Origin of the sequence: Paraburkholderia diazotrophica (genome assembly GCF_038900755.1) — a bacterium.
GTDB lineage: Bacteria > Pseudomonadota > Gammaproteobacteria > Burkholderiales > Burkholderiaceae > Paraburkholderia > Paraburkholderia diazotrophica_A.
This window is the reverse complement of the sequence record NZ_JBBPEN010000001.1, coordinates 1,082,829-1,139,904: the sequence shown is the minus strand read 5'-3', so window position 1 is coordinate 1,139,904 and position 57,076 is coordinate 1,082,829. Positions and strand designations below refer to the sequence as shown.

The 57,076-nt window shown below is 63.8% G+C and carries 52 protein-coding genes (2 of these 52 only partly in view); 28 read left to right on the top strand and 24 right to left on the bottom strand.

The window, feature by feature from the left end; genetic code table 11:
• Positions 1-259: the beginning of a 2-aminoethylphosphonate ABC transport system ATP-binding subunit PhnT gene (gene phnT, locus AABE10_RS05300; RefSeq protein ID WP_342932204.1), read on the bottom strand. 845 nt of this gene lie to the left of the window's left edge; the window shows 259 of its 1,104 coding nt (coding positions 1-259); the start codon lies at positions 257-259; the stop codon falls past the left edge of the window.
• 130 nt (positions 260-389) lie between these two features.
• On the bottom strand, positions 390-1,478 hold the full coding sequence (gene phnS / locus AABE10_RS05295; protein ID WP_342932203.1) for a 2-aminoethylphosphonate ABC transporter substrate-binding protein: 1,089 nt from the start codon (positions 1,476-1,478) through the stop codon (positions 390-392).
• A 343-nt stretch (positions 1,479-1,821) separates the two neighbouring features.
• Between phnS and AABE10_RS05290 the strand changes: the two genes are divergently transcribed.
• Complete coding sequence (locus AABE10_RS05290; protein WP_342932269.1) at positions 1,822-2,931, top strand: 2-aminoethylphosphonate--pyruvate transaminase; 1,110 nt, start codon at positions 1,822-1,824, stop codon at positions 2,929-2,931.
• Between the two features lie 15 nt (positions 2,932-2,946).
• On the opposite strand, the gene AABE10_RS05285 is transcribed toward AABE10_RS05290, so the two are convergent.
• Positions 2,947-3,702 (bottom strand): DeoR/GlpR family DNA-binding transcription regulator, encoded by a 756-nt coding sequence (locus tag AABE10_RS05285; protein ID WP_342932202.1) that lies wholly within the window; start codon positions 3,700-3,702, stop codon positions 2,947-2,949.
• A gap of 333 nt (positions 3,703-4,035) precedes the next feature.
• Here AABE10_RS05285 and AABE10_RS05280 point away from each other — a divergent pair, with 333 nt between their 5' ends.
• Both AABE10_RS05280 and AABE10_RS05275 read left to right on the top strand, forming a co-directional pair.
• Positions 4,036-5,592, top strand: a complete 1,557-nt coding sequence (locus AABE10_RS05280) for an ABC1 kinase family protein (protein ID WP_342932201.1) — start codon at positions 4,036-4,038, stop codon at positions 5,590-5,592.
• Between the two features lie 262 nt (positions 5,593-5,854).
• Entirely contained in the window at positions 5,855-6,727 is an 873-nt protein-coding gene (locus AABE10_RS05275; protein WP_342932200.1) for a DMT family transporter, read from the top strand.
• A gap of 143 nt (positions 6,728-6,870) precedes the next feature.
• On the opposite strand, the gene AABE10_RS05270 is transcribed toward AABE10_RS05275, so the two are convergent.
• A complete protein-coding gene (locus AABE10_RS05270) occupies positions 6,871-7,788 on the bottom strand; it encodes a L,D-transpeptidase (protein WP_428983260.1) in 918 nt (305 codons plus the stop codon).
• Between the two features lie 450 nt (positions 7,789-8,238).
• On the opposite strand from AABE10_RS05270, the gene nadE reads away from it, so the two are divergent.
• A complete protein-coding gene (gene nadE / locus AABE10_RS05265; protein WP_342932198.1) occupies positions 8,239-9,075 on the top strand; it encodes an ammonia-dependent NAD(+) synthetase in 837 nt (278 codons plus the stop codon).
• Between the two features lie 35 nt (positions 9,076-9,110).
• Here the strand turns inward: nadE and AABE10_RS05260 are convergent, their stop codons facing one another.
• The 5 genes from AABE10_RS05260 to AABE10_RS05240 all read right to left on the bottom strand — a co-directional run bounded on the left by AABE10_RS05260 (position 9,111) and on the right by AABE10_RS05240 (position 14,305).
• Positions 9,111-9,392 (bottom strand): RNA-binding protein, encoded by a 282-nt coding sequence (locus AABE10_RS05260; protein ID WP_090868280.1) that lies wholly within the window; start codon positions 9,390-9,392, stop codon positions 9,111-9,113.
• Between the two features lie 280 nt (positions 9,393-9,672).
• A complete protein-coding gene (locus AABE10_RS05255) occupies positions 9,673-10,038 on the bottom strand; it encodes a hypothetical protein (RefSeq protein WP_342932197.1) in 366 nt (121 codons plus the stop codon).
• Between the two features lie 94 nt (positions 10,039-10,132).
• Complete coding sequence (locus tag AABE10_RS05250) at positions 10,133-10,738, bottom strand: hypothetical protein (protein WP_342932196.1); 606 nt, start codon at positions 10,736-10,738, stop codon at positions 10,133-10,135.
• Positions 10,739-10,963: 225 nt separating this feature from the next.
• Positions 10,964-12,637: a S10 family peptidase gene (locus tag AABE10_RS05245; RefSeq protein ID WP_342932195.1), complete on the bottom strand. Its 1,674-nt coding sequence runs from the start codon at positions 12,635-12,637 to the stop codon at positions 10,964-10,966.
• A 105-nt stretch (positions 12,638-12,742) separates the two neighbouring features.
• Positions 12,743-14,305 (bottom strand): S53 family peptidase, encoded by a 1,563-nt coding sequence (locus AABE10_RS05240; RefSeq protein ID WP_342932194.1) that lies wholly within the window; start codon positions 14,303-14,305, stop codon positions 12,743-12,745.
• Between the two features lie 311 nt (positions 14,306-14,616).
• Here AABE10_RS05240 and AABE10_RS05235 point away from each other — a divergent pair, with 311 nt between their 5' ends.
• Complete coding sequence (locus AABE10_RS05235; protein WP_342932193.1) at positions 14,617-15,129, top strand: DUF1993 domain-containing protein; 513 nt, start codon at positions 14,617-14,619, stop codon at positions 15,127-15,129.
• A gap of 237 nt (positions 15,130-15,366) precedes the next feature.
• On the opposite strand, the gene AABE10_RS05230 is transcribed toward AABE10_RS05235, so the two are convergent.
• On the bottom strand, positions 15,367-15,687 hold the full coding sequence (locus tag AABE10_RS05230) for a YnfA family protein (RefSeq protein WP_342932192.1): 321 nt from the start codon (positions 15,685-15,687) through the stop codon (positions 15,367-15,369).
• 171 nt (positions 15,688-15,858) lie between these two features.
• On the opposite strand from AABE10_RS05230, the gene AABE10_RS05225 reads away from it, so the two are divergent.
• On the top strand, positions 15,859-16,032 hold the full coding sequence (locus tag AABE10_RS05225) for a DUF1289 domain-containing protein (protein ID WP_342932191.1): 174 nt from the start codon (positions 15,859-15,861) through the stop codon (positions 16,030-16,032).
• A 27-nt stretch (positions 16,033-16,059) separates the two neighbouring features.
• On the opposite strand, the gene AABE10_RS05220 is transcribed toward AABE10_RS05225, so the two are convergent.
• Complete coding sequence (locus tag AABE10_RS05220) at positions 16,060-16,689, bottom strand: LysE family translocator (protein WP_342932190.1); 630 nt, start codon at positions 16,687-16,689, stop codon at positions 16,060-16,062.
• Between the two features lie 132 nt (positions 16,690-16,821).
• Between AABE10_RS05220 and AABE10_RS05215 the strand changes: the two genes are divergently transcribed.
• The 8 genes from AABE10_RS05215 to AABE10_RS05180 all read left to right on the top strand — a co-directional run bounded on the left by AABE10_RS05215 (position 16,822) and on the right by AABE10_RS05180 (position 24,269).
• A complete protein-coding gene (locus AABE10_RS05215; protein WP_342932189.1) occupies positions 16,822-17,286 on the top strand; it encodes an Lrp/AsnC family transcriptional regulator in 465 nt (154 codons plus the stop codon).
• A 110-nt stretch (positions 17,287-17,396) separates the two neighbouring features.
• On the top strand, positions 17,397-17,630 hold the full coding sequence (locus tag AABE10_RS05210) for a hypothetical protein (RefSeq protein ID WP_342932188.1): 234 nt from the start codon (positions 17,397-17,399) through the stop codon (positions 17,628-17,630).
• Positions 17,631-17,856: 226 nt separating this feature from the next.
• Positions 17,857-18,531, top strand: coding sequence for a histidine phosphatase family protein (locus AABE10_RS05205; protein ID WP_342932187.1), 675 nt, complete (start codon positions 17,857-17,859; stop codon positions 18,529-18,531).
• Positions 18,532-18,555: 24 nt separating this feature from the next.
• Complete coding sequence (locus AABE10_RS05200) at positions 18,556-19,590, top strand: phosphotransferase family protein (RefSeq protein WP_342932186.1); 1,035 nt, start codon at positions 18,556-18,558, stop codon at positions 19,588-19,590.
• Between the two features lie 51 nt (positions 19,591-19,641).
• Positions 19,642-20,406, top strand: a complete 765-nt coding sequence (locus AABE10_RS05195) for an SDR family oxidoreductase (protein ID WP_342932185.1) — start codon at positions 19,642-19,644, stop codon at positions 20,404-20,406.
• A 40-nt stretch (positions 20,407-20,446) separates the two neighbouring features.
• Complete coding sequence (locus AABE10_RS05190) at positions 20,447-21,697, top strand: acyl-CoA dehydrogenase family protein (protein WP_342932184.1); 1,251 nt, start codon at positions 20,447-20,449, stop codon at positions 21,695-21,697.
• 75 nt (positions 21,698-21,772) lie between these two features.
• On the top strand, positions 21,773-22,684 hold the full coding sequence (locus AABE10_RS05185) for a LysR family transcriptional regulator (RefSeq protein ID WP_342932183.1): 912 nt from the start codon (positions 21,773-21,775) through the stop codon (positions 22,682-22,684).
• Between the two features lie 334 nt (positions 22,685-23,018).
• Positions 23,019-24,269 carry a mechanosensitive ion channel family protein gene (locus AABE10_RS05180; protein ID WP_342932268.1) on the top strand — a complete coding sequence of 417 codons (1,251 nt, stop codon included), beginning with the start codon at positions 23,019-23,021 and terminating at the stop codon, positions 24,267-24,269.
• A 111-nt stretch (positions 24,270-24,380) separates the two neighbouring features.
• Here AABE10_RS05180 and AABE10_RS05175 read toward each other — a convergent pair whose 3' ends face one another.
• From AABE10_RS05175 to AABE10_RS05165, 3 genes are all read right to left on the bottom strand, one after another.
• Positions 24,381-25,328, bottom strand: coding sequence for an ABC transporter substrate-binding protein (locus tag AABE10_RS05175; RefSeq protein WP_342932182.1), 948 nt, complete (start codon positions 25,326-25,328; stop codon positions 24,381-24,383).
• A gap of 190 nt (positions 25,329-25,518) precedes the next feature.
• Entirely contained in the window at positions 25,519-26,568 is a 1,050-nt protein-coding gene (locus AABE10_RS05170; RefSeq protein WP_342932181.1) for an ABC transporter permease, read from the bottom strand.
• Between the two features lie 16 nt (positions 26,569-26,584).
• Positions 26,585-28,126 (bottom strand): sugar ABC transporter ATP-binding protein, encoded by a 1,542-nt coding sequence (locus AABE10_RS05165; RefSeq protein WP_342932180.1) that lies wholly within the window; start codon positions 28,124-28,126, stop codon positions 26,585-26,587.
• A gap of 371 nt (positions 28,127-28,497) precedes the next feature.
• Here AABE10_RS05165 and AABE10_RS05160 point away from each other — a divergent pair, with 371 nt between their 5' ends.
• Positions 28,498-29,607, top strand: coding sequence for a LacI family DNA-binding transcriptional regulator (locus AABE10_RS05160; protein ID WP_342932179.1), 1,110 nt, complete (start codon positions 28,498-28,500; stop codon positions 29,605-29,607).
• Positions 29,608-29,698: 91 nt separating this feature from the next.
• Positions 29,699-30,727, top strand: a complete 1,029-nt coding sequence (locus tag AABE10_RS05155) for an aldo/keto reductase (RefSeq protein WP_342932178.1) — start codon at positions 29,699-29,701, stop codon at positions 30,725-30,727.
• 84 nt (positions 30,728-30,811) lie between these two features.
• On the opposite strand, the gene AABE10_RS05150 is transcribed toward AABE10_RS05155, so the two are convergent.
• The gene (locus tag AABE10_RS05150; RefSeq protein WP_342932177.1) at positions 30,812-31,768 is read right to left on the bottom strand and encodes a LysR substrate-binding domain-containing protein; all 957 of its coding nucleotides are present in this window, start codon (positions 31,766-31,768) and stop codon (positions 30,812-30,814) included.
• Positions 31,769-31,944: 176 nt separating this feature from the next.
• Here AABE10_RS05150 and AABE10_RS05145 point away from each other — a divergent pair, with 176 nt between their 5' ends.
• From AABE10_RS05145 to AABE10_RS05125, 5 genes are all read left to right on the top strand, one after another.
• Positions 31,945-33,159: a fumarylacetoacetate hydrolase family protein gene (locus AABE10_RS05145; RefSeq protein ID WP_342932176.1), complete on the top strand. Its 1,215-nt coding sequence runs from the start codon at positions 31,945-31,947 to the stop codon at positions 33,157-33,159.
• A gap of 158 nt (positions 33,160-33,317) precedes the next feature.
• Complete coding sequence (locus AABE10_RS05140; RefSeq protein WP_342932175.1) at positions 33,318-34,655, top strand: MFS transporter; 1,338 nt, start codon at positions 33,318-33,320, stop codon at positions 34,653-34,655.
• 44 nt (positions 34,656-34,699) lie between these two features.
• Positions 34,700-36,307: an aldehyde dehydrogenase (NADP(+)) gene (locus tag AABE10_RS05135; RefSeq protein ID WP_342932174.1), complete on the top strand. Its 1,608-nt coding sequence runs from the start codon at positions 34,700-34,702 to the stop codon at positions 36,305-36,307.
• Complete coding sequence (locus tag AABE10_RS05130; RefSeq protein ID WP_342932173.1) at positions 36,307-37,884, top strand: altronate dehydratase family protein; 1,578 nt, start codon at positions 36,307-36,309, stop codon at positions 37,882-37,884. The genes AABE10_RS05135 and AABE10_RS05130 overlap by 1 nt, the downstream gene beginning before the upstream one ends.
• A 90-nt stretch (positions 37,885-37,974) precedes the next feature.
• Complete coding sequence (locus tag AABE10_RS05125) at positions 37,975-38,409, top strand: RbsD/FucU family protein (protein WP_342932172.1); 435 nt, start codon at positions 37,975-37,977, stop codon at positions 38,407-38,409.
• A 73-nt stretch (positions 38,410-38,482) separates the two neighbouring features.
• Here AABE10_RS05125 and AABE10_RS05120 read toward each other — a convergent pair whose 3' ends face one another.
• Positions 38,483-38,713, bottom strand: a complete 231-nt coding sequence (locus AABE10_RS05120; RefSeq protein WP_090868227.1) for a hypothetical protein — start codon at positions 38,711-38,713, stop codon at positions 38,483-38,485.
• Positions 38,714-39,085: 372 nt separating this feature from the next.
• On the bottom strand, positions 39,086-39,283 hold the full coding sequence (locus tag AABE10_RS05115; protein WP_342932171.1) for a hypothetical protein: 198 nt from the start codon (positions 39,281-39,283) through the stop codon (positions 39,086-39,088).
• 784 nt (positions 39,284-40,067) lie between these two features.
• On the opposite strand from AABE10_RS05115, the gene AABE10_RS05110 reads away from it, so the two are divergent.
• The 7 genes from AABE10_RS05110 (at position 40,068) to AABE10_RS05080 (ending at position 48,495) form a co-directional block, all read left to right on the top strand.
• Positions 40,068-40,349 (top strand): hypothetical protein, encoded by a 282-nt coding sequence (locus tag AABE10_RS05110; protein WP_342932170.1) that lies wholly within the window; start codon positions 40,068-40,070, stop codon positions 40,347-40,349.
• A gap of 268 nt (positions 40,350-40,617) precedes the next feature.
• On the top strand, positions 40,618-44,073 hold the full coding sequence (locus AABE10_RS05105) for an adenylate/guanylate cyclase domain-containing protein (protein ID WP_342932169.1): 3,456 nt from the start codon (positions 40,618-40,620) through the stop codon (positions 44,071-44,073).
• A gap of 122 nt (positions 44,074-44,195) precedes the next feature.
• Entirely contained in the window at positions 44,196-45,245 is a 1,050-nt protein-coding gene (locus tag AABE10_RS05100; protein ID WP_342932168.1) for a patatin-like phospholipase family protein, read from the top strand.
• A gap of 91 nt (positions 45,246-45,336) precedes the next feature.
• Complete coding sequence (locus AABE10_RS05095; protein ID WP_342932167.1) at positions 45,337-45,951, top strand: hypothetical protein; 615 nt, start codon at positions 45,337-45,339, stop codon at positions 45,949-45,951.
• Between the two features lie 191 nt (positions 45,952-46,142).
• Positions 46,143-46,718: an isochorismatase family cysteine hydrolase gene (locus tag AABE10_RS05090; RefSeq protein WP_342932166.1), complete on the top strand. Its 576-nt coding sequence runs from the start codon at positions 46,143-46,145 to the stop codon at positions 46,716-46,718.
• A gap of 184 nt (positions 46,719-46,902) precedes the next feature.
• The gene (locus AABE10_RS05085; protein ID WP_342932267.1) at positions 46,903-47,808 is read left to right on the top strand and encodes a S1C family serine protease; all 906 of its coding nucleotides are present in this window, start codon (positions 46,903-46,905) and stop codon (positions 47,806-47,808) included.
• A gap of 18 nt (positions 47,809-47,826) precedes the next feature.
• On the top strand, positions 47,827-48,495 hold the full coding sequence (locus tag AABE10_RS05080; RefSeq protein ID WP_342932165.1) for a response regulator transcription factor: 669 nt from the start codon (positions 47,827-47,829) through the stop codon (positions 48,493-48,495).
• A gap of 209 nt (positions 48,496-48,704) precedes the next feature.
• On the opposite strand, the gene AABE10_RS05075 is transcribed toward AABE10_RS05080, so the two are convergent.
• From AABE10_RS05075 to araG, 7 genes are all read right to left on the bottom strand, one after another.
• Positions 48,705-49,709, bottom strand: a complete 1,005-nt coding sequence (locus AABE10_RS05075) for an aldose epimerase (protein WP_342932164.1) — start codon at positions 49,707-49,709, stop codon at positions 48,705-48,707.
• Positions 49,710-49,730: 21 nt separating this feature from the next.
• Positions 49,731-50,810, bottom strand: a complete 1,080-nt coding sequence (yjfF, locus tag AABE10_RS05070; RefSeq protein ID WP_342932163.1) for a galactofuranose ABC transporter, permease protein YjfF — start codon at positions 50,808-50,810, stop codon at positions 49,731-49,733.
• Positions 50,807-51,847 carry an ABC transporter permease gene (locus tag AABE10_RS05065; protein WP_342932162.1) on the bottom strand — a complete coding sequence of 347 codons (1,041 nt, stop codon included), beginning with the start codon at positions 51,845-51,847 and terminating at the stop codon, positions 50,807-50,809. The genes yjfF and AABE10_RS05065 overlap by 4 nt, the downstream gene beginning before the upstream one ends.
• The gene (locus tag AABE10_RS05060) at positions 51,844-53,358 is read right to left on the bottom strand and encodes a sugar ABC transporter ATP-binding protein (RefSeq protein ID WP_342932161.1); all 1,515 of its coding nucleotides are present in this window, start codon (positions 53,356-53,358) and stop codon (positions 51,844-51,846) included. Before AABE10_RS05060 ends, AABE10_RS05065 begins: the two co-directional genes overlap by 4 nt.
• Before the next feature lie 115 nt (positions 53,359-53,473).
• Positions 53,474-54,442 (bottom strand): ABC transporter substrate-binding protein, encoded by a 969-nt coding sequence (locus tag AABE10_RS05055; RefSeq protein ID WP_342932160.1) that lies wholly within the window; start codon positions 54,440-54,442, stop codon positions 53,474-53,476.
• Positions 54,443-54,644: 202 nt separating this feature from the next.
• On the bottom strand, positions 54,645-55,655 hold the full coding sequence (gene araH, locus AABE10_RS05050) for an L-arabinose ABC transporter permease AraH (RefSeq protein ID WP_342932159.1): 1,011 nt from the start codon (positions 55,653-55,655) through the stop codon (positions 54,645-54,647).
• Between the two features lie 66 nt (positions 55,656-55,721).
• Positions 55,722-57,076 carry the 3' portion of an L-arabinose ABC transporter ATP-binding protein AraG gene (gene araG / locus AABE10_RS05045; RefSeq protein ID WP_428983259.1) on the bottom strand. Its footprint extends 196 nt past the window's final position, so only the last 1,355 of its 1,551 coding nucleotides appear in the window; its start codon lies off the right edge, out of view; the stop codon is at positions 55,722-55,724.

The window sequence follows — 57,076 nt, the reverse complement described above, 5'->3', positions numbered from 1 at the left end:
CGGCGAGGCCGTCGGCCTCGATGAAACCCGCGATGAAGCGCAGCAACGTCGTCTTGCCGCAGCCGCTGCGGCCGAGCACGGTCAAGAGTTCGCCGCGCTCGATCGTCAGCGACAGATCGTCGAGCACCGTGCGCGAACCGAAGCGCACCGTCAGATGCTCGATCTGCACGCCGCCGGGCTCGCCTGTGCGAGCGATGCCTTCCGCTCGCGGAGTGGCGTCCAGCGCGCCTGAACCAGCAAGGGTTGTTGCAGTGTTCACCGGTTCCATCCTCCTACATTGGTGAGCTTGAATTGCAGCACCGGATGCGTCACGCGCATCGGGTGCATCAAATGCCTTGCGCGCGGCGCGACCCTCGTCACGCCGCGCGTGCTTCCATCAGACGCCGCGATTATTTCGGCTTGACGACTTCGAGCTGCTTGCCCGAACTGCCGATCACATCGTTCTTCCAGCGAGCCGTCCAGGCGGCCTTCTTCGACATCACCTGGTTCCAGTCGACGGGGATCAGCTTCACGCCCGCGATCGCCTGTTTGACGGCCGTGCCGTTCTTGCCGGCGAGCGGCACGTCGGTGCGGCCCGGAATGCCGAAGATATCGGGCACCTTCGCCTGCACTTCCGTCGACATCAGATAGTCGATCAGCTTCTTGCCTTGCGCCTGGTTCGGACCGTTCTTAATCAGGCCGATCGCGTACGGCAACTGGAACGTGGTCGGCTGGCCGCCCGCCTCGGCTGCGAGGAAGATCGGCTTGAGCGACAGGCCGCCGTTCGCCGCGTCGTCGAGATCCATCTGCAGATCGCCGTTGGCGACGGCGATTTCGTTACGCGACAGCAGCACGTCCAGATAGCCCGTGCCCTTCGTGTGGAACTTGGCGCTCTGCTCCAGCTTCTTCAGATAGTCGAACGCCTTGTCTTCGCCCATCAGCGACGTCGTCAGGATGATCACGGCCATGCCGTCTCCCGCCGTCGCCGGGTTCGAGTACGCGACCTTGCCGCTGTAGTCGGGATGCAGCAGATCGGCGAACGTCTTCGGCTGGTTCTTCACCACTTCCGGATTGATCGCGAACGAGAAGTAGTTGTTGACGAACGTGGCCCACGCGCCGTCCGACGCCTTTGCGATCGCGGGCACGTTCTTGTAGTTCACGCTCTCGTAGTTCTGCAGCAGGCCCGCTTGCGACGCCTGCTGGATGAACGGCGGCAGCGTGACGAGCACGTCCGCCTTCGGCGCGTCCTTTTCGACGGTCGCGCGGTTCACGACTTCACCGCTGCCTGCCGTCACGATGTTGACCTTCACGCCTTCCTGCTTCTCGAACGCGGGCAGCACGTCCTTGTAGAGGTTTTCGAGGCCGTCAGCCGTGTACAGCACGACCGCGCCCGCCGCGTGCGCGGACATCGCGCCGCCGAACGCCGCTGCCGCGACGAGTGCGGGCAGCAGCTTGCGCGCAATACGGCCCGTCGAGCGAAGGTGATCCGTCTTTTTCATGTCGTTCTCTCCGAAAGGCAAAAAAACCTGTGATAACCCGATAGTGGTGGTGTCCGTGCGGCGCTCCGAAAGGGGCATCCGCATGACCTCGCGGCCGAAGCCGCGCAAATTGCAGATTGCTGACAACTTTTTTGCGGCGTTTGCGCCAGGACATTCCTGCGACGATTACTCGCTTCGGACTGCCTTGCCTGAACGGGCACGGCAAGGATCGTCTCTTTTTGTGACAGCGACGTGAAGAGTTTGCGGATTTCCACAAAATGACACAATCGGCCAATAATATGCAAAGCAACACGCGCCGAACAACGCGCGATTCCCGCATTTGACTGATTTTGGAGGCTGTGTGATTCCTGGAAACGACCCTGTTCTGCTCACGCCAGGACCGCTGACGACCTCGCCTGCCACGCGCGAAGCAATGCTGCGCGACTGGGGTTCGTGGGACGCCGCGTTCAACGGCATCACGCAGAGTGTCTGCAACGATCTCGTCGAGATCGTACACGGAGCAAATGACTACGTCTGCGTGCCGCTCCAGGGCAGCGGCACGTTCTCTGTCGAGGCCGCGCTGGGCACGCTGGTGCCGCGCGACGGCCGCGTGCTGGTGCCGAACAACGGCGCGTATTGCGCGCGCATCATCAAGGTGCTGCAACGCCTGGGCATCGCGTGGGTGGAGCTGCCGCTGCGCGACGACGAGCCGGCCAGCGCCCGCGCGATCGAAGACGCGTTCAATCGCGATCCGCGCATCACGCACGTCGCGCAGGTGCATCTGGAGACGAGCGCGGGCCTGCTCAATCCGCTCGACGAGATTGCGGCCGTGTGCAAGCACCACGGCAAGAGCCTGATCGTCGATGCGATGAGCTCGTTCGGCGCGCTGCCCATCGATCTGCGCAAAGGCGGCATCGACGCGCTGGTGTCGGCGAGCGGCAAGTGTCTGGAAGGCGTGCCGGGGATGGGTTTCGTGATCGTTCGGCGCAGCGTGCTGGAAGCATGCGAGGGCCGCTCGCCGTCGCTCGCGCTCGACCTGTACGATCAGTACGCGTACATGCAAAAGACCACGCAATGGCGCTTTACGCCACCGACGCACGTCGTCGCCGCGCTGCGCACCGCGCTCGACCAGTTCATCGCGGAAGGCGGCCAGCCGGCGCGCGGCGCGCGCTATGCGCGCAACTGCGCGGCGCTCGTCGACGGCATGAAGGCGCTCGGCTTCGACACGTTTCTCTCGGCCGATGTGCAGGCGCCCGTGATCGTCACGTTCCATGCGCCGCGCGATCCGAAGTGGCAATTTGCGGAGTTTTATGCAGCCGTGAGGGAAGCGGGCTACATCCTGTATCCGGGCAAGCTCACGGAAGTGGAGACGTTCCGCGTCGGCTGCATCGGCTCGATCGACACGAACGAGATGCACAACGCCGTCGCCGCCATCGGCCGGACGCTGGCGCAGCTCGATCTCAGCGTGAAATGAAGCGACGCGCGTCACTCACGCGATCAGGAGTTCCGGACCGCGTGCAGTGATCGCCTTCGCAAGCGCGCGATCCGGCGCGAGTTCCGTCACGACGTAGCGCGCCTTCTCCAGCCCTTCGATGCGCACGGGCGTCACGCGGCCGAACTTCGAATTGTCGGCGACCACGATTACGGTGTTGCCGGCGGCGATCATCCGGCTGCGCACCTCCGCTGCCATGCGCGAGTAGTCGGATAGCTGCGCGTCCGGCGTGATGCCGCCCGCGCCGATCAGCGCGAAATCCGCGTGATAGTGCGACAGCTGGTGAATCGTATCGAGGCCGAACGCGGCGTCTTCATTGTCCGACAGCTCGCCGCCGAGCAGCGTCACGCGATTGTCGTTGCGGCGTCCGAGCAGGAGCGCGATGCGCCAGTCGTTCGTGTAGACGGCCAGCCGGTGGCGGTCCGTCAGCGCGCGCGCGACGGCATGCGTCGTGCTGCCCGAATCGATGATGACCGACGCGCCGTCGGGCACCAGTTGCGCCGCGCGCTCGCCGATCGCGCGCTTCGCGCTCGCGTTCGCGGCCTCGCGCGTGTCGAGATCGGGCTCGCGCCTATCGCTCGACAGCGCGCCGCCATGCGTCGTCACGATCAGGCCGCGCTCGGCGAGCGCGTTCAGATCGCGGCGGATCGTTTCGCGCGATACGTTCAGCTCGCGAACCAGCTCGGCGACCGACAATGCGCCCGTCTTGGTGACCTGAGCCAGAATGTATTGGTGACGTTGTTCTGCCAGCATCGGTTGGTGGCCGCCGCGAGGCGGTGAGCAGGGGTTCAGGGATGGGATCGGCCCGCCGGATTGTCGCGGGTATTGTATTACGCACGGGAATCCGGCGCGGACGGAATGTAACAAAAGGCTTGCAGGCGGCGCAGTGCCTGTCGGCTGATCGTATGCCGCCGATGTTGAGCGTATGCCGATGCTGGTCGTATCGCCGTGCGGCTGCGCGCTCGCCGCATTCACGCGCTTGCTGCGCGTGGGCAATCGCCGTGCGGGTGTTCCCGGCGGCGCATCCCTGCTAATCTGAGCGGTCTTTTCACGCATCGCCGATGCGTCCTGCCGAACGATCCGCCGATGCCTCCCCTGTTTCGCCGACTACGACTGCTGTTCCACACGCTGCGTTACGGCGCGCGTCTCGTCTGGCTCGCCGCGCCCGAGCATCACAAGCTGCACTGGTTCGTCACGCTCGCATCGCGTGTGCACGAGTCGCCAGACGCGCGCGCCGGCGTCCATCGCGCGCTGCCCAATCTCGGCCCGCTCGCGAGCGCTTTCGCCGAGGCGCTCGCGCGCCGCCCCGAACTCGCGACGGGCACGCTGCACGATGCGATCGACGCCGTCGGCCACCTCGAAACGCCGTTGCCGCCGGAAGAAGTCGAACAGGCGATTGCCGCGGCGCTCGGCCGTCCCGTATCGACGCTCTTCGCGTCGATCGACCTGACACCCGCGCGCAACGGCTTTGCCGAGCAGACGCATGTCGGGCGCCTCGCCGAGCCGATCAACGGACATCGAGACATTGCAATCAAGCTCGTGCGCGCCGCGCAAGTCCAGGAAATCGCGGACGAAGCCGCGTTGCTGCGCTGGGTCGCTCGCTGGATGGAGAAGCTGTCGAAGAACGCGCGGCGTCTGCGGCTGCGCGACATGGCGGACGCCTTCACGCATGACATCCTGCGACGCTTCGACCTGCGCGCCGAGGCCGCGAACCTGAGCCAGACCGCGCATCACTTCGCCGACGACAAGCGCCTCGCGATTCCCGCCGTGATCTGGGAGCTTTGCACCGACCGCACGTTCGCGATGCAGCATGTCGAGTCGCTGCCCGCGCTGGATCTCGCGGGCCTGTCGGCGCGCGGCGTGAAGCTGGTGCCGCTTGCGGAGCACATCATCGAAGTCGTCACCGAGCAGGCGTTCGAGCACGGCTTCTTCCACGCGACACTCGACGCGCGCCGCGTGCGCGTGAGCATCGAGCCGGATACGCTGGGCCGCATCGTGCTCGCGGATTTCGCGGTGATGTCGAGTCTTTCGACCCGCGAGCGCGAGTTCTTCGTGCAGGGCGCGACGGCGCTCTTCGACCAGGACTACGGACGGCTCGCGCATCTGCATCATGAAGCCGGGCATGTGTCGAGCGAGACGCGCCCCGAAAAGCTCGAGGCCGAACTGCGCACGCGCGCCGAAGCGCACTTCGCGCCGCAATCGCACGAGCGCTCGGCGGGCGCGCTGTTCCATCATCTGCTGTTCGCCGTGCGCCCGTTCGGCGGCGACGTACCGCCGCGCCTCGCCGCCGCGCAACGCACGTTCGAGCAGGCCGAGATGCTCGCGAACGCGCTGCATCCGGGCGTCGATTCGTGGAAGATCGCGCGCTCAGTGCTGGCGACGCTCGCGCGCCGCGAGTTCGATCATCGCGGCTGGGCCAGGCACATCGCGCAGGAGTTGCCGCATCTCGCGCATCTGGTGCCGCGCATTCCGCAGCTTGCGGTGCGCTATTTGCAGCATCAGCACGAAGCGGCGAGCGTGAGGCAACAGGTGCAGCTTGTCAGCGACGTGCTGACCGAATATCGCAGAACGCGTGTGCTGCTGTGGGCGTGCACGATTTGCGGCGGGGTGCTCGGCGCGGTGGCCGTGCTGCTGACGTATTGAGCGGTGGGTATCGATAGGCGCTGATCGGGGCGTAGGTCGCAGGCGGGCGAATGTTCACCTGGTTCGTTTGGTTCGTTCGGTCTCGTTCGGTTCACTCGGTTCGCTGGGTTCACTCGGTTCACTCGGTTCACTCGGTTCGCTGGGTTGCTCGGTTCGCGTAGGTCGCACGGCTCACGCCGACTGCGCCGATGCAGCCTCGAACAAGACGGCCTGCCCCTCTTGCACCGATACTGCGAGCTTCGTCCGCTTCCCATGCTTTCCGATGCTGGCTTTTCTCAATGCCGTCGTATTCGTCGTCCTTTGGTCGACGGGTTTCGTCGTCGCCCGCGCGATCAAGCCTTACGCCGATCCGAATCTCTTTCTGCTCGCGCGCTTCGGCAGCACGGCGCTGCTGTTCATGGTGGCCGCGCTGCTGGCGCGCGTCGAATGGCCGACGGGCCGCGCGCTCGGCAAGCATCTGATCGCGGGCGCGCTGCTGCAAGGCGTCTATCTTGGCGCGGGCTACTGGGCCGTCGCGCAAGGCATGAGCGCGGGCATCATGGCGCTGCTCGGCGCGTTGCAGCCGCTTCTGACGGCCGCCGTCGCCGCGCCGCTGTTCGGCGAACGTCTGTCCGCGCGCGGCTGGACGGGGATGCTGCTCGGCCTCGCAGGCGTCGCGCTCGTGCTGGAGCCAAAGCTCGCGACCACGGATCTGAGCGTCGCGCAAAGCGGCGTGCCTCAATGGCTGGTCGTCGCCGTGTCGATACTCGCCGTCTGCGCGATCACGGCAGGCACGCTGATCCAGAAGACTTCCCTATCGAAGGCCGATATTCGCAGCGCGAGCGCCGTGCAGAACTTCGGCGCGGCCATCGTCGTGCTCGCGTTCGCGCTGGCGCTCGGCGAGCACAAATGGATTGCGTCGCCGGCGCTGTGGGTGTCGCTCGCGTGGGGCATCGTGATGCTGTCGGGCGTGAGCGTCACGCTGCTCGTCTGGATGGTCCGGCGCGGCGACGCATCGCGCGCGACGGCGCTGCTCTTTCTCGCGCCGCCGCTCGCGGCCGTCGAAGGCTACATCGGATTCGGCGAAACGCTGACTGTTGCGCAGGTGGCGGGCTTTGTCGTCGCGCTGATCGGCGTGTTGCTCGCGCGGTCTTGAATGGGCTGCTGCGATTGCGCGGTTGTGGGTGTGTGGTCGTGAGTATGAGGTCGCGAATGCGTGATCGTGGATGCGCGCTGTTGACGGCGCGATCGTGAATGCCCAAAGCCAACCGCAACGCACCGCCGAAGGGTCATCCGGCATCAATCCGCCGTATCGGCACCCGGCGGCACCTGTGCGCGGACTCTCCTGCTCGGTGGCGGCGACCAGGCGGGCCGCGCCTTGCGCTGCGAATCGACGACGACAATGTAGCGGCCCGCCCACGGTGTCGCGATGCGATCAGAATGCAGCACCCACAGCGACCTGCCGTCGTCGACGAGCGCCTCGTATTCGCGATCGAGAATGCCGTAGTGGTCGAGAAACACGTTCAGCGAAGCCGGCATCCGCACGCAGCCTTTCGAGTGCCGGATGCCGAGAATCGGCTCGAGCTTGTCGGGATCGGTCGCGTGCATCTGAAACCGCATCTGCGAGATGCCGCCCTTGCCCCAGCCGCGCTGGGCCTGCGCCCAGCCGAGGTCGAAGATGCGCATGTCGTGTGCGCCGTAGCCGCGGATGCCGTTGTCGTTCATCGTGCCTTCCGCGCGGAAATCCATGTTGTCCGGCGTGTGCTCGAACACGCCGAGCGGCGTGATGAAGTGATCGTACTGGCCCGGCCGTCCCGTCGCGACGGGCGACGCGCCGATCATCTGCCACGCGTCGGCGGGTATCGCGCGAAAGTAGATGAAGAGCGCCTGCACGTTTTCATTGCGATCGACGAGCACCGCATACTCGCCCGACAGGTTCCCAAGCTCGTCCTGCTCGAGCGCCTGCTGCAAGCGATCGCCATACGCGCGCTGCTCGGCGACGGGCACCTTCAGGCGGCGTGTCACGTTGCGCGCGAACACGTCGCGCATCAACAGCGCGCGACGCGGGTCCGCGCCACCCGCGGCATCGCGGGCTGCGACGGCCGACGCATCGACGGCGGGATTCGCCGCGTCTGGCAGCGCATCGGCAGCATGCGCGGCATGGAGACTTGCGACGAACGCCGGCACGGCCAGCGCCGACGCAGAGAAAAAGCTCAACGCGAGCCGAGCCGCGACGAAGCGCGCGCGCCGCCGCGATCCCGCGATTTTCGCCCTTCGGCTCGCCCCGTCGACACTGTGCCCTGCATCGTCTTGTGATTCCGCCCTCTCTCGTGCAGGCGGACGAACTGCCATGTTCTCTTTTTTGCGGTTCATTGTGGTCGAACATCACTGCCTGTTGCCAAACCCGCACAGCCGCTTGTGGCGTGCCGCCGGACGTTTATGAATCCGGCGCCGACGCGCCCGGACCCCGCTCGCTGAAAAATGACAAACGCGTAACGCAGTGCTTTCCGATGATTGACGGCCGTGCATCATCGATCTAAAGCCTTAATGTCGAGATTCGATTATGGTTATTCGACATTAAACCAGACAACGCATGCCGGCGCACCCAATCCGGCGCATTCATGCAATCATCGGCGCTCATGTCAGCGCGCTTTCCAGGGGGCTTCGATGGACCAGCACGAACGCGCCGCGCGTCAGCGGCAGATCGCAGCGGAACTGCACGTCGCCGGCACTTTCGACGCCGCGCACGAGATCGAGCAGCGCGTCGCATTTCTCGCCGACTACCTTCGCGCAAGCGGGCTTTCGACCTATGTGCTCGGCATCAGCGGCGGCGTCGATTCATTGACGGCGGGGCGCCTCGCGCAACTCGCGGTGGAGCGACTGCGCAGCACGCAGTACGAAGCGCGCTTCGTCGCGATGCGTTTGCCGCATGGCGTGCAGCACGACGAAACGGACGCGCAGCAATCGCTCGCGTTCATCCGCGCCGACGAAACGCTGACCGTCGACATCCGCCCCGCCGCCGACGCGATGCTCGACGCTTTGTCAGCGAGCGGCCTGCGATTTGACGACGATTCGCAACGCGACTTCGTGCACGGCAACATCAAGGCACGCGAGCGGATGATCGCGCAGTACGCGGCAGCGAGCGCGCGGCACGGGATCGTGATCGGCACGGATCACGCCGCAGAATCGGTGATGGGTTTTTTCACGAAGTTCGGCGACGGCGGCGCCGACGTTCTGCCGCTCGCGGGCCTGAACAAGCGGCGCGTGCGCGCGCTCGCGGCTGCACTCGGCGCCAGCGACGCACTCTCGCACAAGGTGCCGACCGCCGACCTCGAGATGTTGCGCCCCCAACGTCCGGACGAGGACGCATACGGCATCCGCTACGACGATATCGACGATTTCCTTGAAGGCAAGCCCGTCAGCGACGCGGTATTCGAAACCGTCATGCGCTTCTACGAAAGCACCCGGCACAAGCGCGCGCTGCCTTATACGCCGTTCGGCTGAGCGCGCGTTTCGTTTCACGGACCCGCGTGCAGGCGCTATTCGCGACGGGGCGGCGTCGGCGGCGTCTCGTTGCTGCCGAACGGCACGGCGCTGACCTGCAGCGGAACGCCGCCCAGGAGCTTGCCATTGAACTGCTGCGCGATGATATCGGCGACATACGGTTCGTCGGCGTCGACGTCCACGTTCGCATAGGCGTTCGGCGTGCCCTGCTCGAACACTTCGATCTCTTTCGCATAGTGGCCGAGTTCGCGGCCGAGAAAATCGCGCACTTCCTGCTCGGAGCACGACTCGGGAATGTTCCACACGATGATCTTCATACGCGCGACGCCCTCCGTTGATGATGGTCACGCAGACGCAGCGATTCTTGGTTTTGCTGTCGGCTGGAGTTGGTGCCTTAGTGCCTTACTCTGGTCCCACGCAGAGCGGTCGACCGGAGTTGGAGCGTTAGCTGTCGGCGGGAGTTGGTGCTTTAGCACTTACTCTTGTCCCACGCCTTGCTCTGGTCCCACGCAAAGCTGTGGACCTCGACTCGCAGTCTCCCAGCGTAGCCACAATCGCGCTGCGCAGCAAACCGCACTCGGGCTCGCGCGTGCGAAATCAGTCCGCGTCTTCGACGTTCGCCGCGCTCACCCACCACGCCATCTTGCCTCGCGGCACATGCACGAGCACGGCTGTCGGATCGGCGACGCCGTCATCGGCGATCTCGCATACGTCGAGCCCGTCAGGCAGTCGCTTCACGGTGCCGGCTTCCTGGAAGAGCGCGAGACGCCGCGCCGTCAGGGGCCGCAACTGGCTGTATACGTCGTAGCTGATCGCGCCGGGCGTATCGCCGCGAATCTGCAATGCGTCGTTCTTGCCGCACGGCTGCGGCGACGGCGTCGCGGCGAATGCGGCGTGGCTGGTGGCAACACAGCCGAGCGTGGCCACGACGGCCGCGATGGTTGCGCGAAAGAGTTGCTTCATGTCGATTCTCCAGAAGGTGACAGTTCGCCGGTGTTCCGGCCGCCGTGAAAGCGGACTCGGACCCAGTAGCCGACGGCAGCCGATGCAGCGAGCCTCAGGAGCCATCGTTGCCGCTCAGCGCGACGCCTCGATCGTCGGCGCAAGGCGCGCTGCCGAAGCCCGCATAGTGGGCTGACCAGTTGCCCGCGATGGCGGCCTGCGCGTCGCTCAGCGACATGCGCCCTTCGCAAACACAGCGCTTGAGCTTCGCCGTCAGCAGTTCCTTGCGACGCTCCCCACGATGCCCGCCCCATGGCAGAAGATCGAGGTTGTCCGGCGCATCCGGCGAACCGCCCAGCACGACGGGCACGCGACGATCCAGCGCATAGCGCGTGCCGTGATCGGGATCGATGCCATGCTCGGACAGCAGCCGGTCCTTGTGCGCCATCAGGTTGTCGAACGGCGGCGACACCGTATCCGCGTAACCCGGCTTGCAAATCGTTTCGGCGATGGTTTCCTGCGTGACGCGCTCGTCGAGCATCGTCGCGTCCTGTGCGAACGCGACGGGCATATGCAGATGCAATCCCGCCACTATCGCGGCGAGCATCGTGCAACGCTTGCGCATCGTTCGCGCGACGCCCGCACGCGTGTCGCAACGCGCGGATGATTCGATTCGACTCGTGTGCGCCTCGTCGAGCGCGTTCGCCTTCGCTGCATTCATTAATCAGCGCGCGTCGTCACGACGCGGAAGAGTTAATTCGGCAGACAATTAAAACACATCCGGGCCACATGACGTAAATACGACCGCCCCGAATCGCTTCGGCTTTTCGATGCTGAGAGCATCAGAGACATCCAGGGCATCGCGAAACCTGCCGCGATGCCCTTGCCTTTGCGCTCCGAACGCGGCGCCCGCGCCAGCGCGGACACGCGCCGGTGTCGCGAGGCACTAGTGCGTGCCTGACGTCCTCGCCGCGGTTCGCGCCTGCAATGCGCGCACGCGCCCGAGCGCCTCCGTGTTGCTCACCGTCGACTCGTACATCGCCGCGAGATCGGCCTTGAGCGCGGTGCGCGAGCCGCCGTCGAGATACACCATATGCCCCGACGGATAGAAGCGCGCCGACAGATTGTCCCGCACCTGCTGGCTGAGCAGCGGCATCTGCTGCAAATCGATCACCGTCTGATAGAACGGCGTGACGAAATCGTAGAAGCCGTTCGCCGATAGCACCTTCAGATCCACGTTGAGCGCCATGACGGCCGCGAGGTCGCCCGCCGTGTACAGGATGATGTTGCCCTTGCTGTCGACGCCCTTCTGCTCGCCCGTCGGGTCGATATGGCTGAAGTCCCAGTACTTGAACGCCTGGTCGTTCAGGTCGGTGAACGCCGAGTTCGACGTGAACTTCAACTGCTCGTTCAGATAGACGTTCCACATCGTCGTGTAGACGCCCGTGACGGCCGTCATGGTCGGATCGTTGCCGCCCGAGTTCGGATCGATCTTGCCCGCGATGCCCGTGTCGATCGCCGTCACGCGACCGTCATACGCGCCGAGCGCAAGCCCCTGCGACTTGAGCAGCGTGGTCAGGAACAGCGAATTGCCACGGCTGTCGTAGCCGGCAATATCGAGGCTCCACGCGAGCAGCGTGGTCTTGTCGATGCCCGTGTATTCGCTCAGCTTTTCGACCACTGCATTGTCGGTGGTCGGAAACTTGCGCAGCGCATTCAGATAGTCGGTGCGCGCGAACTGCGCCACTTCTTCGACGAACTGGCCGAGGTCCGTCGGCCGTGGCGCGACGCCGAGCTTCTTGTGATACCACGCGTCCGCGGCGGCCGTGGGCAGCGCGCCGACCGGGTTGCCCGCCTGCGTGTAATCGAGAATCGACGATTGCAGCGTGACGCCGTTCAGATCGACGCCGTCCTCATGCAGCTTGTATGCGAGCACACAGCTGCGCGCCGTGCCGTATGACTCGCCAAACAGGAATTTCGGCGAATTCCAGCGGTTGTTTTTCGTCAGAAAGCGCTTGATGAACTGCTTGATCGAGTCCGCGTCCTGGTCGACGCCCCAGAAGTCGCGGTTCTTGCGCGGCGCGACGGCCGCCGAGTAGCCCGTGCCCACGGGGTTGATAAACACCAGGTCGCTCTTGTCGAGCAGGCTGTCCGGGTTGTCTTCCATCTGATACGGCGCGGGTGGCGTGAAGCCCGGCATCGACGTCTTGATGCGGCGCGGCGCGAACGATCCGAGCAGCACGAACACCGACGACGACCCGGGCCCGCCGTTGTAGAAGAACGTGAGGGGCCGTGTCTCCTCCTTCTGATCGTCCTGCGTGAACGCGACGTAGAACATCTTCGCGCTCGGCTGGGAACTCGACGGATCGACCGTTACCAGATGGCCCGCCGTTGCCGTGTAGTTGAACTTCTTGCCGCCGATCGCGACCGTGTGCTTCGTGATCGCGGCGCCCTCGCTGGTGTCGGTGACCGAGTCATCGGGCCCGTTACCATAGGCGACGGGATCGAAGAACGGCTTGTCGCCGGTGGCGTGCGGCACGCTCGCAGCCGTCGACCCATGCGCGGCCTGAGAATTGTGAGGCGACTGCAAACTGCCGGAAGCTGATTCGGTATTCGTCATGATCGCTCCATCGAATGCGTACACATGTTGCCTGGTCTTGTGTTGCGATGCCTTCATCGCCGCCTGAAGCATGACGCTCCGACATACGAGCGCCCGCTGTTCAGACTATAAAGCCGCCGCCACCTTCACACCATTGGGACTACCCAATCCCGTGCAGGCATCCCACCCCGTGGTCGCCGCATAACTGCCGTTGTTGCCCTGCGTGATGTCGTTGCAGGCGCCCGCCGCCTTGTACAGCTTAGGATTGACGAAGCCGACGGGCGTGCCCTTCGCGCCGTTGATGCGCGCGATCAGCGCCGCCCACAGCGGCGCGACGGCGCTCGTGCCGCCCACCACCGTGTTGTTGCCGTCGACGAGCACGTCGTAGCCGGTGAGCGGCGACGCATCGCCTGCAACATCCGGCACGCCGCGCCCCGCCAGCGCCGTCTTTCCGCCCTGCGTGCCTGACGTGGACAGTCCTTCCTGCCAGGCGGGGACAGGGAACGCGCCGCTCACGCCGCCGCCCGTCGAGCCGCCGTCCGCGCCATCGTTCCAGACGACTTCATGCGTGACCTTTTGCCCCGCGCCTTGCACGCTCGTGCCGCCGCACGCGAGCACATAGGGGCTCGACGCAGGGAAATCGACGTGATCGCTGCCGTCGCCCACGCCATCGGTCGAGCCGCTGTCGCCCGACGCCGCGCACACCGTCACGCCGATCGCCGCCGCCGACTGAAGCACGTCGTTGAAGGCCGTCATCGATTGCGCCGTCCACACGCTTTCCGGCGCGCCCCAACTGATCGAAATCACGGAAGGCCTGTTCTTCGTGTCGTGCACGGCGCGGCTGACGGCGTCGATAAAGCCGGCGTCGCTGTTGGTCGTGAAGTACACGGCGATCGTGGCGGCAGGCGCGATTGCGCCGGCGATCTCGACGTCGAGCGTGACTTCGCCGTCCGGTCCGTTCGGATCGCCCGTCGGATGATTGCCGCCCTGGTCGACGCCGACGGCGACGACCTTCGGCGAGCCCACGCCGAGGCTCGAAAAATAACTGTTCAGATCGGTAGTGCGATAGCCGCCCCCCAGTTCGATGATGCCGATGCACTGGCCGCTGCCGTCGCCCTGCGGGAACTGATACATCGACGCGAGCTGCAGCGGCGTGAACGAAGCCGCCTCGCGCGCCTTCGCCGGCGCGAACGGCGGACGGATGCGGAAATGCGGCCTTGCCTGCGGACGGTTGTCGAGACCGAGCACGGCCGTCACGACGCCGTGCAGGTCGTCGGGCACGCTGATCGCGCCCGTGCGGCCGCGAAACTGGCCCATCGAATGATGCTCGTAGTGCTGCAGCTTGACGTCGAACGCGGCCTGGAACTGCGCAATCGTGCCGCTCAATACGACCGTGCGCGCCGAAGCGTCCTCGCGCACGACGGCCAGCCCATGTTGCGACGCGAAGGCCTTGAGTTTCGCGACGTCTTCAGCGGCCGCGCCGAACCGCTGCTCGAGCTCGTCGCGCGACAACGGCTTTGCGTCCGGCGCGCCCGCCTCGATTTTCTTCATCAACTGCGCGAATTGCTGCTCGTCCTTGCGGCGCAGCACGACTACGACCTGAATCGTTTCCGACGGGTCGCACTGCGCGACGACCTTCGAACCGGCTGCGACCTGGCGTTCGCTGCCTGGCAATGGATGTTTCGTCATGGTTTCGATTCTCCCAGTGCATGGCGGGGCCACGGGTTAGACACACGACGGGCGCATGGCGGGCACATGCGGACGGGAGCGCTGCAAGGCCCGTCGCGCCGCGAATACGCATTCGTCGTGAGACAGAAAACCAACCGTCCGACCAATCGATTCGAACACAGTTCCTGCACGCCCGACACCTGGCCGAACGGCTAGCTTTTGTCGTGCATCGAAATCGCGGTACGCTGCTCCAGCAGCAAATGCGCTGTTGCGTTACGCTATGCGACCGCGTGCCGGAGGGCGCGCGAGAACCCCGAATTCGAGGACCACCCATGACCATCTCGATGTATCAGGCATCCATTCCCGTGCTGATTCGCGGCCTCACGAACCTGCAGGCGATTCTAGGCAAGGGCCAGGCGCACGCGGCGGAAAAACAGATCGATCCGTCCGTGCTCACGGGCGCGCGCCTCTTCCCGGACATGCTCCCGCTCGCCCGTCAGGTGCACATCGCGACGGACACCGCGAAGGGTTGCGCGGCACGTCTCGCAGGCGTCGAGGCGCCGAAGTACGAAGACGTGGAGTTCGCGTTCGATGAACTGCACGCCCGCATTCAGAAAACGATCGATTATCTGAAGGAGTTCAACGCCGCGCAGATCGACGGTTCGGAAACGCGCGAAGTGACGCTGAAAATGCGCAGTGGCCCGGTCGAATTCACCGGTATGTCTTATCTGCTTGGCTTCGCATTGCCGAACTTCTACTTCCACATCACGACGGCATACGACATCCTGCGTCACAACGGTGTGGAAGTCGGCAAGCTCGATTACCTCGGCAAGCCGAACAGCTAGCGCGGGATCAGCACTACTGTCGGAAACGCGAACTGGCGCGAACTGGCTCGCCCGTTCGCGCTCATCCCGGTCAACAGGCGGCGAACGGCTGCATCGAATGGGCGATCAGGAAGACCATCGAATAAGCCATCGAATAAGCCGCCGAATGAGCCATCGAATGAGCCGCCGAATGAGCCATCGAACGAGCCGTCAAATGAGCCGTCAGACGCGCCGCCAGCCGGCCCCTCAGACGGAACATCAAACACGCGGCTGGAACGCGATGATCCCCATGCCCGCCAGCGTGAGCGCCACACCCGCGAGATCCCACGCGCTCGGGCGCACGTGATCGACGCCCCAGAGCCAGAGGATCGCGACGGCCACGTACACGCCGCCATATGCGGCGTAGACGCGGCCGGCCGCCGTGCCATGAAACGTCAGCAGCCACGCGAACAGCGCGAGGCTCAACGCGCCCGGCACCAGCAGCCACGCAGAGCCACCGTCTTTGAGCCAGCGCCAGGGCAGATAGCAGCCAACGATCTCGGCGATCGCGGTCACGACATAGAGCAACAGAGTTTTCATCAGCAGATGTGGGAGTGATCGGTCGATCCGCGCGCGGCGTGCGCAAGAGCGTCGGCGAGAACATCGGCCCCGCCGTCTATCGCTCTTATTAACACAATCACTTTGCGCGTGCCCGGAGCGGCGTGCGACAGTCGTCGCTCGCCGCCGTTCAACGATCACGAGCAAACCAGCATGAGTGTCAAATCGCCCTGTATCGACATCTGTAAGTTCGACAGCAAGACCGGCTATTGCCTCGGCTGTCTGCGCACCCGCGAAGAGTGCAAAGGGTGGAAGAAGATGAAGGACAAGCATCGCCGCAAGGTCATCGGCCAAAATTCGGAGCGCGCGGCGATGATTCGCAAGTAGTCGGAAACGGCGCGGGGCGGTGGCCGCTCAGTCGAGCGACAGACGCACCGCGAAGCCGATCAGCGCCGCAGAAAATGTCCAGCGCTGCAACGTCTGCGCAAGCGGATGCGAGCGCACCCAGCCGGAGATACGCGCGGCGCCGACAGCATAAGCGGCATCGAAGCATGCGCCGATCACCACCAGCACGACACCCAGTTCGATCACCTGCCACGCGACCTGCCCCGCCTCGGGACGCACGAATTGCGGCAGCAGCACCGAGCAGAACAGAAGCGCCTTCGGATTCAGCAGGTTCGTCAGCAGCCCCTTGACGAATGCCGATCGCAGCGGACGGCTTCCACCGGGCTGCGCGCCAGCCGTCGGCATCGCGAACACGGGCGAGCGGAAAATCTGCACGGCCACCCATGCCAGGTAAATCGCGCCGCCATAGCGCACGACTTCGTACAGCCACGGCGCGTTGCGCAGCAGCGCGGCGACGCCGCACGCGGACAGCGTCACGTGCGTCGCGCGTGAAATGCCGAGTCCGGCGGCGGCCGCGAAACCGGTGCGCGCGCCGCGGCCGATGCTCGTCTGAAGCACGAGCGCCATGTCCGGGCCGGGCAGCGCAAAGACCACGACGAGCGCGGCCACATACATGATCAGAAGATGAGCGGAAACCATGACGACCTCACGTTTAGAGGCCTTCATATGCCTTCGCCCTGCTAGCGAATGCTGGCGTTTTTCGGTCTTGCAGCGCCAAAGATTAGCGGAATGCCCTAAAATTTTCAAATCATCAATGACATTCCGCCCAACATGAACGACCTCGACAAAACAGACCTCGCGATCCTCGCGGCCTTGCAAACGGATGGGCGGATGTCGAATGCGAAGCTCGCCGAAAGGGTTGGCCTCAGCGAAACGCCGTGCGCGCGGCGGCTGAAGCGGCTCGAAAGCGACGGCACGATCGAGCGCTATCGCGCGGTGCTGTCGCGTGCGGCGCTGGGACTCGGCGTCGTATCGTTCGTGTACGTGCGCTTCGCCGTGCACGATCGCGCGACGGCGACGCGCTTCGAGCGCGAGATTCTCGCGATCCCGCGCATCCTTTCGTGTCACAACGTATCGGGCAGCGCGGACTATATCCTCCAGGTGGTCGCGCGCGACCTCGACGATTACGGCACGTTCATGCGCGACGAGCTGCGCAGTCTGCCGGGCGTGACCTCGGTGGAATCGTCGCTATCGTTGCGCGAAGTGAAGGCCAATGGCGGCTTGCCGCTCCTCTGACGACGCATCGCCAGACGCGGTCAAGGCGAACTGCCCGGCGACGCGCCGCGAACTCGTGGCATAGTGGGCGCCTCGCCATTGCGGCACATCACGAATCACGGAGCATGAGCATGGATCACGAAGCGGCGCGAGCCGAAGAAACCCGCGCGATGGAGCGCGTCCTGAACGCGACGAAGCAGGTGCAGACCGCGTTCGCCGCGCTGCAATCGCAGTTCCCGCCGGCGGGCAGCGGCCGGCCGTCGCAGATGGCGCTTCAGACGTTCGACGCCGCGCTACAGGAACTCGAAGACGCGCAAGCCGAGTTCGATACGCTGCTGAACGACCTGCTTGACGGCAACCGTTGAACGGTCTATGCGCCGGATGTTGATGGCGTTCGGCGCGTCTCGCGGAAGGCGCGCGAGACGCGTCATCGAACGCCTCGCCGCGGCGAAGGCGGCAGCGCAGAGCGACTGACAGTTAGTTGCGCACACTCATCATCATGATGAATCGCGTCAGATTCACCAAATAAACTTCAGGAATGCGCAACCCGCCGCTATGCTGGCCTCACCTTTCTGCAAGGCGAAGCAAGCGATGGCGGAACTCTATCTGGTACGGCATGGCCAGGCGTCGCTGGGCGCGAACGACTACGACCGGCTCTCGGCGACTGGCGAACAGCAAGGCATCTGGCTCGGCGAATACTTCGCGCAGCGCGACATCGCGTTCGACCGCGTGATGTCGGGCACGCTGCGACGCCACGCGCAAACCGTCGACGCGATCTGGCGCGGCCTGGGCGCGCCGCCCGTCGAGTGCGAGGTCCACCCGGGTCTCGACGAATACGATTTCCACGCGCTTTTTCGCGCGCTCGGCGACGAGCACGCCGATGTCGCCCGACGCGCGACCCCAAGCTCGCGTGATTTCTTCAAGGCGCTGCGGCAAGTGCTGCATCTGTGGGCGGAAGGCGCGCTCGATGACTGCGCGCCCGAAACGTGGAGCGCCTTCCAGCAACGCGTCGCCGATGCGCGCGCCGCGATCCAGCACGGCGGCGGACAGCGCGTGCTGGTGGTCAGCTCGGGCGGCGTGATCGCCGCGCTGACGCAGCAGATCCTGCACTCGCCCGCCGCGACGGCCATCGCGCTCAACATGCAGATCCGCAATAGCAGCGTCAGCCACTACTTCTTCAATGGCCACACGCTGCAGCTATCGAGCTTCAACGGCATCAGCCATCTCGACGATCCGCAGCGGCGCGCTTTTCAAACCTACGGCTAGCCCACGAGCGACACATCGAACGACATGACTCGCGATCGACACGACACCACGCTCGATATCGAGCGGCTTGCGCACTATCTGGAACAGCACATCGCGTGCTTTCGCGGCCCCATGAGCGCGACGAAATTTGCGGGCGGCCAGTCCAATCCGACCTGGCTGATCGAAGCGCAAGGCGAGCGCTATGTGCTGCGCCGGCAGCCGCCCGGACAACTGCTCAAGTCGGCGCATGCCGTCGACCGCGAATATCGCGTGCTGCGCGCGCTCGCCGGCACGCCCGTGCCCGTCGCGCGCGCGTTGCATCTGTGCGAGGACCGCGACGTGATCGGCAGCATGTTCTACCTGATGAGCTACGAGGAAGGGCGCATCTTCTGGAACCCCGCGTTGCCCGACGTCGACCGCGACGCGCGGCGCGGCTACTACGCAGCTGTCGTGCAGACGCTCGCGGCGCTGCACGACGTCGATCCGCAAGCGGTGGGACTCGGCGACTACGGGCGCGCCGGCAACTACTTCGAGCGTCAGATCGGCGTATGGACGAAGCAATACCGCGCCGCCGAAACGAAACGCATCGCGGCGATGGAAGCGCTGATCGACTGGCTGCCCGCGCACTGTCCCGCCGATACACCGGACATGCGCCCGTCCCTCGTTCACGGCGACTTCCGCATCGACAACCTGATTTTCGCGAACGACACCCCACGCGTGCGCGCGATTCTCGACTGGGAACTGTCGACGCTCGGGCATCCCCTCGCCGATCTCGCGTACTTCTGCATGTGCCTGCGCCTGCCGTCGGACGGCCATATTCCGGGGCTGCGCGGCCAGGACCGCGCGGCGCTCGGCGTGCCCGAAGAGGACGAGATCGTCGCGCAATACTGCGCGCTGCGCGGCCTGCCCGCGCTCGACAACTGGTTTTTCTTTCTCGCGTTCAGCTTCTTCCGGCTCGCTTCGATTGCGCAGGGCGTGAAGGCGCGCGCGCTGCAAGGCAATGCGTCGAGCGCGCAGGCGCATGACGTCGGCGCGATGGTCGAACCGCTCGCGCAACTCGGCGCCGAGCTGATCGTCTAGCCGTTCATCGCATTCATCCCGTTCATCGATAAAGACATGAAGGAGACACCCATGAGCACAAACCCTTTCGACCTCACGGGCCGCATCGCGCTCGTCACGGGCGCAAGCCGCGGCATCGGCGAAGCGATTGCGAAGCTGCTCGCCGAACAGGGCGCGCATGTGATCGTATCGAGCCGCAAGGTCGACGACTGCGAGCAGGTGGCGGCGAGCATACGCGATGCGGGCGGCCGCGCCGAAGCGCTCGCGTGCCACGTCGGCCGCATGGAGGACATTGCCGCGACGTTCGCGCATATCCGCGAAAAACATGGGCGGCTCGACATTCTCGTGAACAACGCGGCGGCCAATCCGTACTTCGGGCACATCCTCGACACGGATCTCGCCGCGTACAACAAGACCGTCGAAGTGAACGTGCGCGGGTACTTCTTCATGTCGGTGGAAGCGGGCAAGCTGATGAGAGAACAAGGACGCGGCGCGATCGTCAACACGGCGTCCGTCAATGCATTGCAGCCCGGCGACATGCAAGGCATCTACTCGATCACGAAGGCGGCCGTCGTCAACATGACGAGAGCGTTCGCGAAGGAATGCGGACCGCTCGGCATCCGCGTGAACGCGCTGCTGCCCGGTCTCACGAAAACGAAGTTCGCGGGCGCGCTGTTCGAGAACAAGGATATCTACGATCACTGGATCAACAACATCCCGTTGCGCCGCCACGGCGAGCCGCACGAAATGGCGGGCACGGTGCTGTATCTCGTGTCCGATGCGGCGAGCTACACGAACGGCGAATGCATCGTCGTCGACGGCGGCCTGACGATCTAGCCCACGCAAAGAGCACGCAGGAACACAAAGGACACACATCATGAATTTCGGCTACAGCCCCAAGGTTGAAGACTTGCGCCGCCGCGTGCGCGCGTTCATGGACGAGCACATCGTGCCGCGTCAGCGTCAATGGCTCGATGAAGTGCACGCGGGCCGCTATCCCGTCTCTTTCATCGAAGAGCTGAAGGCGAGCGCAAAAGCCGAAGGCCTGTGGAATCTGTTCCTGCCGCATCTGAAGGACGACGAGCCCGGCACGCGCCTGACGAACCTCGAATACGCGCCGCTCGCGGAGATCATGGGGCGCATTTCGTGGGCGTCCGAGGCCTTCAACTGCAATGCGCCTGACACCGGCAACATGGAGTTGCTGCACATGTTCGCGACGCCCGCGCAGCGCGACCAGTGGCTCGTGCCGCTGCTCGAAGGCAGGATCCGCTCTGCGTTCGCGATGACGGAGCCGGACGTGCCTTCATCGGACGCGACGAACATCACGACGTCGATCCGCCGCGACGGCGACGATTACGTGATCAACGGACGCAAGTGGTTCATCACGAACGCCGCGCACCCGAACTGCAAGATTTTCATCGTGATGGGCAAAACCGATCCCGATGCGGAGAGCCATCGTCAGCAAAGCATGATTCTCGTGCCCGCCGACACAACGGGCGTCAAGATCGTGCGCAACATTCCCGTGCTGAACCATGTCTCGCCGGAAGGACATTGCGAGGTTACGTTCACGAACGTGCGCGTGCCCGCATCGAATCTGCTCGGCGAAGAAGGCGGCGGCTTCGCGCTCGCGCAGGCTCGGCTCGGGCCAGGGCGCATTCATCACTGCATGCGCTCGATCGGCGCGGCGGAACTCGCGCTCGAACTGATGATCGAGCGCGCGCAGGAACGCAAGACGTTCGGCAAGTATTTGCATCAGCACGGCACGGTCGGCGAGTGGATCGCGAAGTCGCGCATCGAAATCGATCAGGCGCGGCTGCTCGTGCTGAAAACCGCGTGGCTCATCGACGAAGTGGGCGCGAAGGCGGCGCGCAAGGAAATCTCGATGATCAAGGCGCTGATTCCGCAACTGCATACGACCGTCTGCGATCGCGCAATGCAGGTGTTCGGCGCGATGGGCGTGAGCCCCGACACGCCGCTCGCCGACCACTGGACCTGGGGCCGCGCGCTGCGTTACGCGGACGGTCCCGACGAGGTGCATCTGCAAGCGATTGCGCGCATGGAGATCAAGGCAAGCAAGGAGACGTTGGGCGCGTCCGCTGCGTATCTGAACGTGCCGCCTCGCGATTGAAGCTTGCAGCGTTGCGCAGGACGCATGGCCACGGCCACCCGTCGCTTATGATGTCGGGCGAAAGGAGACTGTGCGATGCGTCCACCGAAGCTCGATCTGAACCTGTTCGTCGTATTTGAAGCGATCTACGACAAGCGCAACCTGACGCGCGCGGCAGAGATGCTGTTCATCACGCAACCCGCCGTCAGCAATGCGCTCGCGCGCATGCGCAAGGCGTTCGACGATCCCCTGTTCGTCAGCACGCCGTCGGGCATGGTGCCTACGCCGCTTTCGGAAAACATCATCGGCCGCGTGCGCGAAGCGCTGCAATTGCTGGAGACGAGCGCGACGGAAGGCGACGTGTTCGTGCCCGCCGCGTCGGAGCGCACGTTTCGCCTCAGCATGCCCGATCTGATGGAAGCGATCTTGCTGCCCGCGCTCGGCGAAGTGTTGCAGCAACAGGCGCCGGGCATGCGCATCGAAAGCTATTTCACGCCGCGCAGCGAAGTGGCCGCCGCGCTCGCGGCAGGCAAGATCGATTTCGCAATCGACGTGCCGCTCATCGACGATCCCCAACTGCATCAGTCGCCGCTTGGCAGCGACCGCTATGCATGCATGCTGCGCCACGATCATCCGTTTGCCGGCGACATGCTGACGATGGACGACTATCTCGCGCTCGGCCACATTCAGGTGTCGAGCCGCCGCCAGGGCAGCGGGCTCGTCGATGCCGAGCTTCACAAGCTCGGCAAGCGGCGGCAATTGCAGATGCGCGTGCAGCACTACATGGTCGCGCCGCTGATCGCGATGCGCACCGATCTCGCGCTCACCGCACCCGTGCAGTTGCTGCAGCGCTATGACGCGCGCATTCTCGAACTGCCGTTTCCGCTGGCGAAGCTCGAATGGCACCTGTATTGGCATCGCAGCGGCGAGCAGGATCAGGCGAACCGCTGGGTGCGCGGCGAAGTGATCCGGCTGATGGACGAAATGCGCGAGCCGCCGCGCGAATAGCGCGTGCCCGCGCGTTGAGCTTCGGATCGCGCCACGCCTCCGGCTCCGCAAATGGCCTGATCGTTGCCCCCACATGCAGTGCGGGAACGCCCGCGTCGCACGATGCGGCACAGTTTGTGCGAACCGACATGACGCTGAAGAGCGACGAGTATTCGTGGTTTGCTGGCAGCGTTGCACATCCGTTTCATGCAGCCCGCATCGCACGCAGTCGCATTGCGCGGCGAACGACATCGCGGCCGGAACTGTCTCCCGCTCTTCCGCTACGAACAGAGGACGCGAGGATACTGCATTGACGATTTCCCTTGACGACATCGAGCGCATCGTGGATGCGCCGATGCACGCCTGGCCCGGCGGCGCCGTCGTGTCGATCATTGCGATGGCGATTGCGCTCGCGGTTCAGCGTATCGGCGCGCGCATCGTGACGCGCATTGCGCGCCCCTATCCGCTCGCGATCATCGTGCTGGCTCATATCGACGTGCCGACGCGCGTGCTGCTGATGGTGCTGGGGCTCGAATTCGTGTTCTGGGAAGCGCCCGACACGCTGCGCTACATTGTCCCGTTGCGCGACGTCGCGGCCTTCGTGCTGATCGCAACCGTGACATGGCTGGCCATGCGTCTCGCCGCGTCGATCGGCGAGGCGATCATTCAGGCGCATCCCCTCGACACCGCCGACAACCTCCAGGCACGCAGGATCCACACGCAGGCGCGGGTGCTCGCGCGCTCGGTGATGGTGGTGATCGTGATCGTCGGCGTCGGCGGCGCGCTGATGATGTTCCCCGCCGTGCGACAGATCGGCGCGAGCCTGCTTGCGTCGGCGGGCGTCGCGGGACTGGTCGCCGGTATCGCGGCACGGCCCGTGCTCGGCAATCTGATCGCGGGGTTGCAAATCGCGCTCTCACAGCCGATCCGGCTCGACGACGTCGTCGTGATCGAGAACGAGTGGGGTCGCATCGAGGAAATCACGGGCACCTATGTGTCGGTGCGTCTGTGGGACATGCGGCGGCTGGTCGTGCCGCTCCAGTGGTTCATCGAGCATCCGTTCACCAACTGGACGCGCAGCAGTTCGCAGATCATCGGCACGGTGTTTCTCTACGTCGACTACCGCATGCCGCTCGCGCCGCTGCGCGAAGAACTGGGACGGCTGCTGAAGGAAGCACGCGAATGGGACGGCAGTGTTCAGGTGCTACAGACAACGGATGCGACTGAGCGCGCATTGCAGTTGCGCGTGCTGGTCAGCTCGATGGATTCGGGACTCAACTGGGACTTGCGCTGCCGCGTGCGAGAAGGACTGCTCTGCTTCATCCAGAATCACTATCCGCAATATCTGCCGCATGCGCGCGCCGAGGTGACGGCCGAACTGGAGCGACGCAGCGAGTTGCCGCCCGTGCCGCAACCGCCCGCCCACGACGAGCCGGTCGCATCGAGTACGGCGGCGGACACGCCGGCCGATCCCGTTGCGGCCATCGGCGGTGCGCGTGCGCGGCGCAACAGTAGCGGGAACGGTCAGCGCCACATAGAGCGGCGCGTGCCGCCGAGCACCGACGGCGTGCATCGCGGACGTGCGCGCGTATCACATACACACTAGGCACACGCGGGAATTTGCATTCACGCACAGCGCGTCTCGCAAGCGTGGCGAATTGCTGGATTCACGACGGCCGGCATGCATTGCCACCGGCCGCCGCGAGCTAACCGCACATCACTTGTAGAGAACAGCCGCGATCTTCGGATCGTCGATGTTGCCCTTGTCGTACCAGTAGAAGCCCGTGTCGATGCGCTTGGGCAGCTTCTTGCCCTGAAGCGCCTCGACGGCCGCCTGCACGGTGTCGTAACCGATGCCGATCGGATTCTGCGTGACGGCCCCCGCCTCGTCGCCGCTGCGGATCGCGTCGAGTTGCTTCTCGCCCGAATCGAAGCCGACCAGCACGATCTTGCCGTTCATCTTCATTTCACGGGCACCGTTGACGACGCCGATCGCCGATCCTTCGTTCGTGCCGAAAATGCCCTTCAGATGCGGATGCGCGGTGATGATCGACTTCGTAATGTCCGTCGACTTCAACTGATCTCCGCCGCCGTACTGAACCGTGACGACCTTGATCTTCGGGTACTTCGCCTTGATGCGCTCAACGAAGCCATCGCGACGGTCGATGCCCGTGCGGCTCGTCTGGTCGTGCGCCACGACGGCGACTTCGCCCTCGTTGCCGATCAGCGCGGCCATCTTGTCCGCTGCGACGGCTGCTGCCGCCTTGTTGTCGGTTGCGGCAGTCGAAAGCGGAATGTCGCTGTCGACACCCGAATCGAATCCGATCACAGGGATCTTCGCCGCCTGCGCCTTTTTCAACAGCGGCGTCGCGGCCTGGCTGTCGAGCGCCGCGAGACCGATCGCGGACGGCTTGCGCGCGAGCGTCGCCGACAGAATGTCGATCTGCTTGTCGACCATCGCCTCCGTTTCAGGGCCCTCGAACGACACCTTCACGTGCAGGTCCTGCCCCGCCTTCTCCGCGCCTTTCTTCACGGCTTGCCAGTACTGGTGCTGAAATCCCTTCGACACCAGCGCGACATACGGAACATCGGCCCATGCGCCCGTGGAAAATCCCAACGCCAGGCTCAGTCCGAGCGCCGCGCCGATCAGTTTCGGTTTGATCATCTACAAGTCTCCTCTATGGTTGAAAGTACGACACGCGACGATGCGCGCGCCGTCACCCGGTGCGAACGCGACGTAGGCCGACGTAGGCGATGCGTCGCGTCCGGCTTGACTCGCGGCTCGCCCGCCAGCGCATCGCGCAGCGGGACGGCTTCACTTGCCACTGCTGTTACCGCTGCTGTTACCGCGGCTCTTATCGCTGCTTCTTCCGGCGCAACATGTCGAGATACACGGCGGAGATGATGATCACGCCCGTCACGACGATCTGCCACTCCTGATCGACAGACATCACGCGCAAGCCGTTGACGAGCACGCTCATGATGAATGCGCCGATCATCGTGCCCGTGATCGTCCCCACGCCGCCCGACAGCGAGGTGCCGCCGATCACGACAGCCGCGATCGCATCGAGCTCGTAGCCCTGGCCGAGAGCGGGCTGAGCCGAATTGAGACGCGACGACATCACGAGCGCGGCAATGCCGCAGATTGCGCCGCCCATCGTGTAGACGGCGATCTTCCATCCGTCGACGTTGACGCCCGACAGCCGCACGGCTTCTTCGTTGCTGCCCAGCGCGAACGTATAGCGCCCGAAGAGCGTCTTGTTCAGCGCGACAGCGGCGAAGATGGCGAGACCGAACAGAATGAGCACCGAGTTCGGAATCGGCAGCGCGGGAATGAAGTTGCCGATCAGCGAATCCTGCGAAATGCTCGTGAATCCCGGCGTGTCGTTGAAGTAGATGGGCCGCGTTCCCGAGATGACGAGCGCAAGCCCTTTCATCAGCATCATCATGCCGAGCGTGGCGATGAACGGCGGGATGCGCAGCTTCGCAACCAGAACGCCCGACACAGCGCCGCTCAGCGCGCCGAAGCAGATCGCAGCCAGAATCCCGACATAAAGCGGCATGCCCCAGTTCGTCAGCACGACGCCTGTCATGACCGAGCAGAACGCCATCAGCGTGCCCACCGACAGGTCGATGCCGCCCGTGATGATCACGAACGTCGACGCAATCGCGAGCACGCCGTTCACGGCAGTGGCCTGCAGGATGCTGACGAGGTTGTCGACTTGCAGGAACTGCGGCGACGCAATGCCGAAGAAGATGATGAGCACGACGAGGCTCGCGAACGCGAGGAGCTTCTGGCGCGCGCCCGAATGAAACAGCCTGGCCGCGAGGCTCGCGGCATTGCGCTCGCGCGCGAGGGGCAGAGTCTGTTCGGCCGACGGGACGGGGTTAGGTGTGTTGGTCATAGTCATCCTGGTGAATTCATTCGGTAACGACAGGTTCGCGCTGCGTCGCGAGCTGCATGATTTTTTCCTGCGTGGCCTCGCCGGCCGGGAGTTCGCCCGTGATGCGGCCTTCGCACATGATCAGCACGCGATGACTCATGCGGAGAATCTCGGGCAACTCGGACGAGATCATCACGATGGCCTTCCCCTCCGCCGCGAGCGCATCGATCAGCTTGTAGATCTCGGTCTTCGCGCCGATATCGATGCCGCGCGTCGGTTCGTCGAAAAAGAGAATGTCGCAGTCGCGCAGCAGCCATTTGGCGATCACGATCTTCTGCTGGTTGCCGCCCGACAGCAGGCGCACCTGCTGATGCACGGACGGCGTCTTGATGCGCAACTGGCTGACGTATTGGTCGGCGGTGCGCTGAATCGCGGAATCGTCGAGAAACATGCGAAACGACGCGAACCGGCCCATGCTCGCAAGAGCGACGTTGCTCTTCACGTCCATGCCCGTCGCGAGCCCGAACTGCTTGCGATCCTCCGACAGATAGCCGATGCCGTGGCGCACGGCATCCTGCGTGGACCGGATCGCTACCTTCTTGCCATGCACGCGAATCTCGCCGCGCTCGACGGGATCGGCGCCGAAGACGGCGCGCGCGACTTCCGTGCGGCCCGCGCCCATCAGGCCCGCGAGGCCGAGCACTTCGCCCTTGCGCAGCGTAAAGCTGACGTCGCGGATCACCGAGCCGCGCGTGAGCCCGTTCACTTCGAGCGCGACCTCGCCGTTCGCGCGCTGCACGGGATGGCGCGGCGACGTGTCGAGCTGGCGGCCGACCATCATGCTGATGATCGTCTCCATCGGCGTCGTGTCCGCAGGGACGGTGCCGACATACTGACCATCGCGCATGACCGTGATACGGCCGGCAATATGCTTGAGCTCGTCCATCTTGTGCGAGATGTAGACGATGCCGACGCCGTTCGACTGAAGCTGTCGAATGATTCTGAACAGGTCGTCGATCTCGACGTTGTTCAGCGCGGCCGTCGGCTCGTCCATGATCAGCACGCGCGAATCGAACGACAGCGCCTTGGCGATCTCCACCATCTGCTGCTTCGCGACGGTGAGCTGGGAAACGGGCGTGCGCGGATCGAGCTTCAGATGCATGCGCTCGAAAATCCCAGCGGCCTTGCGATTGAGCGCGCGTTCGTCGATGAAGATGCCGCGGCGCGGCTCGCGCCCGATGTAGATGTTCTGCGCGGCGCTCAGGTGGTTCATCAGGTTCAGCTCCTGATGAACGATGCCGATGCCGAGTGCCTGCGCCGTGCGCGGATCGGGAATGTCGACGGGCCGGCCGTCGATCAGGATCTCCCCTTCGTCCTTCTGATAAACGCCCGACAGGACCTTCATCAACGTCGATTTGCCCGCGCCGTTCTCGCCCATCAACGCGTGCACTTCGCCAGGCAGCAACTCGAACTGGCAATTGTCGAGCGCGCGCACGCCAGGAAACGACTTGCTCAGATTGCGAATCGACACCAGCGCGCGACGAGGACGGTTGTCCTGTCGTGTTTCTGTCTCACTCATCTCTTCTCGTCCAGTTTTTGGGGCGCGCAGTCTCGACGCCGAACGTTCCAGCGAAACGTTTAGTGAAACGTTTCGGCGAGAATGTAGATGGCTCAGTTGTCCGTGTCAACACGGTCTTTGGCAATATCGGGTTAACCATGTCGCGCATGAAACGAAACGTTTCGCTAAACGCTTTACCAAGCGAATCGAAAGCGGATATGATTCGTTGACGCCCCATAAAAGGGCTGCGGTTCATGCTGCAAACGCGCGAAATCGACGCGCGCATGACGACCGCTGTTGCAATAGCGTGGCGACGTTTCCCCGTTCGACGACGGGCGGCGTCAGGTGCGGCAGCCCGCGATGGCGGGCATTCACTGATATCGGAAAACGACGTGGCATCAACGATGAAGGATGTAGCGCGCCTCGCGCAGGTCAGTCTCGCGACAGTCTCCGCGGTGCTGTCGGGCTCGGCCTATGTCAGCCCCGAGCTGACCGGCCGCGTGAAGAAGGCTGTCGCCGCGCTCGGCTATGCGCCCAATACCGTGGCGAGCAGCCTGAAGAAAGGCGCGACCCGGATCATTGGGCTCGTCGTCCCCGATGTCACGAACCCGTTTTTCACGGAGCTCGTCCATTCGGTGCAAAAGCGCGCGCGCGAGCAGGGCTACGCGGTCCTGCTATGCGACAGCGAACGCGATATCGAGCAGGAGCGCTCGTATCTGAAGATGCTTCGCGCGCATCTCGCGACGGGCACCATCATTTGCGCGGCAGGGCCCGACGCGTCATACAAGGACTTGCCCAATGACGTCGGCATCATGCCGATCGTCACGGTCGATCACATCATTCGCGCCGACGACTACGACTCGGTCGTCCTCGACAACGTCGCGGCATCGCGGATGATCATGCAGCACATCATCGGTCTCGGTCACACGCGCGTTGCGATCATCGCGGGGCAGCAGCATCTCGTGCCCGGCCGCGATCGTCTGGCCGGATTCGTCGAGGCATTGCGCGGCGCCGGTCTCGACGTGGTGCCCGAGTTCGTGCGGCACGGCGCGTTCAACGGCAACGATGCGTTCGACTGCGCGCACGCCCTCCTCGCGTTGCCCGAGCGTCCATCCGCGATCTTCGCGACCAACAACCAGATGCTGATCGGCGTGATGCGCGCGATCTCCGAGTCGGGCCTGTCGTGTCCACGCGATGTGTCGGTTGCCGCAATCGATGATTTCCCGTGGGCCGCCGCCTTCTCTCCCGCGCTGACAACCGTTCGTCAACCCGTCGATGCCATGGCCGAAGCCGCGTTCAACCTGCTGCTGGAGCGCATCGACGGGACGAACGCGGCGCCCAAGCATCTCGTGTTCGCACCCGAGCTGGTGATCCGGCAGTCGTGCGTCGCGCCGCCTGCGCCGAGCGGGCTTGCGCTTGCCGCACAAAAAGCGCTCGCGAAGCCCGCGGCGCGGCGAGCGAAAGCGAAAAGCACAGGCAAGGCACAGCTCTCCGACGCATGAAGCGGCATGAAGCGGCATGAATCCGCGCGCATAGGCGCACAGGCGCATACGCGCGGCGAGCGGGACCTATAACAACGTTGCGAGGCAATCCGTGAACAACAGGCACGCCCTGATTCCGTCGGGACCGTTGGGTTTCGGCGCGGCCCCATTGGGCAATCTCTTTGCACGCGTCAGCGAAGAAGCGGCTGAAGAGACATTGAGCGCGGCATGGGAAGCCGGCATGCGCTATTTCGATACCGCGCCGTTCTACGGCATGGGTCTGTCCGAACAGCGCCTCGGACGGGCGCTCGCGCATCGTGCGCGCGACGAATTCGTCGTCTCGACGAAAGTCGGGCGTCTGCTGATTCCCGATGCATCCGTTCCCGATGTCCAGCACGGCTATGTCGGCGCGCTGCCGTTTCGCGTCGAATTCGATTATTCGGCGCAAGGCGTGCTCCGTTCGATCGAAGAGAGTCTCAAGCGTCTTTCACTCGATCGCATCGATATCGTCTATATCCACGACGTCGCCGAAGATGCGCATGGTGACGACTGGCTGCGGCAATATCGTATCGCCGTCGAAGGCGCGATGCGGGCGCTGAGCGATCTGCGCGATCAGGGAGTGATCGGCGCATGGGGGCTCGGCGTCAATAGAGTCGAGCCATGCCTGATGACATTGAACGATGCAGACCCCGATGTGTTCCTGATCGCGGGACGGTACACGCTGCTCGACACATCGGCGCTCGATGCGTTGATCCCCGCTTGCGACGGGCGCGGCGTGCAACTGGTCGCGGGCGGTCCGTTCAACTCGGGGCTGCTTGTCGGCGGCACGACGTTCGAATATGCGGAGGCGCCGGCGGAGATGCTCGATAAGCGGCGCCGACTTCTCGCGCACTGCGAGCGCTTCGGCGTGGACCTGAAGGCGGCCGCGCTGCAGTTCACGCATGCGCCGCGAGCGGTCGCGTGCGTGATCGCGGGCGCGCGGAACGCGAGCGAGATCAGACAGAACTGCGCGGCAATGACCGAGCCGATTCCGTCGGCACTCTGGGCGGCGTTGAAGGCCGATGGGTTGATTCCCGCCGATGCGCCGGAGCCTCTTGCTTCGGGCGACGCGATCCACGCAACGACACGCGAGCCCGTCTGATCGCGAGGGCTGCGACGCGCTCTTCGCATGCGCGAAGATGAACAGACGCGGCGCCCTCACCAGGAACGCGCCGCTTCGTTGCCATCACGCGTGAGATTTCTCCGCGACCGAGCGCAAGATCGAAATGAACGCCTGCATCGGTTCCGACAGCGGCTCGTTCTTGCGGGTGACGATGCCGTAGTGCGGCATCGTCCGGCGGATCGGCACGTCCAGTCGCCCGAGCAACCCTTCGTCGACATACTTTTCGACGGCGGCACGCGGCTGAAGCGACAGCATGTCGGTCGTTTGCAACAGCGCCAGCGCCGAGAAGATCGACGGCGTCTCGACCATGCCCACCAGCGAACGGATTCCCGCAGCGGCGATGGTCTCCTCGAACAGATGCCGGATAGCCGTCGCGGGCGGATACAGAATCCACGGCCACCCGGCGAGATCGGCCACTTCGGGCCGCGCGTGTTCCAGCAGCGGATGGCGCTTGCCGCACACGACCCACACCGGCTCCAGCGACAGCTTCTCGAAATCGAACAGCGCCTGATGATGCGGCTCGGTCAGGCGCCCGACCATGATGTCGATCTTCCTCTCCTCGAGCCAGACGACCAGCTGATCGCTGCTCTGCTCGACGAGCCGGATTCGCAACAGCGGTCGCTTGCGCAGGATATCCCGCATCGCCTCGGCCACCACGCCGGCCGCCGACGCCGAGATCGCGCCGACCGTCAGATGACCGTGGCCACCCAACCGCAGCGCATCCAGTTCGTTCACGAACTTGCCGAGATCGGCGACGGCAGCGCCCGCGTAGCGCAACGCGAACGTCCCGAGTTCGGTGGGACGCATCTCGCGAGGCAGGCGCTCGAACAGCCGCGCGCCCAATATGGCCTCCGTGTCGCCGAGTATCTTGGTCGCGGCGGGCTGCGTGATGTGCATCTGCTCGGCGGCAATGCGCAGGTTGCGCGTGCGCCCGAGAATGTCGAGCAGTTGCAGGTGTCGGAAGCGCAATCGGGTCAACACGGACACCGACGGAACGGCTGAAGCGGGATGTTTGGCCATACAGGTAAACCACGCCTTACTCATAACGAAACGGAATCGATATTACCGAATAATCGATTGGATGTTTATGGGAGCCGCGCGTACCGTTGCACCTTGGCTTTGGACCCTACTGGTACGGTACGCCGCCACGATGCTGGCGGGCGACCGGGCGGCAACAAGAATCCATGGAGATAACGATGACTACCCCGCTAGTGCTGAACGCCCGAGACACGCTTCCCGACGACGGCTTCAAGGGCACGCTGGTCGGACGCGCATGGCTGCCGCCGACCGACACGACGCCGGGTGGCCCGGCCGTGGTCGTGCTGCGTGCCGATGGCGTTTTCGACATTTCCGACGTCGCGCCGACCATGAGCAGCCTGCTCGAACACGACGACCCGGTGGCCACGGTGCGCAATGCCGCTGGCCGCTGGATCGGCAGTCTCGAGTCGATCCTCGCGGGCGCGCCCGCCAGCACGGGCGATGCCGGCAGCGACTCGCGCGCGCATCTGCTCGCGCCTTGCGATCTCCAGGTCATCAAGGCGGCGGGCGTCACGTTTGCGGGCAGCCTGATCGAGCGCGTGATCGAAGAACAGACCAAGGGCGATCCGGCAGGCGCCGCGCAGATTCGCGCGAACATCCAGGCGCTCGTCGGCGACAGTCTCGCCAGCCTTCGCCCGGACTCGACGGAAGCGCGCGAACTCAAGGCGCTGCTGATCGCGCAAGGCATGTGGTCGCAATACCTCGAAGTGGGCATCGGCCCCGATGCGGAGGTCTTCACGAAGGCGCCCGTGCTGTCCGCGCTGGGCACGGGTACGGAGATCGGCTTGCATCCGAAGTCCGAGTGGAACAATCCCGAGCCGGAAGTGGTGCTCGCGATCAACAGCCGTGGCCAGGTGCTGGGCGCGACGCTCGGCAACGACGTCAACCTGCGCGACTTCGAAGGCCGCAGCGCGCTGCTGCTCGGCAAGGCGAAGGACAACAACGGGTCGACCGCCATCGGTCCGTTTCTGCGTCTTTTCGACGAGAGCTTTTCGATCGATCACGTGCGGCAAGCGGAAATCGGCTTGCGTGTCGAAGGCGAAGACGGCTTCGTGCTGGTCGGCACGAGCTCGATGAACCAGATCACGCGCGATCCGCTCGATCTCGTCGCGCAGACGATCGGCGCGATCCATCAGTATCCCGATGGCGCGATGCTGTTTCTCGGCACGCTGTTTGCGCCCGTCGAAGACCGCGATGCGCCCGGCGGCGGCTTCACCCACAAGGAAGGCGACATCGTGCGGATCGCCACGCCGTCGCTCGGCACCCTTGTGAACCGCGTCGGCCGCAGCGACCGTATCGCGCCGTGGCAGTTCGGCGCGCGCGCGCTGATCAATAACCTCGCGCAGCGAGGGCTGCTCGGCAAGCCGCTCTGAACCAGGCCCTGCTACTCGCGATACGCGATACGCAATACGCGATAAGCGCCGCTCGCGTTTCAATGTGCGTCCCACCGACCGCGCGCGTCGGTGGACGGATCGATACGCATGACGTAGCCATGCACGGCAACCATCGTGCATGACACGGGAGACAAACAATGCAGACCCAGGCTTCAAACCACGACGCGCTCGCCAGCGCCATCAAGAAAGCGCGCAACCGGCTGGCGCCGTTCCTCGCGCTGATGTTCGCGCTGTCGATGCTCGACCGTTCGAACGTCGGCTTCGTCAAGCAGGCGCTGATGGTCGACGCGAACATCGGCGATGCCGCGTATGCGCTCGGCGCCGGCATCTTCTTCATCGGCTACGCGGTGTTCGAGATTCCCAGCAACCTCATCATGCATCGCGTGGGCGCAAAGGTCTGGATGAGCCGGATCATGGTGACGTGGGGCCTCGCGTCGGCGGCGATGATGTTCGTCCACAACGAAACGTCGTTCTACGTGCTGCGCTTCATTCTCGGCGTGGCCGAGGCCGGCTTTTCTCCGGGCGTCATCCTGTACTCGACCTATTGGTTTCCGGCAAGCCAGCGCGGCAAGGCGCTCGGCGTGTATTACTTCGGCCTGCCGCTCGCGCTCGTGCTGGGCAGCCCGCTCTCCGGTCTGTTGCTCGACGTGATGGGCGGTCAGCTCGGGCTGCACAACTGGCAATGGATGTTCATCATCGAAGGGATCGCGGCGACGGTGGTCGGCGTCATCGCGTTTTTCTATCTCGTCAGCAAGCCGCGCCACGCAAGCTGGCTGAGCGCCGACGAAAAGGCCGCGCTCGAAGCAGCTATCGCAGCCGAAGACCGTCACAAGGTCGCCCACGGTCCCGCGAGCGCGCTCGCGGCGCTGCGCAACTGGCACGTGATGCGCTTCGTCGCGATCTACTTTGCGATTCAGGTCAGCGTCTACGGCGTCATCTTCTATCTGCCGACCCGCCTTTCCGAATTGACGGGCACAGCCGTCGGCCTGAAGGTCGGTCTGCTGACCGCGATTCCCTGGCTGTGCGCGCTGATCGCGCTGCGCGTCGTGACGGGAATCGCCGACGCGAGCGGCAAGCACCGGCAATTCGCGATCGCGATGCTCTTGATGGCCGCGACGGGCATCGCGCTGTCGACGCTCGGACACGAACTCGTTCCCGTGCTGCTGGCCTTCTGCGTTGCTGCGATTGGCTTCGTGGTCGTGCAACCGCTGTTCTGGACGCTGCCGACGGCTTATTTGAGCGGAACAGCAGCCGCGAGCGGCATCGCGCTGATCGGCGCGCTCGGCAATCTCGGCGGCTTTCTCGCGCCGACGCTGAAGACGGCAGTCGAATCCAGCTTCCATAGCCAGCGAGCCGGCATGCTTGCGCTGGCAATTGCGGGCGGCTGCGGCGTGCTCTTGTTGTTGAGCATCGGCGCAGCGGCGCAACGTTCGTTCGCGATCAAGCAGCGTTCGTCCGGCTCCGAGACGGCATGACGGCCGCGCTCTACCTACAGACTCTACTTTTACGTTTTGATTCGATGATTCTTGGACATCACTACATCGCCGGAGAGCGCCACGCGGCCGGCACGCCGTTGCACAGCATCGATGCGATCACGGGCGAGCGTTATCCCGTCATCTTCTACGAGGCAACGCAAGCCGAAGTGAGCGCGGCAGCGCAGGCGGCGCAGCAGGCGTTCGCCACCTTTCGCGCGACGAGCCCGATTGTGCGCGCCGCGCTGCTCGAAGCGATCGCCGATGAAATCGACGCGCTGGACGCGTCGTTCATCGCCGAGGCGAATCGCGAGACGGCATTGCCCGTCGCGCGTCTGGAAGGAGAGCGCAAGCGCACGAGCAATCAGTTGCGGATGTTTGCCGCCACGGTTCGTCGCGGAGATTTTCTCGATGTTCGTATCGATCGCGCCCAGCCGGATCGCACGCCGCTGCCGCGTCCCGATCTGCGGCAATATCGCGTTGCCGTGGGCCCGGTGGCCGTTTTCGGCGCCAGCAATTTTCCGATCGCCTTTTCCGTCGCGGGCGGCGATACGGCATCGGCGCTCGCGGCCGGTTGTCCCGTCGTCGTCAAGGCGCATCCCGGCCATATGGTGACGTCCGAACTCGTCGCCGATGCGATCGTGCGCGCAGTCGCGAAGTCGGGACTTCCGACCGGCATCTTCAATATGGTCTACGGTACAGCCGCGACGGGCGCGGCGCTGGTGAAGGCGCCGCAGATCAAGGCTGTCGGCTTCACCGGCTCGCTCGCTGCGGGCCGCGCGCTCTTCGATCTCGCACAGGCGCGGCGCGAGCCGATCCCCGTCTTCGCGGAGATGTCCAGCGTGAACCCCGTCTTCCTGCTGCCTTCGGCGCTCGCCGAGCGTGGCGCGCAGATCGCGCGGGAACTGGCGGCATCCGTCACGTTCGGCTGCGGGCAGCTCTGCACGAATCCCGGTCTGGTGCTGGGCGTGCGCTCGCCGGCCTTCGATACGTTCAAGGCGGCGTTGCGCAACGCGCTCGAACAGACCGCGCCGCAACCGATGCTCGGCGCAGGCATTCGCGAGAACTTCAGGCGCGGCGTGGCAGGGCTGCGTGCGCTGCCGGGTGTCGAAGAACTGCTGGCAGGCGGGCGGGAAGCCGGGCAGGATGAGCGCGTCGGCGGACATCTTTTCATTGCCGGGCGCGACGCATTGCTCGACGGCGACGCGCTCGAAGAAGAAGTATTCGGTCCTTCGACGATACTGGTCGAACTCGACGACGAGCGCGATTTCCTCGCGTTCGCCGACAAGATGCAAGGCCAGTTGACCGCGACGGTGCTCGCGAACGGGGCCGATCTCGCGCAGCAAGCGGGATTGCTCGCGGCGCTGGAGACCAAGGTCGGACGACTGCTGTTCAACGGCTATCCGACGGGCGTGGAAGTGAGCGATGCAATTGTCCACGGCGGGCCTTATCCTGCTACGACGGATGCGCGCGGCACGTCGGTGGGCAGCGCAGCCATCGAGCGCTTCCTGCGCCCGGTGTGCTACCAGAACTATCCCGACGCCAGCCTGCCTCCCGCTTTGCGCGATGCGAATCCGTGGAACCTGCCACGCCTCGTCGACGGCATCGCGACACGCGCCGCCGCGCCCGTCGACACCTGCACGGAGACTATCTGATGCCTACGACCACGGAATTCGAAGCGGGAACGCCTGCCGCTCCTGCCTCCTCATCGACAGATGCGATCATCCGGCTGCATCCCGCTGACGATGTGGTGATCGCGCGGCATCAACTCGTTGCGGGCATGCGTCTGAGCGATGGCGTCACGGTGCGCGGCCTGATTCCCGCCGGGCACAAGGTAGCGGCGCGCGCTCTCGAAACCGGCGCGCCTCTTCGACGCTACGGGCAGATTATCGGATTCGCGACGCGCGCCATCGCGCCGGGCGAGCACGTGCACACGCATAACCTCGCGATCGGTGCGTTCGAACGGGACTATGCATTCGGCGCCGACATCCGGCCGACCGCGCGCGTGAGGCCGTCCGCACAATTTCAGGGCATCGTCCGCAGCGATGGCCGCGTGGCCACGCGCAACTACATCGGCATACTGACGTCGGTGAACTGCTCGGCCACGGCTGCGCGCGCGATCGCCGATCATTTCCGGCGCGACATCAACCCGCGGGCGCTCGCCGACTATCCGAACGTCGATGGCGTCGTGGCCCTCACGCACGGCCAGGGCTGCGCAGTCGACGCGAACGGCGAAGCGCTCGACGTGCTTCGGCGCACGATCGGCGGCTATGCGCGCCATCCGAACTTTGCGGCCGTGCTGATCGTGGGCCTGGGCTGCGAGACGAACCAGATCGACGGACTGATGCAGGGGCAAGGCCTGGAGGGAGGCGCGTCGCTGAAGACGCTGACGATCCAGAGCAGCGGCGGCACCGCGCGCACCGTCGCCGCAGGCATCGAGCAGATCGAGGCCATGCTCGCCGACGCGAATCGGGTACGGCGTCAACCCGTCGACGCGAGGCATCTGGTCGTGGGTCTGCAATGCGGCGGCTCCGATGGCTACTCGGGCATCAGCGCGAATCCCGCGTTGGGCGCAGCCGTGGACCGGCTCGTCGCGCATGGCGGCACGGCCATTCTTTCGGAGACGCCCGAGATCTACGGCGCCGAGCATCTGCTCACGCGCCGCGCCGTCTCGCCAGCGGTGGGCGAGAAGCTGATCGCCCGCATCCGCTGGTGGGAAGCGTACTGCGCGCGAATGGACGCGAGTCTCGACAACAATCCGTCGGCGGGCAACAAGGCGGGCGGCCTCACGACGATCCTCGAAAAATCGCTCGGCGCAGTGGCCAAGGGCGGCACGACGAATCTCGTCGACGTGTACAACTATGCCGAGCCAGTCGATGCGCACGGACTCGTGTTCATGGACACACCCGGCTACGACCCCGTCTCCGCGACGGGACAGGTCGCGGGCGGCGCGAACCTGATCTGCTTTACGACGGGACGCGGATCGGCTTACGGATGCGCGCCGTCGCCATCATTGAAGCTCGGGACCAACACGGCACTCTGGCAGCGGCAGCAGGAAGATATCGATCTGAACTGCGGCGCGGTCATCGACGGCACGCGCAGCGTCGACGAGTTGGGCGAAGAGATTTTCAAGTTGATGCTGGCAACCGCTTCCGGCGAAAAGTCGAAAAGCGAACTGCACGGCTACGGACAGAACGAGTTCGTGCCGTGGCAATTGGGGGCGATCACCTGAGTTTGGCTGATTTGTTTTTATCGGCATTCGGAATGCTGTCCGAATGCCGATCGAATCCCGGTTTATCGAATAGCACGAGGTGAATTGAAAATGCTAAAGGGAATCTCTCCGCTATTGTCGCCGGATCTGCTCTTCACGCTTGCATCGATGGGTCACGGCGATGAGATCGCGCTCGTCGATGCCAACTTCCCCGCTGCTTCTCATGCGCGTCAGTTGATCCGGTTGCCGTCTTGCACATCGGCGGAACTCGCGAACGAGGTGCTGCGCCTTTTTCCGTTAGACGAGGCAGTACCTCGCGCCGCCTGGATCATGACGCCGATCGACCCGTTGCCCGCGCCTCCGCCCGCAACGCTCGACCTTCAGCGCGTGTTGAAATCCCACGGATATCCCGAAGCCGACGGGCTAGCGCGCAATGAGTTCTACGCGCGCGCGAGAGCCGGCTTTGCAATCGTGCAGACGGGAGAAACGCGACCCTACGGCAATCTGCTGCTCAAGAAAGGGGTCGTGCCGCCCGTGGCCGTTTGAATCTTCGCCGGTTCGCGGGCCAGCCGTAGAACCCACGTCGCCAGAAATTTGAACGGCAGCCTGCTGCTAGGCCTCAAGCATGGCGGATATCACACGGAGGCCGCGGCATCGGCTCTTCGTCGACGAATGCAGTACCGCACTTCACGGCAAAAGCGAACGCTGATTGCCGGTTCGCAAAATGCCCCAGATCGCCGAGCGACGTGAGCTCGCCATCCTCCTCAAGAATGGATACGCGCGCAACAAAAGTATTGCCGCTTCTTGCAACCGCCGGTTGTATCGCTACACCGTGGTGATAGAAGTGCATAAGATCTCCTGATAAAGTCAAACATCTCCATTCAAGCTCACACCATTCGGCTCAATAGCTTCGCTTCGGCGCCTGCGAAACAGTCGCCCGCCAATGACGAACCAATAAAGAACACGTTAGTAGAACCTGGATGTAGCGATTCGCATGCGGACGCTGCACATCTAAGGCGAACGTCCCACTTCGGATGGTGCACGAAAACCAATGATGCGCGCCGCAGGTGGCACGCACATGACGGGTAATTTTCAGGTACTCAAGCGAGATCGATTCGCTCGCCCCTCTGCAGAACGCATCGCGCGAACGACGAATGGCAATACGCCCGCCAGACCGCCTTGCGAGATGATTCCGCAGATAAGGTTCCAGTTCCGCGCGAGCTTAGTGTTTTCGCGCAATAGCCTTAACGACCGAAACCGCATGCAGCGTACGACGGGGACGCTGCACTTCAGACGCCAGTTTTTCCAGTGCTGCCAGCTGACGCTCCAGAAGCGTATCCAGTTCTTCGCGACTAAGGCTGGTCTGTTCGGGGGCCGCCTTAACCAGCATCAGAGTAGCGAATTCGTGAGGGCTCAGCATGTTTGTCTCGCTCCGTATTATCTGGATTAAACGTTGCCTGCAAGCATTAATTACCCGTTGATGCAAAGGCCGTTTGATATTTCAGTAGATTGTTCCAGTCTGTTATGGTCCGGCCTGTGAATCCGGTAGCATCAGGCCAGGCCCCAAATGTTAAATCGAATTTCGGCACGCTTCCGCATGAAAATAATGCATTAGAACGACATCGTTGATAGAGCGTGTTTTGTCATACGAAGATCTGCTGCGACGGCCCTCGCGAGGCGCCTTCCGGGTAGATCCGCAACTCGATCTATTTCAGATTCAAATGAAGTACATCGATTCCGGTTCGCTTGTTTAGGTTGAGTTAATTCTTTCCTTTTGGAATTTCCCGTAAAGCTCTAATGACTCTATCGCTCTAAATCTGCGAGCTTTGTTGGATCAGACCAGACAGCGAACCGCAAAGTGTTAGCCGTCAGCCAGACATCGGCACACATCGGGTTCGTCGTAAGAAGTTGCGAACGAGCGCGAATCTTCTTTGTTTTCCACTGCTTACGATCGCTCGCAAGCCAGACACATCCGTCTTGGCACAACCCGTGCCTTCTCAGCGATGGGCGCGGCAACGACCGGTTCCCTGCTTTCGCTGCGGCGTCAGCGATATTGCCTGCATTCCAGCCATGGTCTTGTTCGTTCGAGCCTCTCTGCCTGCGCGCGGCGGGCATTTGCATCATCCCACCAACGTTGAATAGCGCGACCCAATGATCGTCATCCGGCTACATTCGGGGATTCAATTATCAACTTAGGAATACCTATGAATACGAAACTTATCGCCACTCTTCTGATTGCAAGCTCCGCCTCGTTGGCCGCACCCGCCTTCGCGAGCGGCTATGGCCCCGCGCCGTACTATCGCCCCGATGACGGCGGACCTGCATCGCAACGCGGTCAAAGCGCTCAAACGTTATCCGTGGAAGAAGCCCAGGCACGCATGCTGGACGAACGCCATAGCGGTGTCGGCGGGGACGAAGCCGCCAGATACGAATCGGGTGGCCCTTCGATGGCCGATAACGCCAACCCGATGTATCGCGGCAACTGATCAGCCGGTCGCGGGGCGCGGGTCGGCCAGCGCCCCGCCGCATCACACCACACCGCACCGCGATCGTCACTTCGCGTCCGGCCACCGATCGTCGACGCCTGCGCGAAGCGTGGCCTCCTTCCCTGCAATCCCCTCTTGTCGAAACCCCGCTTCGGGCACCTCGACTCTGACCGCACAACCCACGCTCGTTCAAAGTTAAACCGGAGTTTGCCGCAAACGGACCGGGAGCATAATCTTCAACTAATGGCGCTTGGCATGGGAAGGGAGTATGCGCTGCGCAAACTGCGGATTCGAAAACCTCACCGGGGCGCAATTCTGCGAAGCGTGCGGCGCCATGCTGTCGCGCACATGTCCGCGCTGCAGCCATGAGGCGAGTCCTTCGGCCAGATTCTGCAATGCATGCGGCGCCCCGCTGACCGATGCATCCGCAGCGTCTGTGCCGCATCCGCAGTCTGTCTCGTCGCCGTCCCCGGCGCCTATCCATTACACGCCGCACCACCTCGCCGAACGCATCCTGGCCGAACAGGCGGCGATGGATGCGCGCGGCGAAACCGCCGGCGAGCGCAAGACCGTCACCGCGCTGTTCGCGGACATGGCCGGCTCCACCGCCTTGATCCACGACCTGGACCCGGAGGAGGCCCATCGCCTCATCGACCCTGTCGTCGCGCTGATGATGGAAGCCGTTCACTACTACGAAGGCTATGTAGCGAAGTCACTCGGTGACGGCATCCTTGCGCTGTTCGGCGCGCCGATCGCCCATGAGGACCATCCGCAGCGCGCGCTCTTCGCGGCGCTGCGGATGCAGGCAGCGATGCGCCGCCACGCGGACCGCATCCGTCTGGAGAAAGGCATTCCGCTGCAGATCCGCGTCGGCGTCCACACGGGCGAAGTCGTCGTGCGTTCGATCCGCACCGACGATCTGCACACCGATTACGATCCCGTCGGTCATACGATCCACATCGCGTCTCGGATGGAGGGGATCGCCGCCCCCACGTCGATTCTGGTCAGCGAGTCCACCCACAAGCTGGCCGAAGGCTATTTCGAGTTCAAGTCGTTGGGGGCCACGCAGTTGAAGGGCATTCCCGCGCCGCTGTCGGTGTATGAAGTGCTCGGCCCCGGCGCGCTGCGCACGCGCCTGCAATTGGCAGCGCATCGCGGACTCGCTCGGTTCGTCGGCCGCGAAGTCGAAATGGACCACTTGAACAGGGCGCTGGAGATGACCCGACAGGGACGTGGACAGGTCGTCGGCGTGGTCGGTGAAGCAGGCGTCGGCAAGTCGCGGCTGTTTCATGAATTCAAGGAACGTTCGCGACACGGCTGTCTGGTACTCGAAACGTTCTCGGTATCGCACGGCAAGGCTTTCGCCAATTTGCCGCTGATCGAGCTTCTGAAGAACTATTTCCAGATCACCGGTCGGGACGACGAGCGCCGATGTCGCGAAAAGATGATGGGCAAGGCGCTCATACTCCAACGCAGCTTCGAAAGTCTCGTGCCTTACCTGCTTTTTCTGCTGGGCATCGGCGAACCCGGTTCGGCACTGGATGAGATGGACCCGAAAATCCGGCGAGACCGAACCTTCGACGCGATCACGCAACTCCTCGCTCGCGAGAGCCAGGACCAACCGGTCGAACTGCTGTTCGAAGACCTGCAATGGCTGGACAGCGAGACGGAAGGCTTCCTCGCCTACCTGATCGAACGCGTGCCGAAAACGCGGATTCTGCTTCTCGTGAACTATCGGCCCGAGTACCGGCCAGGCTGGCAACACGAGAATCAGTACACGCGGCTACGGCTCGAACCGCTTGGTCCCGCCGAAGCACAGGGACTGCTCGCGGCGCTGCTCGGCGATGATCCGGGCCTCGTGCCGCTCAAGCAACTGATCCTGGAGAAGACCGAGGGCAATCCGTTCTTCATGGAGGAAGTGGTCCAGACGCTCGCGGAGGAAAAATCGCTGCTCGGCGAGCCCGGCCGCTACCGGATCGAGCGACCGCCTGCGGCGTTGCATATACCGACCACAGTGGAAGGCGTGCTCGCGGGCCGTATCGACAGGCTGCCCGTCGCCGAGAAAGAACTGCTGCAGACGCTCGCCGTGATCGGCAAGGAATTTTCGTTCAGCCTGGTGCGGCTCATCTGCGGCGACCACATCGCGCGCGCGGACGACGATCTGCGCGAACTTCTCTCCCATCTGGAGGCCGCGGAGTTCATTTACGAGCGGCCCGCGTTTCCGGAAGTGGACTATTCGTTCAAGCACGCGCTCACGCAGGAAGTGGCCGGGCACTCGCTGCTCACCGAGCGGCGCAGCGCGCTTCACGAGCGAACCGCGCAGGCGATCGAAGCGCTCTTTCCCGCCAGCATTGCCGATTACAGCAGCGAACTGGCGCACCACTACAGCTTGAGCGGAAACCTGCCGAAGGCCGTCGAGTATCTGCATCGCGCCGCGCAACTGGCGCTGCGCCACGCATCGCATCTCGATGCGATACATCACCTGGAAGCGGCGCTGACGTTGCTCGAGCGTCTGCCCGACACGCCGGACCGCAGGCAAAGAGAACTGGCGCTACGGCTCTCGTTGGGGCCCGCGTTGATGTCCGCGCGGGGCTACGGCGCGCCCGAGGTTGCTGCCGCCTATACCCGCGCGCTGACGTTGTGCGAGCAGACAGGCGACGCGTCGCAGCGCTTCGCGGCGCAACTTGGCCTGAGAATCCATTTCATGACGCATGGAGAGTACGCGAAGGCGCGCGAAGTGGGTAAGGAGATGCTCGACGTGGCTCGGCATGCAAAGGACCCCGCCCTGCTCGTCGAGGCGCACGGCGCGCTCGGCGCATGCCAGTTCCTGCAAGGGGGCCTCGACGATGCACGCAACCATGCCGAACAGGCGCTCGCGATCTACGATCCGGAGCAGCATCAGACCCATGTGTTCGCGCACGGCGTGGACCCCGGCATCCGGGCGCTGAACTTCCTCGCGCTGACCTTGTGGCTTCAGGGATACCCCGATCAGGCCCGCAAGCGCTGCCAGGAGGCGCTCGCCCTCGCGCACAAGCTCGCCCACGGGCCGAATGTGGCCTTCGCACTCGCCTATGCGGCAGAGTTGCATCAGCTTCGGCGCGAATCGTCGCTGGCCCGCGAGCATGCCGAAGCCATCATCACGCTGTCGACGGAACAGGGGCTGCCCTACTGGCTCGCGTGGGGAACCATCTTCTGCGGATGGGTGCTGAGCGAGCGGGGAAACATCGACGAGGGGATCGCGCAGATGCGGCGAGGCCTCGACGCCGACCGCGCCGCCGGCGGCGAAGACCATCGCTCGTATTTTCTGGCGCTCCTCGCCGACAGCTACCGGCGCGCGGGTGACATCGCGAGCGGCCTCGGCGCACTCGAAGAGGCCATGGCGATCGTCGAAAAGTCGAACGAGCATTGGTACGAGGCGGAACTGTATCGGCTCAAGGGCCGCCTGCTGCTCGGGGGCGAGAACGACGATCGCGCATCGGCTCGCCGCGACGAAGCCGAGCACTGTTTTCGCAAGGCGCTCGACGTGTCTCATCGTCTGGGCGCGAAATCGCTCGAATTACGCGCCGCATCGAGCCTCGCCCGTCTGTGGCAAGACGAGGGCAAGGCGGCCGACGCGCGGCGGGTGTTGTCCCAGGTGTACGACGGCTTGTCGGAGGGCTTCGACACCGCCGACATGCAAGAGGCCAAGGCATTGCTCGATGCACTGGCGCCGGGCACCGGATGACGGTTCTTATCGTGCCGTAATCGGCCGATCCCGCCGGCTACTGACCGGTGCATCGGCGCAAGACTGGTTGGCGCACCATGCCGGATGCGCAATACGATTCGCAGCGATCGACGAGACAGAAAATGACGACGAAGAACACTGAACCTCGAACGGACGACGCGCGCAAGCCGGTCGCGCTGGCGTTGCAGGGCGGCGGGATGCACGGCGCGTATACGTGGGGCGTGCTCGACCGGCTGCTCGAAGACGACCGGCTGACGATCGAGGGTGTGAGCGCGACCAGCGCCGGCGCGATGAATGCCACGGTGCTTGCGTACGGGTTATCGAAAGGCGGCGCGGACGGCGCGCGCGAGGCGCTGCACGACTTCTGGCGCGCCGTCTCGCATTCCGCCGATCGCTACAACCCGCTGCGCTGGATGCCCTGGCTCAAAGGGACGCACAGCTTCGGGCTCGATCATTCGCCGCTCTATGCATTTGCCGACATGATGCTGCGGGTCTTCTCGCCGTATCAGTTCAATCCGAACAATCTCAATCCGCTGCGCGAGGTGCTCGAAAGCAAGGTCGACTTCGCCGCGTTGCGCAAGCACTGCCCGATTCGCCTCTTCCTGTGCGCGACCAACGTGGAGACGGGGAAAATCCGCCTCTTCACGGGCGACGACGTCTGCGTGGACGCCGTGCTCGCGTCCGCGTGCGTGCCGACGCTGTTCCAGGCCATCACAATCGACGGCGAGCACTACTGGGACGGCGGCTACATGGGCAACCCCGCCATCTACCCGCTGATTTACAACTGCAACACGCGCGACATCGTGATCGTCCACATCAATCCGCTCGTTCGCCGGGGCGTGCCGATGTCGGCCGCCGAGATCCTTAATCGCATCAACGAGATCAGCTTCAACTCGTCGCTGATGCGCGAAATGCGAGCGATCGCGTTCGTGACCGAGCTGATCCAGCAAGGCAAGATCGAGCGCGGCGAGATGAAGGAAATGCTGATCCATTCCATCCGATCCGACGACGCGATGTGCACGCTGAGCGTGTCGAGCAAGTACAACGCCGATTGGGATTTCCTGTGCGGGCTGCACGACAAGGGAAGGCACGAGGCGGACATGTGGCTCTTGCATCACTACCGGAACATCGGGCAACGATCGAGCATCGACATTCGCAGGGAGTTTCTTTGAGCATCGCTACGCGTTCGCCGCCCGACGGCGACGCCGCGCTGCGTGCCGCGCAACAAGAGCGCGTATCGGCACATCACGGGAATCGAACGGCATGACGCAGACGCACGCGCGCTTCATCGCATTGTGGTCACGCAGCGGCGGCACGCGTGCAGAGGCCGTTTGCGCCGACCTCGCGCAGCGCTACGCGGAACCAGCGCGTCGATACCACACGCTGCAGCATGTGCGCCGCTGCTTGCGCGATCTCGACCGGGCGCGCGACGAGATTCCGCATCCCGATCCCGTCGAGCTTGCTCTGTGGTGCCACGACGTGATCTACGCACCCGGCGCGCGGGACAACGAGCAACGCAGCGCAACGTGGTTCCGGCAATGGGCGGACGGCCGCATCGCGGCGAGCGAGCACATCTGCGACATGATTCTCGCGACGCGGCATATGAATGCACCGGCCGGACGGGACGAACGTTTCGCATGCGATATCGACCTTGCCGTGCTCGGCGCGCCGCGCAGTCTCTTTCGTCGGGACGGGGAACGCCTGCGTGCCGAGCGGCCGGACCTCGACGATCGCGCATACGACCTGCACGAACGAGCCCTCCTGGGCAGTTTGCTGGCGCGTCCGCGCATCTATCTCACGGACTTTTTTCACGCTCGCTGCGAAACGCGCGCGCGCAGCAATCTGACGTGGCGGCTAGAGCTGCCGATGCCGCGATGAAGCAGCACGCAGCATTTGCCGTCAACCAGCAAGGCACGCATCGCGCCTTGAAGCTTTCGGCTAGCGATAGCCGTGGTAGAGTCGAGCGACTTTCTTTATCGCGTAGCCTTATGTCGTTACGCATCGAACCCGGACCCGCCGATTCGGCACACCATCGGCAGGGCATCGAAAGCGCCACCGATACGCACGCCATGAACAAGCCGATTCCCGCAATCGTTCCAGCGCAAACCGCTCTGGTGGTCATGCACTATCAGACTGACATTCTGGCGTTGTTTCCATCCGTCGCGCCCGTTTTGCTCGCCAACACGCGCAAGCTGTGCGACGCCGCGCGGGCCAAAGGCGTCAGCGTCTATTTCGCCAGGATTCACTTTAGTCCAGGCTATCCGGAAGTCAGTCCGTTGAACAGGAACGGCCAGGGAATCAAGCAACTCGGTCTTTTCATCGATGACCAGATCGCGCCGGAACTCGGCCAGCAGGCTACCGAACCGCTGATCATCGCGCATCGTGCGAGCGTGTTCTTCGGCACCGATTTGCAAGCGCAGCTTTGCGCGCAAGGTATCGATACGCTGCTGATGGTCGGCATTGCGTCGACGGGTGTCGTGCTGTCTTCGGTTGCGTACGCGAGCGATGCGGACTTCCGCCTGTTCACGGTCAAGGATTGCTGCTACGACCCGGACCAGGTCGTGCACGAACATCTTTTTTCAACGGCGTTCGATTCGCGCACGACGGTGCTCTCGCTCGCCGATGCGTTGTCGTTGCTCGCCTAGCTGCATCACCCGGCTACCCATTTGGGTGGTGTGCGTCTCCACTTCTTCTGTCATTGTCAAACCGTCGTCACGACGCTGTCCGCATGGATAGCCGGGCAATCGATGACGCGACGCGCAAGCACGTCGCATCGCAACTGGCAGGAGACTTGAAATGGAAACCACATCTTCGAGCGGAAATCCTTTGATGGATTTCTCGGACAAACTGGCGGACATTGCCGGGCGAATCGGGCGAAGTGTCGTCGCAGTACACGGCCGGCATCGGATGCCGTCAAGTGGCGTAATCTGGCGACGTGGCGTCGTCGTCACGGCTGCGCACGCGATCAGGCGCGAGGACGGGATCAAAGTCACATTGTCCGATGGACGTACAGTCGCCGCAGTCCTCGCGGGTCTGGATGCGGGCACCGATCTCGGCGTGCTGAAACTGGACGGCGTGGACCTGGACCCGATCGAATCCGGCGATGCCCGCTCACTGAAGCCGGGTCATCTTGCGCTCGCCGTCGCGCGCGCGGACGAACCCGGCATCAGCGCCGATTTCGGCGTAATCGGCAGTACAGGTGGTGCCTGGCGCACGTGGAGAGGAGGACAGCTCGATGCGTTCGTCCGACTCGACGGCGGCCTGCGCCCGGGTTTCTCCGGCGCAGCCCTCGCGGATATGCGCGGGCAGGTCATGGGCATCTGCACGTCGGCACTGATGCGCGGCGCCGGCATCGTGATTCCCGGCATGACCGTGGAGCGCGTCGCCGATGAACTGCTGGCCAAGGGGCGCGTGTCACGGGGCTACCTTGGCGTCGGCACGCAGCAGGTCGGGCTGCTGGACGCGTGGGTCGACAAGATGAACCTGCCGTTCCGCGGCGGATTGCTGATCAATTCGCTGGCGCCGGGCGGTCCTGCGGAACAGGCGGGCGTGCTGATAGGCGATGTGCTGATCGAACTGGACGGCAAGCCTTGCCGCGACATGGACGACGTGCACGCCGCGCTGGGCTCGGCAAGCATCGGACAGCAGTTGCACATCGCGTTGATCCGGGGTGGCGAACGCCACGCGTGTTCTGTAACGGTGGGCGAGCGCCCTCAACGGAATGCTTGCAGGTGAGGTCCGGGAAGCGGCGAAATGTCGGATGGACAGAGAGTACACATGGCGCCCATGAAGGTCGCGGTGATTGCGGCATCGTCGCGGGTGCGCGCGAGCCTGCAAGCCCTTGTCGAGCCGAACCCGGCGCTTGAGTTCGTGGGTAGCGCGGCCGACGCTGAAACGCTCGTCGATTGCCTCGCCGGCTCGCTGCCCGATGTGATCGTGACCGACATCGAGCCGGAAGCGAGCGACGCGCTCAAGGCGTTATTCGAAATCGGGCACGCGCCACCGGCGCTCGTGCTGTTGAGCGACGACCCGGACGGTGACTGGATTCTCGATGTGCTGCCCGCCGATGCGTTGGCAATCCTGCCGCTCAACGCGATGCCAGCCGAAATCGTCATGTCGATCGAAGCCGTCGCCGCGGGCCTGTGCGTTCTGCCGCCCGACATCCTTGCAAAGCTGTTGAGCGGACGAAAGCCGTCTCATGAGGCGGCATCCGGCGAACCATTCGAAGCGTTGACGTTACGCGAGATCGAAGTACTGGCGATGCTCGCCGACGGACTCGGCAACAAGGAGATCGCGCGGCAACTCGACATCTCGGACAACACGGTGAAATTTCACGTCTCATCCATCTTCGGCAAACTCGGCGCGACCAACCGCACCGAAGCGGTGATGCTCGGCATGCGGCGCGGATTCATCATGGTGTAGAACCCACGGCGCTCAAGAGCCTGCGCCACTCGCGATCGCGTCAGCAGAGCGTAGCGAGGATCAGGTCTTACGCTTCTTCTCAGGATCTACTCGTTTTAACGTGCGCGGCCGGATCAGATTTCCAGATCGCCCTCCTTCTTTTCGATGCAGAAGCGAAAGGAAGCGTACGTCTGGCAGCAGAGCGTGGATCTGCCTCAATGCGAGCGCATTCAACCATAGCGCCCGTCACTGTCGTATCGCGTTCTTTTCAGCGATCCAATACGTTCGACAGTGAAACTGAAACAACGAGACACTCTTGCACCGACGTGAGCGAATGCCGGCCAACCTTCGCCGACCTCCGTCACACTTGCGGCACGATCCAATGCGTCGTAGGGCTGAAAAGAAAAGAAGCGCTGCTGATGTGGCGCATGAAGCCTGTAGCTGGCAGTGTCTGACGAGATTTCGAGCGAGAACTGGCGCGTCGGCCATTCGAACCGCGCGCGGCCGCCCCAACCCGTAAAAACGTGATCGACCCGCGACCGAGGCAACGGATAGGTCACCCCGAATTGCCACGCGGGTGGCGTCGGTACATGGCGCGAGCGCTCGCCGCCGTCCCCGGAAAGCAACAGGCCACTGGCAGGCGCACACACTGAGGTATCTGCGTCACGGATCAGGAACGGACGAATACCGATCGAAAACGGCATTGCCGTGCCCCTCCTGTTTTCGATCTCGATCTTCACGGTGAGCGTTGGACCGTCCAACTGATATTCCTGAATTGCACGATACGACTCACGCAAAGTACTCGCGGCACTCAGCTTTATGCTTCTCGCGTCTATTCGCTCGATTTGCCAGTCCTGCAAACCAACGACATCCGCTAAAGCACGCTCTTCCGCGCAATTCCGGATTGCCCCTCGCAGATCTTTCCCGAAGCTCGACTGACGTCGACGAATGCTCGGACTCTCCAATAGGGGAGAACACGCCAGGTGATTTTCCACGCCCGATGCCGCCATCGAAGGCCGCACGAACACAGGCGTCCATATACCGCGATCGTTCCAATCGAACCGCGAAATTCCTCCACCCATGCCTGGCAGAACTTCAAGCTGCAGATAAGCGTTTGCCAGCGTCGCACGACTAGCGAAATGCGTCGCTTTATTCGCATGTCCGATGACCGTCGACGTGATGTCCATGACGGCCGGACCGGTGGCGTCGATTTCGTGCGATCCCAACGTAGACATAGCCTTGTTCCTGTCGGTAGGTCACACTGTTTTGACAAGCGCTGTCTCGTCGGGAACACCTGTATCCGGTCGCCGGGTACCAGGCGGCGAATCGGGTTTCGTGCCCAGACCCGTGCCACCCGATTGCCGTCGTGCCGCATGGCGCTCGATGATTCGCTGCAGCACGCAGAAGACACATAACAACGCGCCGATCACGATGCGCGTCCACCATGAACTGAGCGTGCCGTCGAACGTGATCAGCGTCTGGATCGTGCCGAGTATGCCGACGCCGAACAACGATCCGATCAAATAGCCGACGCCGCCAGTCAACAACGTCCCGCCGATCACCGTGGCCGCGATCGCGTCAAGTTCCATGCCCTGAGCCTGGAGCCCGTATCCGGACAGCACGTAAAGGGTGAATACGACCCCGCCCAGCGCTGAACACAGCCCGCTGAGCGCATAGACACCCACTTTCGTGCGCGCGACGGGCAGCCCCATCAACAGCGCCGACCGCTCATTGCCTCCGACCGCATAGACATTCCTGCCAAAGCGCGTGAAGTGCGCGATGTAGACAGACAATGCGAGCATGGCGATCGCGATCAGCGCACCCGCATTGAGTGACCCGCCGCCAATGGGGACACTCAGGCTCGCGATCGCATGAAAGGTCGGTTCGTTGATCGTGATCGACTGCGTCGTAATGAGGAAGCACGCACCGCGTGCGAGAAACATGCCGGCGAGTGTCACGATGAACGGCTGTAGCCTGAAGAAGTGGATCAGCGCGCCCATCGCCGCGCCGTACAGCGCGCCGAAGACCAGCACGAGCGGCACGATCACCCAGATCGGCCAGTGCAGCCGTTCGGCGGCTACCGCGCAGAGCACCGTCGTCAATGCAACGACCGCACCGACGGACAGATCGATACCGCCCGACAGGATCACGAACGTCATGCCGATCGCGACGATCAGCACAAACGCATTGTCGACGAACAGCCCTGTCAACACCTGCATCGAGAAGAAGCCGGTGTACATGACCGAGCCGAATCCGAACAGCGCGGCAAACAGCAGGATCGTCACGGCGATGGGCAACGTACGGGGGTCGGCCAGGCGGCCAATGAGCTTGTTCATGACGTCGTCGATCCTGTGGCAGCGCCCGGCTGCGTGGCGGGGAGGACTCGCCTGATCTGTCTGACCAGCAACCCGCGCGTTGCTTCCGACTGGATCATGCTCACCACGATCACGACGACGGCTTTGACGACCAGTGTCGCTTCCGGCGGCACGCCGATCGAGTACGTCGTGTAGGTCAGCGTCTGGATGATGAGTGCGCCGAGCACCGTGCCAGCGAGGCTGAAGCGGCCACCGAGCAGCGATGTGCCACCAAGCGTCACCGCGAGGATCGCGTCGAGCTCGAGCAGCAAGCCCGCGTTGTTGCCATCCGCGCTGCGCACGTTCGAACTCGCGATGATTCCCGCAATCGCCGCCATCGCGCCGCAAAACACATAGACGCTGAATACGACGGCGCCCGAGCGCAATCCGACGAGACGGGTCGCGACGGGGTTCACGCCGATCGAGCGGATGAAGAGACCGAGTGCCGTGCGATGGATGAGCAGCGTCGTCGCGGCAGTCACGGCTATCGCGATCCACACTGAACAGGGCACCGTCGCGAGATAGCCGTCGCCGAGTTTCAGGTAGCCCGGCGCGCCGATAGGAATGATCTGCCCGCCTGTCAGCAACTGCGCGACGCCGCGCCCCGCGACCATCAGGATGAGCGTCGCAATGATCGGCTGCATGCCGACGAACGCGACGAGTACGCCGTTCCAGACGCCCGCGAGCACGCCGACCCCGAGCGCCGCAAGCAGTGCGCCGCCGACGCGCGAAGAGTCCTCCTGCAGAACGATCGCGGCCGCCGCGCCCGCAATCGCAACGATGGCGCCGACCGAAATATCGATGCCGCGTGTCGCGATGACGAGCGTCATGCCGAGTGACACGATCACGAGCGGCGCCGCGCGGTTCAGGATGTCGATTGGCGCGCCGAAAAGATGACCGTCGAGCAGCGTGATCGAAAGGAAGCTGGGCCGATGCGCGAGATCGAGCGCGAACAGCAGCACGAGCGTCAGCGCAGGCCAGATCAGCTGATGGTGAAGCCATGTCCTGATGCGATTCATGACTGCCCTCCTGCGATGAGTCGATACACCTGGTCTTCCGACACGCCTTCGCCGGAAATCTCCGCGACCTTGCGCCGGTCGCGCAGCACGGCAATCCGGTGACTCACGCGCACGACCTCGCTGACTTCCGACGAAATGAAAAGAATCGCGAGACCCTTCGCGCACAGCGAAAGCACGCGATCCATAATGTCGAACTTCGCCGCGACGTCGATGCCGCGCGTGGGTTCATCGAGGATCAGCAGCCTGGGTTCGGTGGCGAGCCATCGGGCAAGCAACACCTTCTGCTGGTTGCCGCCCGATAGCAGGCCGATGGGTTGCTCCGCATCGCGCGCCTTGATGTCGAGCCGTGCGATGTACTCATCCGCGATTTCGCGCTGGCGCGACGGCCTGATCATGCGCCACCAGCCGCGTCGTGCCTGGAGTGCGAGAACGATGTTCTCGCGAATCGACAGCGCGGCAACGACGCCCTCCTTCTTGCGATCCTCCGGGCAATACGCGATGCCATGGCGCACTGCCTGATGCGGCGACGTCAGCTTCACGTTCGCGCCATTCACCTGCGTCGTGCCCGTGTCGGCGCGCTCGGCGCCGAACACGAGCCGCGCAGTCTCGGTTCGTCCCGAGCCGAGCAGTCCCGCAAGGCCCACTATCTCCCCTGGCCATACTTCGAGATCGACGGGATTCATCAGCCCGCGCCGGCCTACGCCGCTCATCGACAGGAGCGGCTCGGTGCGATCGTCCTCGCGCACCGCTTCCGACGCGCCTTCCTTGAGCCGCTCGCTCATCCGTTCACGGCCCGTCATCTTCGCGACCAGCACTTCGACGGGCAAGTCACTGGCCAGATACTCGCCCTCGCGCTCGCCGTTGCGCATCACGGTGATGCGATCGGAGACGGCATAGGTCTGCTCGAGAAAGTGCGTGACGAACAGTATCGCCATCCCCGATGCCTTGAGTCGCCGCAAGACCGCAAACAGTCGCGTGACCTCGCCGTCGTCGAGGCTCGATGTCGGCTCATCGAGGATCAGCACGCGCGCGTCGACCGAGACCGCTCGCGCGATCGCGACCATCTGCTGCACGGCGATCGGATAGGCATCGAGCGAGCGCGTGACGTCGATGGAAAGATCCAGGTCGGCAAGTACCTTGCGGGCGCGCGCATGGATGGTCTTCCAGTCGATCGCGCCGCGCTTCATCGGCTGCCGGCCGACGAAAATGTTCTCCGCTACCGACAGGTTCGGGCACAGGTTCACTTCCTGATAGATCGTCTGGATTCCCGCCGCTTCCGCGTCGAGCGGAGCCGCGAAGCGCACGGTCTGCCCGCCCAGCCGGATCTCGCCTCGATCATGTCCGAGCACGCCCGTCAGCACGTTGATGAGCGTCGATTTGCCCGCGCCGTTCTGGCCCATCAGCGTATGGATCTCGCCGGGAAAGAGCCGGAAATTCACCTGCTGCAACGCCTTCACGCCCGGGAACGTCTTGTCGATGCCGGACATTTCGAGGATGGGTGTTGGGTTCATGGCCATACGTACCTGAAAAGCGCCCTGCCAGAGTGATCGTGAACGAACATGCGGCAGCGGTCTGGCTGGCAGCACCAGACCGCTTCACGCCAGACCTCGTCCGCGCAGGCGTCCGTCAGTACTTGCGGCTCGGGAGAGTCTGCGCCGCGACGCTCATCGGGAAAACCGTCTCGTTCGTCACGATGCGCTTGGGCACCTGCTTGCCCGCGACGACGTCCTTCACGGCCGACATCAGCTGCGGTCCGAGAAGCGGGCTGCATTCGACGTCCACGTTGATCTTGCCGGCGATCATCGCCTCGAAGCCGCCCTTGGTTGCATCGAACGATACGACGGTCACGTCCTTGCCCGGCTTGATGCCCGCTTCCTCCATGGCCTGGATCGCGCCGAGCGCCATGTCGTCGTTATGCGCGTACACGACGTTGATCTGTTTGCCGTAGCTCTTGGCAAACGCTTCCATGACCTGCTTGCCGCCAGCCAGCGTGAAGTCGCCGCTTTGCGAAGCAATGATCTTGAACTTCGGATCGTTCTTGACCACTTCCATCAGGCCCGCGTGACGGTCGTTGGCGGGTGCCGATCCGACTGTGCCCTGCAACTCCGCGATGTTGATGGGGCCCGGCTCGTTCTTGTAACGTTCTTCGAGCCATCGGCCGGCTCGTCGTCCTTCCTCCAGAAAGTCGGAGCCGATCATCGTCACGTAAAGCGAAGTGTCTTTCACGTCGACGGCGCGATCGGTGAGGATCACCGGAATGTGGGCTGCCTTGGCTTCATTGAGCACCGGCTCCCAACCCGATTCCACGACCGGCGAGAACGCAATGACATTCACCTTTTGCGCGATGAACGAACGGATTGCCCTGATCTGGTTTTCCTGTTTCTGTTGGGCATCGGAGAACTTCAGGTTGATTCCCGCATCCTTCGCCGCACTTTTCACCGACACCGTATTGGCCGTACGCCACGCGCTTTCCGCGCCGACCTGTGAAAACCCGAGCGTAATCTGCTTTTCCTGAGCCGACGCGCTGGTAGCGGCTGCACATGTCAGCGCCATACTGACGAGTGTGCCGAACGCAAGCCTTACGATGAGTCTCATGTTCTGTCTCCTATGTACTAAAGCTGTTAGTACTGCCTTCCCGCTCGATACGTGCCGACGTCTCGACGTGGCATAACGGCCATCTGCGCGGTCAGAGCGCGTCTGCGAGGCCCTGGTTCGTTGTTGTCCTCCTTTGCCGATCAATGATTGGCAATGCCCGCGCGCATTCGTCCCGAAACTTCGCCGCGCGGGCCGGTTGATGTCAGACCGCTCGCTTGCTGCGGCGGAACTGGTCGAACAGCACGGCGAGCAGCAGAATGCCGCCGCGAATCAGGTATTGATAAAAAGTGGGCACGTTCATCAGGCTCATCGCGTCCTGTACCGCGCCCATGATCAGCACGCCGACCAGCACGCCCGAAATCGTCGCCACACCGCCCGTGAGGGACACGCCGCCGAGCACGCAGGCGGAGATCACGCCGAGTTCCAGTCCCACGGAAGTCTTCGGGTCACCGAGGCTCATCCGCGACGCGAGCATGACGCCGGCAAAACCAGTCACGAGGCCTTGCAGCACGAACACCGCGACCTTGATGCGCGTGACGGGCAGGCCCGCTAGCAGCGCCGCTTCGCTATTTCCGCCGACCGCGAGCACGTTCTTTCCGAATACGGTTTTCTTGAGCAGAAAGCCGAAAACGGCGAAGCCAATTATGTTGCTCCAGATCGGAAACGAGATGCCGAGGAAAGAGCCACCGCCGAGATCGAAAAAGCGCTCTTCCGAAATCATCACGGCATCGCCGTTCGACGTCAGGAACGCGAGGCCGCGCACGGCTTCCATCATTGCCAGCGTCGCGATCAGCGAGTTGATCTTGAAGCGGGCGATCAGCACGCCGTTGACGAGCCCTACGGCGCCGCCTGCGAGCACGCCTGCGGCGACACCGAGCAGCACGCTATGCGACTGCGTGATCACAGTCGACGCAACGACACCCGAAAACGCGACGATTGAAGCAACGGAAAGATCGACCTCGCCCAGCGCAAGCACGAACATCATCGTGACCGCGATCGAGCCGATCAGCGTGACCGAGAGCAGGAGGCCCTGGATGTTGCGGGTCGTGAGGAAGTCCGGCACCGTTGCGGAAAGGACCGCGAACAGCACCACGAATACCACGACGATGCCCGACCTGTTGATCATGTCCCACGCGCGGGCACGCGAAGGCGCGATGGGCGCGGCGGACTGGTTGGCGGCGGAAGTGCCCTGTGATTGCATGGCTTGACTCATCTCTGGTTCGTCATTCGAATCGCGCGCCCCGCAGATGCTGCGAGCACGCGCGGAAAATCGGTTGCTTCAGTGCGGCAGCGCCATTCTGATCAGTTCATCCGGCGATGCCTGGGCTTTCGGCACGCAACCCGCTATGCGCCCTTCGCGCATGACGATGATGCGATCCGCGACGCCGATCACTTCGGCGAGATCGCTTGACACCATCACTACCGTGCGCCCCGCCTCGGCCAGCTCGTACAGCAGGTTGTAAATCTCGGCACGCGCGCCGACGTCGATGCCGCGCGTGGGTTCGTCCATCAGAAACACTTCGATGCGTTCGGCGAGCCAGCGAGAGAGGATGACCTTCTGCTGGTTGCCGCCCGAAAGCGTGCCGATCGCTGTTTCGCCGTTGCGCGTCTTGATCGCGAGCTTCTGTATGTAGTCCTGCGCCAGTTCGCGCTCGCGTCGCGGATCGAGCAGAAACCGCGCGGGACTGAAATGACGGCGCGCGCTGATATTCAGGTTGTCCGCCACCGAGGCGATCGCGACGATGCCTTCCTGCTTGCGGTCTTCGGGACACAGCGCGATGCCGGCGCGCACGGCATCGCGCGGGCTCGCGAAGTTCACGCGTTTGCCGTCGAGTTCGACGTGCCCGGCACTGGCGCGCGTCGCTCCGTAGATCAGCTTCATGAGTTCCGAGCGGCCCGCGCCCACGAGGCCGAAGAAACCGACGATCTCGCCGCGTCGTGCCGTGAACGATATCGGCTCCGCAAGTCCCGGCCCGAGCAGTCCTTTCGCTTCGAGCAATACGTCTCCCGCCTCGCGCGGACGATAGCCGTAGACATCCGAAATCGACCGTCCCACCATCGCGGCGATCAGGCGGTTGCGATCGAGTTCGGCGACGGATTCGAAGGTCTCGATGCGCTTGCCATCGCGAAACACCGTGACGCGATCGCACAGCTCGTCCACCTCGTCCATGCGGTGAGTGACGTAGATGATCGCGCGGCCTTCTGCGCGCAGTGCATTGATGATGCGAAAGAGGTTTTCGGTTTCGCGCGCCGACAGCGAACTCGTGGGTTCGTCGAAGGCGATCACGCGCGCGTCGCGCATCAGCGCCTTGCCGATCTCGATCATCTGGCGCTGGCCGATCGAGAGATTCTTGACGGGCGTGCGTGGATCGATGCGCTCGCCGAGACGCTTGAGTTCATCCATCGCACGGCCGACGAGCGCGCGCTCGTCGAGCACGCCCAGGCGATTGGGCAGTTGCCCGAGCATCAGGTTTTCGGCGACCGTCAGCTCGGGCACGAGATGCAGTTCCTGATAGATGATGGCGATGCCGGCCTCGATCGCGGCCTTCGTCGTCGCGAACCTGTGTTCGACGCCGTTCAGACGCAACGTGCCTTCCTGCGGCTGATTCACACCTGAAAGCACCTTGAGCAGCG

What these genes read in the sequence shown, in the direction of transcription:
- phnS (WP_342932203.1), bottom strand. Translation starts at nt 1,478, where the DNA reads ATGAAAAAGACGGATCACCTTCGCTCGACGGGCCGTATTGCGCGCAAG.
- AABE10_RS05285 (WP_342932202.1), bottom strand. Translation starts at nt 3,702, where the DNA reads ATGCTGGCAGAACAACGTCACCAATACATTCTGGCTCAGGTCACCAAG.
- AABE10_RS05280 (WP_342932201.1), top strand. Translation starts at nt 4,036, where the DNA reads ATGCCTCCCCTGTTTCGCCGACTACGACTGCTGTTCCACACGCTGCGT.
- AABE10_RS05275 (WP_342932200.1), top strand. Translation starts at nt 5,855, where the DNA reads ATGCTGGCTTTTCTCAATGCCGTCGTATTCGTCGTCCTTTGGTCGACG.
- nadE (WP_342932198.1), top strand. Translation starts at nt 8,239, where the DNA reads ATGGACCAGCACGAACGCGCCGCGCGTCAGCGGCAGATCGCAGCGGAA.
- AABE10_RS05260 (WP_090868280.1), bottom strand. Translation starts at nt 9,392, where the DNA reads ATGAAGATCATCGTGTGGAACATTCCCGAGTCGTGCTCCGAGCAGGAA.
- AABE10_RS05255 (WP_342932197.1), bottom strand. Translation starts at nt 10,038, where the DNA reads ATGAAGCAACTCTTTCGCGCAACCATCGCGGCCGTCGTGGCCACGCTC.
- AABE10_RS05250 (WP_342932196.1), bottom strand. Translation starts at nt 10,738, where the DNA reads ATGAATGCAGCGAAGGCGAACGCGCTCGACGAGGCGCACACGAGTCGA.
- AABE10_RS05245 (WP_342932195.1), bottom strand. Translation starts at nt 12,637, where the DNA reads ATGACGAATACCGAATCAGCTTCCGGCAGTTTGCAGTCGCCTCACAAT.
- AABE10_RS05240 (WP_342932194.1), bottom strand. Translation starts at nt 14,305, where the DNA reads ATGACGAAACATCCATTGCCAGGCAGCGAACGCCAGGTCGCAGCCGGT.
- AABE10_RS05235 (WP_342932193.1), top strand. Translation starts at nt 14,617, where the DNA reads ATGACCATCTCGATGTATCAGGCATCCATTCCCGTGCTGATTCGCGGC.
- AABE10_RS05230 (WP_342932192.1), bottom strand. Translation starts at nt 15,687, where the DNA reads ATGAAAACTCTGTTGCTCTATGTCGTGACCGCGATCGCCGAGATCGTT.
- AABE10_RS05225 (WP_342932191.1), top strand. Translation starts at nt 15,859, where the DNA reads ATGAGTGTCAAATCGCCCTGTATCGACATCTGTAAGTTCGACAGCAAG.
- AABE10_RS05220 (WP_342932190.1), bottom strand. Translation starts at nt 16,689, where the DNA reads ATGGTTTCCGCTCATCTTCTGATCATGTATGTGGCCGCGCTCGTCGTG.
- AABE10_RS05215 (WP_342932189.1), top strand. Translation starts at nt 16,822, where the DNA reads ATGAACGACCTCGACAAAACAGACCTCGCGATCCTCGCGGCCTTGCAA.
- AABE10_RS05210 (WP_342932188.1), top strand. Translation starts at nt 17,397, where the DNA reads ATGGATCACGAAGCGGCGCGAGCCGAAGAAACCCGCGCGATGGAGCGC.
- AABE10_RS05205 (WP_342932187.1), top strand. Translation starts at nt 17,857, where the DNA reads ATGGCGGAACTCTATCTGGTACGGCATGGCCAGGCGTCGCTGGGCGCG.
- AABE10_RS05200 (WP_342932186.1), top strand. Translation starts at nt 18,556, where the DNA reads ATGACTCGCGATCGACACGACACCACGCTCGATATCGAGCGGCTTGCG.
- AABE10_RS05195 (WP_342932185.1), top strand. Translation starts at nt 19,642, where the DNA reads ATGAGCACAAACCCTTTCGACCTCACGGGCCGCATCGCGCTCGTCACG.
- AABE10_RS05190 (WP_342932184.1), top strand. Translation starts at nt 20,447, where the DNA reads ATGAATTTCGGCTACAGCCCCAAGGTTGAAGACTTGCGCCGCCGCGTG.
- AABE10_RS05185 (WP_342932183.1), top strand. Translation starts at nt 21,773, where the DNA reads ATGCGTCCACCGAAGCTCGATCTGAACCTGTTCGTCGTATTTGAAGCG.
- AABE10_RS05180 (WP_342932268.1), top strand. Translation starts at nt 23,019, where the DNA reads ATGCACGCCTGGCCCGGCGGCGCCGTCGTGTCGATCATTGCGATGGCG.
- AABE10_RS05175 (WP_342932182.1), bottom strand. Translation starts at nt 25,328, where the DNA reads ATGATCAAACCGAAACTGATCGGCGCGGCGCTCGGACTGAGCCTGGCG.
- AABE10_RS05170 (WP_342932181.1), bottom strand. Translation starts at nt 26,568, where the DNA reads ATGACCAACACACCTAACCCCGTCCCGTCGGCCGAACAGACTCTGCCC.
- AABE10_RS05165 (WP_342932180.1), bottom strand. Translation starts at nt 28,126, where the DNA reads ATGAGTGAGACAGAAACACGACAGGACAACCGTCCTCGTCGCGCGCTG.
- AABE10_RS05150 (WP_342932177.1), bottom strand. Translation starts at nt 31,768, where the DNA reads ATGGCCAAACATCCCGCTTCAGCCGTTCCGTCGGTGTCCGTGTTGACC.
- AABE10_RS05145 (WP_342932176.1), top strand. Translation starts at nt 31,945, where the DNA reads ATGACTACCCCGCTAGTGCTGAACGCCCGAGACACGCTTCCCGACGAC.
- AABE10_RS05140 (WP_342932175.1), top strand. Translation starts at nt 33,318, where the DNA reads ATGCAGACCCAGGCTTCAAACCACGACGCGCTCGCCAGCGCCATCAAG.
- AABE10_RS05135 (WP_342932174.1), top strand. Translation starts at nt 34,700, where the DNA reads ATGATTCTTGGACATCACTACATCGCCGGAGAGCGCCACGCGGCCGGC.
- AABE10_RS05130 (WP_342932173.1), top strand. Translation starts at nt 36,307, where the DNA reads ATGCCTACGACCACGGAATTCGAAGCGGGAACGCCTGCCGCTCCTGCC.
- AABE10_RS05125 (WP_342932172.1), top strand. Translation starts at nt 37,975, where the DNA reads ATGCTAAAGGGAATCTCTCCGCTATTGTCGCCGGATCTGCTCTTCACG.
- AABE10_RS05120 (WP_090868227.1), bottom strand. Translation starts at nt 38,713, where the DNA reads ATGCACTTCTATCACCACGGTGTAGCGATACAACCGGCGGTTGCAAGA.
- AABE10_RS05115 (WP_342932171.1), bottom strand. Translation starts at nt 39,283, where the DNA reads ATGCTGAGCCCTCACGAATTCGCTACTCTGATGCTGGTTAAGGCGGCC.
- AABE10_RS05110 (WP_342932170.1), top strand. Translation starts at nt 40,068, where the DNA reads ATGAATACGAAACTTATCGCCACTCTTCTGATTGCAAGCTCCGCCTCG.
- AABE10_RS05105 (WP_342932169.1), top strand. Translation starts at nt 40,618, where the DNA reads ATGCGCTGCGCAAACTGCGGATTCGAAAACCTCACCGGGGCGCAATTC.
- AABE10_RS05100 (WP_342932168.1), top strand. Translation starts at nt 44,196, where the DNA reads ATGACGACGAAGAACACTGAACCTCGAACGGACGACGCGCGCAAGCCG.
- AABE10_RS05095 (WP_342932167.1), top strand. Translation starts at nt 45,337, where the DNA reads ATGACGCAGACGCACGCGCGCTTCATCGCATTGTGGTCACGCAGCGGC.
- AABE10_RS05090 (WP_342932166.1), top strand. Translation starts at nt 46,143, where the DNA reads ATGAACAAGCCGATTCCCGCAATCGTTCCAGCGCAAACCGCTCTGGTG.
- AABE10_RS05085 (WP_342932267.1), top strand. Translation starts at nt 46,903, where the DNA reads ATGGATTTCTCGGACAAACTGGCGGACATTGCCGGGCGAATCGGGCGA.
- AABE10_RS05080 (WP_342932165.1), top strand. Translation starts at nt 47,827, where the DNA reads ATGTCGGATGGACAGAGAGTACACATGGCGCCCATGAAGGTCGCGGTG.
- AABE10_RS05075 (WP_342932164.1), bottom strand. Translation starts at nt 49,709, where the DNA reads ATGTCTACGTTGGGATCGCACGAAATCGACGCCACCGGTCCGGCCGTC.
- yjfF (WP_342932163.1), bottom strand. Translation starts at nt 50,810, where the DNA reads ATGAACAAGCTCATTGGCCGCCTGGCCGACCCCCGTACGTTGCCCATC.
- AABE10_RS05065 (WP_342932162.1), bottom strand. Translation starts at nt 51,847, where the DNA reads ATGAATCGCATCAGGACATGGCTTCACCATCAGCTGATCTGGCCTGCG.
- AABE10_RS05060 (WP_342932161.1), bottom strand. Translation starts at nt 53,358, where the DNA reads ATGAACCCAACACCCATCCTCGAAATGTCCGGCATCGACAAGACGTTC.
- AABE10_RS05055 (WP_342932160.1), bottom strand. Translation starts at nt 54,442, where the DNA reads ATGAGACTCATCGTAAGGCTTGCGTTCGGCACACTCGTCAGTATGGCG.
- araH (WP_342932159.1), bottom strand. Translation starts at nt 55,655, where the DNA reads ATGAGTCAAGCCATGCAATCACAGGGCACTTCCGCCGCCAACCAGTCC.